We start from the raw sequence: 56,785 nt of genomic DNA on the forward strand, positions 1-56,785 counted from the left end.
TAATTATCACGTCTATGACTATGCGCTGTTCTGGGCCGATGTGCGCGAGGATGCGAAACAGCGGCTGGCCGCCTTTCTGAAGAAGTAAACATGTCCATTGTCACTGCCGACCGCGCGGTTTTCCGCGAAGCCCTGCCCCATGGCGGCCGCCTGATCGGGCTGGATGTCGGCACCAAGACCATCGGCCTTGCGCTCTGCGATGCGGAATGGTCCATCGCCAGCCCGGCCCATACGGTCAGCCGCGGCAAGTTCACCAAGGACAAGATCGCGCTGGCGGCTTTCATGGAGCAGCAGTTGGTGAGGGGCGTGGTCATCGGCCTGCCGCTCAACCTGGACGGCAGCGAATCCCCGCGCAGCCAGGCCAGCCGCGCCTTTGCCCGAAACATCGCGGACATGGGCCTGCCGATCCTGCTGTGGGACGAGCGCTGGTCGACGCAGGCGGTGACGCGGACGCTGCTGGAGGCGGATGCCAGCCGTGCGCGGCGTGAGGAATTGGTGGACAAGCTCGCCGCGAGCTATATTTTGCAGGGCGCGATCGACGGGCTGATGTCCGGGTTCTGACGCCCTGCCCTACTCCTCGAAGCCCTACTCTTCGAAGGCGGAGATGATCGGGCAAGGCCCCTCCCGGGAGGCATGGCAGGCGCCGGCCAGCCGCCGCAGACTGTCCCTTGCCGCTTCCAGTTCCGCGATCTTCCTGTCCAGCGCCGCCAGCCGCTCCGCCGCCAGTTCACGCGCCCGTGCGCGATCCTGACCGGCGTCCAGCCGCAGCAACTCACCGATCTGATCCAGGGTGAAGCCGGCCGCCTGTGCCGCGCGGATGAACTTCAAACGCCGCACATCGTCCTCGCCATAGCGTCGCACGCCACCGGCAAGGCCGCCGCCCTCCGGCCGGTCGGGCGTGTCCAGCAGGCCGCGACGCTGATAAAAGCGTATGGTCTCGACGCCCACGCCGCCCGCGCGCGCCAGACCGGAAATCGTCATCACCATGCTTGACTCCGGACCATGGTACGGACCCCATATGGGATGCGAAGCGAAACTCTCAAGAGAAAGCGATGCGATGACCACAGCCGCCGCCGAAGCTCCGCGCAAAGCAGAGCTTTATCGCATGGTGATGCCCGGCCACATCTGCCCCTTCGGCCTCAAGGCCCGCTGGCTGCTGAAGCGAAAAGGCTATGCGGTCGATGATCACTGGCTGACCAGCCGTGCCGAAACCGACGCCTGCAAGGCCGCGCACAATGTCGCGACGACGCCGCAGATCTTCATCGACGGGCAAAGGATCGGCGGCCATGACGACCTTCGCCGCTTTTTCGGCCTGAAGGTCGCCGACCCGCAGGCGAAAAGCTATACGCCCGTCCTCGTCGTCTTCGCGGTGGCGGGCTTGCTCGCGCTCGTGACCAACTGGCTGACCGCCCTGCCCCTGCTCGGCATCATGACGGCGGAACGCTTCGTCGCGATCGCCATGATGCTGCTCGCCATGCTGAAATTGCAGGATGTGGATCGCTTTGCGACGATGTTCCTGAACTACGACCTGCTTGCCCGCCGCCTTGTCCCCTATGGATATGTCTATCCGTTCCTTGAACTGGGCGCAGGCACGCTGATGCTGGCGCGAGCGCTCGACTGGCTGTCGATCCCCGTGGCGCTGTTCATCGGCGGGATCGGCGCGGTTTCGGTGTTCAAGGCGGTCTATCTCGAAAAGCGCGAACTCAAATGCGCCTGCGTCGGCGGCAGCAGCAATGTGCCGCTGGGCTTCGTGTCCCTGACGGAAAATGTCATGATGGTAGCCATGGCGCTGTGGATGCTGGCCGCGCATTGAGCAAAAACGAAAAATAGAGCGATTTCCAAGCGATCGGAACCGATCGCTGGTCAGGAAATCGCGGAAAACAAGGAATCTGGAGCGGCGCTCAACCGTGCGGTGGCGGATCAGAGGACTTCTGATGAGGCCCTGCTTCTGCCTTCGCTCCAGGATATCGAGGCGATCAGGCCTCTACCCACTCGGCCGAAGCGATGCCCTGCGCATAGAGCAGCACGGAGAGGTCGCCATGCACGATTTCGGCCGCCGCCGCTTCCCGCGTCCTGGGCTTGGCATGATAGGCGACGCCCAGCCCGGCCCCCTGGATCATCGGTATATCATTGGCGCCGTCGCCCACGGCGAGTGTCAGCGGCCGATCGATCCCGTCGTTGATCGCCGCCTCCAGTTCCATCCGTTTGCGCGCAGCGTCCACGATCGGAAGCGTCACCGTGCCCAGCAGGGCGCCGTCAGCGATCTCCAGCACATTGGCGACGGCGTCGTCGAAGCCGATCTCCTCCGCCACCGGGCCGGTGAAGCGCGTGAACCCGCCCGACACGAGCAGCGTCCTTGCCCCCCTCTGCTTCATCGTGCGCACCAGCGCTTTTGCGCCCGGCATGATCTTCACCCGCTCGGTCCGGCATTGGTCGATGGCCGCGTCCGCCAGTCCCTTGAGCAGGGCGACCCGCTCATGCAGCGCCCCGGCAAAGTCGAGTTCGCCGCGCATTGCCCGCTCCGTAATCTCCGCGATCTGCGCCTTGATCCCGGCATAGTCGGCCAGTTCGTCAATGCATTCGACGGTGATCATGGTGGAGTCCATGTCCGCGATCAGCAGCTTCTTCTCACGCCCCTCGGCGGGCTGGACGATCACGTCCGCCCGCTCGCCAACCCCGGTGAGCGCAGCGCGCGCGGCAATCGGATCAAGGCCGAAGAAGATGTCGGCCGCCTTGCCCTCGTCCAGCCACTTGCTATCGACAGGCGCGCAACCCACCGTGGCGAGCCGGCCGGCCGCCTCGGCAATATCCTCCTGACTCAAGGCACCACTTGCCACTAAGGTCGCAACGAACATGGAAACTCCTGACTCAAGGATGGGCGAATCCCGCCCGCGCGTCGCGCTTATTGCCGGGCCAACCGCCAGCGGCAAGAGTGCGCTCGCGGTTCGGCTGGCCCGGATGGCGAACGGCATCGTCATCAATGCGGACGCGAGCCAGGTCTATGCCGACCTTCGGATCCTTTCGGCCCGGCCGGACGAAGAGGAAATGGCGGGCGTTCCACATCGGCTGTTCGGCCATATCGACGGCGCGGAAGCCTGCACCGCCGCGCGCTGGGCGGCTGAGGCGCGCGACGAGATCGGCAAGGCGCATGCGGCGGGGCGCATGCCCATATTGGTGGGCGGCACCGGCCTTTATCTGCGCACCCTGCTGGACGGCATCGCCCCGGTGCCGGACATCGATCCTGCCATACGCGCTGCCGTGCGCGCCATGCCGGTGGCCGAGGCGCATGCCGCGCTGGCAAGGGAGGATCCCGAGGCGGCCGCGCGCCTCGCCGCCGCGGACACCACTCGCGTCGGCCGCGCGCTGGAGGTGGTGCGATCGACCGGCAAGCCCCTGTCCCAATGGCAACGGCACAAGAGCGGCGGCATAGGCAGGGACATCGCCCTGGCGCCCTTGGTCCTGCTGCCCCCGCGCGACTGGCTGATCGACCGCTGCGACCTGCGGTTCGGGCAGATGGCGGACCATGGCGCCGTCGGGGAGGTGGAGGCGCTGCTGGCGCGCAGGCTCTCGGCCGAGCTTCCCGTCATGCGGGCCATCGGCGTCCCGGAGATCGCGGCTTGGCTGGCGGGGGAAATCGACCGCGAAACCATGGTCGAGCGCGGCCGGATCGCGACGCGACAATATGCGAAGCGGCAATATACCTGGTTTTCCCGCCAGCCTCCCGCCGATTGGCCCCGCATCGCCGCGATCATTGATAATCATTTAATGGATGAATTAGTAATAAAATTACAACAATAACTATTGACTAGCCATTTTATGTCCAATAGACGCAGCCGCCTTGCCATCGCTCCGCTTCTGGAGCAGAGGGCGCAACATTTATCCGACGGAAGGATCTATCGTGGCCGAAAAGAGCGGCGCGGACATATTGGTTGAGTGCCTGATCGACCTGGGGGTCGAAGTCGTGTTCGGTTATCCGGGCGGCGCGGTGCTGCCCATCTATGACGCACTCTACAATCATCCGAAGATCCGCCACGTTCTCGTTCGCCACGAACAGGGCGCAACCCACATGGCGGAGGGTTATGCCCGCTCCACCGGCAAGCCCGGCGTTGTCCTCGTCACCTCCGGCCCCGGCGCGACCAATGCGGTCACCGGCATCACCGATGCGCTGATGGATTCGATCCCGATGGTCGTCATCACTGGCCAGGTTCCGACGCAGCTCATCGGCACGGACGCTTTCCAGGAAGCGGATACGGTCGGCATCACCCGCCACTGCACCAAGCACAATTATCTGGTGAAATCGCCCGGCAAGCTGGCGAGCGTCGTCCATGAGGCGTTCCATATCGCCACCACCGGCCGGCCCGGCCCGGTCGTCATCGACATTCCGAAGAATGTCCAGATCGCGACCGCGCCATACCGGAAGCCGGAGAGTTTCGAACATGCCAGCTATCGCCCGCAGACCAAGGCGGACCCGGTCGCGATCGCGAGCGCGGTGGAGATGCTGGCGGCTGCCGAGCGTCCGATCTTCTACACCGGGGGCGGCGTCGTCAATTCCGGTCCCGAAGCATCGACCCTGCTGCGCGAGATCGCGGCGCTGACCGGCGCGCCCGTCACCTCGACGTTGATGGGCCTGGGCGCCTTCCCCGCTTCGTCCCCGCAATGGCTGGGAATGCTGGGCATGCACGGCACCTATGAAGCCAATTGGGCGATGAACAAGGCGGACCTGATCCTTTGCGTCGGCGCCCGTTTCGACGACCGCGTGACCGGGCGGCTGGACGCGTTCGCGCCGCATTCCAAGAAGATCCATATCGATATCGACCGCAGTTCCATCAACAAGACCGTCGAGGTCGACCTTCCCGTCATCGCGGACGTCGGCAGTGCCCTGGCGGACATGATCGCCCTCTGGAAGGAACGCGGGCACAAGGCGGCCGATCTGGGCGAATGGTGGGCACGGATCGACGGCTGGCGCGCCCGCAACAGCCTCGCCTATCCGGAAAGCCGGGAAGAGATCATGCCGCAGGAGGCGATCGCCCAGCTCTACAAGGCTTCGCGGTCGGCGAAGGATGTCATCATCACCACCGAAGTCGGCCAGCACCAGATGTGGGCGGCCCAGCATTTCGGTTTCGACGCGCCGAACAAGTGGCTGACATCCGGCGGCCTGGGCACCATGGGCTACGGCTTCCCGGCCGCGATCGGCGCGCAGGTGGGCAACCCGGACAGTCTGGTCGTGTGTGTTGCCGGCGATGCTTCCATCCAGATGAACATCCAGGAGATGGGGACGGCCAGCCAGTATCGCCTGCCGGTCAAGATATTCATCCTCAACAATGAATATATGGGCATGGTCCGCCAGTGGCAGGAACTGACCTATGAAAGCCGCTATTCCAACAGCTATTCCGACAGCCTGCCCGACTTCGTGAAGCTGGCCGAGGCCTATGGCTGGACCGGCATCCGCATTGAGGGGCCGCAGGAACTGGCGGCGGGCATTGCCCAGATGATCGACACGCCCGGCCCGGTGATCGTGGACTGCCGCGTGGCGAAGCTCAGCAACTGCTTCCCGATGATCCCGTCGGGCGCGGCACATACCGACATGCTGCTCGACCCCAGCCAGGTCGAGGGCATCATGTCGGACGAGGCGAAGGCGCTGGTGTGAGTATGGCGGCGTGACGCAGCATCTGAAGCTCCGCATCCATGTCAGCGAACCCTTCGATTTCGAAAGGATCGCGGGCACGCCGGACCTCACGGGCTGGACGGTGGACCATGCCGATCCGGAAAATGAGGATTGGGAAGTCCATCTGGACGCGGGTTTCGATTTTCATGAGCGCCATATCGGCCGCCTGCTGGTCAGCCCCCGCTATGTGGGCGAGCATCTGGCGCGGATGTTCGACGCGATCGCGGGCTTCCCGGTACGGATGGCCCATCGCGACGATGGCGCATGGCACTACGCCTTGACGGGCATGATTTCAGAGCGCCATGAGCGCGAAGAACCGGATAACGGAAACATCTGATGCACATTCAGGAAGAGATTAGCGAGCGGCATGTCCTGTCGCTGACGGTTTCGAACGAGGCGGGCATATTGGCGCGCATCGCGGGCCTGTTCACCGCGCGTGGCTATAATATCGACAGCCTGACCGTGGCGGACATCACCCCCGATCATGCGATCAGCCGCATCACCATCGTCACCAGCGGCCCGCCCAAGGTGATTGACCAGATCATTGCCCAACTCGAACGGCTGGTGCCGGTGCACAAGGTGACCGACCTCACCGACAACGGCCCCTTCGTCGAGCGCGAACTGGCGCTGGTCAAGGTTGCCGGCGTGGGAGAGGACCGGATCGAGGCGCTTCGCCTGGCCGATGTCTTCCGTGCCAAGGTGGTCGACACCACCATAGAGAGCTTCATCTTCGAGATCACCGGCACGACCGACAAGATCGACAATTTCATCGGCCTGATGCGGCAGATCGGGCTGGTCGAGGTTGGCCGAACGGGCGTCGTCGGCCTGATCCGTGGCAAGGAGCCAAACTAAAGCATCGTGCGCGGTTTTTTGCGCCCAGGGATGCGACAACAGACAACTGGAGCGCGGCGCGCTCCAAATAGATTAGCCCCTCTCCCGCCGGGAGAGGGAGGGGCCCATGCGAAGCATGGGAGGGTGAGGGTGAGATCAGCACATCCCCGCCCGGTGGTTCCCCCTCACCAACTCCGACTGGGGCCATGGGGTCCAAGTCTTCGTATCCTCTCCCTCCAGGGAGAGGGTTAGGATATGAAAAGGAACGTCAAATGAAGGTTTATTACGATCGCGATGCCGATATCGGCCTGGTCAAGGGCAAGAAGGTCGCCATCCTGGGTTATGGCAGCCAGGGCCACGCCCATGCGCAGAACCTGCGCGATTCCGGCGTTGCCGAAATCGCCATCGCGCTGCGCCCCGGTTCGCCCAGCGCGACGAAGGCGGAAGGCGCGGGCTTCAAGGTGCTGCCCAACGCCGAAGCGGCTGCCTGGGCCGACATACTCATGATCCTGGCGCCCGACGAGCATCAGGCCGCCGTCTATGCCGCGGACATCCACGCCAATCTGCGTCCTGGCGCGGCCCTGGCCTTCGCGCACGGCCTCAATGTCCATTTCGGCCTGATCGAGCCGCGCAAGGACGTGGACGTCATCATGATCGCGCCCAAGGGCCCGGGCCACACCGTCCGCGGCGAATATCTGCGCGGTGGCGGCGTGCCCTGCCTGATCGCCGTTCATCAGGACGCGACCGGCAATGCCCATGACATCGCCCTTTCCTATGCCTCGGGCGTTGGCGGCGGCCGTTCCGGCATCATCGAAACCAACTTCCGCGAGGAATGCGAAACCGACCTGTTCGGCGAGCAGGCCGTGCTTTGCGGCGGCACCACCGCGCTGGTCCAGGCCGGTTTCGAAACGCTGGTCGAAGCGGGCTATTCTCCCGAAATGGCCTATTTCGAATGCCTCCACGAACTGAAGCTGATCGTCGACCTGATGTATGAGGGCGGGATCGCCACCATGCGCTACTCGATCTCGAACACCGCCGAATATGGCGACATCAAGACCGGCCCGCGCATCATCACCGAGGAAACGAAGAAGGAAATGAAGCGCGTCCTGGCCGACATCCAGTCGGGCCGCTTCGTCAAGGACTTCGTGCTCGACAACCGCGCCGGCCAGCCCGAACTCAAGATGAGCCGCGTCATCGCGCAGCGCCATCCGATCGAGGAAACCGGCGCCAAGCTGCGCGCCATGATGCCCTGGATCAGCGCCAACAAGCTGGTGGACAAGGACAAGAACTAAGGCATCGTGCGCAAAAGTGGGAACCGATTTTGCGCTTGAAACGATGCTGCAACAGAAAGCTGGAGCGCGCGGCCTGCGTCAGATTTGACGCAGCGCGCTCCAAGCCCCGTCCGCCATTCCGACAGCAGGATGGCAGGTAGACGATCCGGTAACCCTTTGTTTCCGGTTACGGCTCTGGAACAATCGAGGGACGTCGCTTATCGTAGCGGCGTCCCTTGATCGCTTCTGGAGATTGTCCTTCATGCGTAAATATCTGATCCCCGCCGCCGCCCTTCTCGCCGTGGCCGGCGGCAGCGCCGTCATCGCCCAGCAGATGCCGCCCGCCCCCGGCGCGAAGGATGCCACCCGCGTGACCGGCGGCACCTATACGATCGACCCGGGCCACACCCAGATCCTCTTCGCCTATGACCATATGGGCTTCACCAACAATCTGGGCGTCATTGCCGGACCGAGCGGCACGCTGACGCTCGATCCCAAAAATCCCGCAGCGGCCAAGGTTTCGGTCGAAGTTCCGGTGGCGAACCTCAAGACCGGCATCGCTGAACTCGACGCGCATCTGATGAAGCCCGACTTCTTCGATTCCGAAAAATTCGCCAAGGCGACCTTCGTGTCGACCGGGGTAAAGGTGCAGGGCACCTCGGCGGAGATCAGCGGCAACCTCACCATCAAGGGCATCACCAAGCCGGTGACACTGGACACCGAATTCTACGGTGCGGGCAAGGGGCCGGCGCAGATGGGCGGCAAGGAGAATGTCGGCTTCATCGCCACCACCGCGATCAAGCGCAGTGATTTCGGCATGGGCTATGGCGTGCCGATGGTCGGCGATGCGGTGGAACTGAAGATCGTCGCCGCTTTTCAAAAATGAGCGTTGGCCAGAAATAAGCACTGGCCGGCAATACACATAGTACGCTTGCCCCCTCCCGCCGACGGACGGGGCAAGCGCCTGCCCCTTGCGCTCGCCGGCCGATTCAGGCTATGGCGTGTCCATCATGCAGCGCGCGCTTCTTCCCCTGCTACGACTTACACGCCCTTAGGCGTGGTATTTGTGCTGCTCTTCGCTTGAATGACGCGGCAATCCGCCTAAGGGCATAATCAAGCAGATAGTCGTACCACCGGGCAGGCTGCGGTCGCCCGTATGCAGAGAAGCCATTTTCGTCATGATGCTGACTGATCCCTCGCTGAAATACCGCCCCTTCCCCCAGGTGGACCTGCCCAACCGTCAGTGGCCGGGCGCTGTCATCACCTCGCCCCCGCGCTGGCTGTCGACCGACATGCGCGACGGCAACCAGTCACTGATCGATCCCATGAACGCCGAAAAGAAGCGCCGCTTCTTCGACCTGCTGGTCAAAGTGGGCGTCAAGGAGATCGAGGTCGGCTTCCCCAGCGCAGGCGCGACAGAGTTCGACTTCATATCGGGCCTGGTCCGCGAGGGCGCGATCCCCGATGACGTCTTCCCCCAGGTGCTCACGCAGGCGCGCGAAGACCTGATCGCTACCACCTTCGAATCCCTGCGCGGCGCGAAGAAGGCCATCGTCCACGTCTACAACGCCGTATCCCCGGCCTGGCGCAACATCGTGTTCCAGATGGACCGTCCGCAGATCCGGGAAATCGCGATCAATGCGGCCAAGCTGCTGCGCGACAATGCGGCCAGGCAGCCCGATACCGACTGGCATTTTGAATATTCGCCCGAAACCTTCTCCACGGCCGAACTGGATTTCAGCCTGGAATGTTGCGAGGCCGTGATGGAAATCCTGCGGCCGACGCCCGATCGCCCGCTGATCCTGAACCTGCCCGCCACGGTCGAGGCGGCGACGCCCAATATCTATGCCGACCAGATCGAGTGGATCTGCCGCCATATCAGCAAGCGCGACAGCGTCGTCATTTCGCTGCACACCCATAATGACCGGGGCACCGGCGTGGCGGCGGCGGAACTGGGGCTGATGGCGGGGGCCGACCGCGTCGAGGGTTGCCTGTTCGGCAATGGCGAACGTACCGGAAATTGCGACCTGGTGACCGTGGCGCTCAACATGTACACGCAGGGCATCAATCCGGGGCTGGACTTTTCCGATATCGACGAGGTGATCCAGACCGTCGAATATTGCAACCAGCTGCCCGTCCACCCGCGCCATCCCTATGCCGGCGAACTGGTGTTCACCGCCTTTTCCGGCAGTCATCAGGACGCGATCAAAAAGGGTTTCGCCGCGCAGGAAGCGCGCAACGACCAGATCTGGGACGTGCCCTATCTGCCGATCGACCCCAAGGATCTGGGCCGCGATTACGAGGCGGTGATCCGCGTCAATTCGCAGTCGGGCAAGGGCGGCGTCGCATGGGTGCTGCAACAGGACAAGGGGCTGAAGCTGCCCAAGCGGATGCAGGCCGATTTTTCCAAGGTGGTTCAGTCGCTGGCAGACGAAAGCAGCCGCGAATTGAATGCCGGCGACATCTGGGCCGCGTTCGAGGATCATTACCGCCTGTCGGGCGAGCAGCCCTACAGGTTGATCGACTATAATGAGACCGGCCATGCGGGCGATCGCATCTTCACCGGCAAGATTGCGCACAAGGGAGGCGAGCGATCGATTTCCGGGCGCGGCAATGGCCTGATCTCCTCCGTGCTGGCGGCGCTGCGGGACGAATTGGGCGTCGATCTGGAGGTCGCCGACTATAGCGAGCATGCCATCGGCGCCGGTACGGATGTCGCAGCGGCCGCCTATGTCGAATGCCGCACCCCGGACGGCCGGACGATCTTCGGCATCGGCACGGATACCGACGTGGCTACGGCTTCGGTCCAGGCCGTGCTTTCAGCCGCCAACAGCGTTGCGGTGGGGCGCTAAGGGACCTCACCATCCGCATGGCCAGCGGAAGGGATGGATTAGAGTGATTTCCAAGCGATCGGCACCGATCGCTGGTTAAGAAATCGCGGAAAACAAGGAAGCCAGAGCAGCGATCTGATTCAATCAGATCGAAACCCGCTCTGGTGGAAGGCTGCTATTGGGCGAGGGCCTTCACCATCCGCTCCCACTGATCGAGCGCCTGCGGAATTCCCGCCACCGGCACGCGCTCGTTCAGCCCATGGGCAAAGCCGTCCTCGCCCCGCTGGAACAGGCTGGATACACCATAGCTCGGCACGCCGAGCGCCCGGAAATAGAGGCTGTCCGTCGCTCCCGCCGACATGGAGGGGATGACCGGAATGTGAGGGTAGCGGGCCGACACCGCTGCCTTCACCGCCTTCAGCACATCCTCCCGCAGGGGTGAGGCGTCGCTCGCCTGCGGGTGGTCCAGCGTGGTGATGGTCGCGCCGGGATCATCTGTGGCCTGCGTCAGTTCCGCCTTCACGACTTCGACGGCGATGCCCGGAAAGATGCGGCAGTTCACATCGACCTTCGCACTTTGCGGCAGGGCGTTTCGCGCATGGCCCGCCTGCGCCATGGTGGCGACGCAGGTCGTCCGCACCTGCCCCACAAATTCGGGATAATCGGACAGCAGGTCCGCCGCTTTCGGGTCGCCTGTCTCGGCATAACGCCGCATCGCCGCGCCAACCGCGCCGCCGATCCTGTCCGCCGAAAGAGCCAATGATGCCCTGGTGAGTTCATTGCGCATCGGCGCGAAGCGATAGGCGGCGATCCGGTCGATCGCCCGCGCCAGGCGATAGATCGGATTGCCGGGCGTTGGCGCGCTGCTGTGACCGCCGGCATCGGTGAAGGCGATCTCGAAATCCGCATAGCTCTTTTCGCCGGCCTGCAACTGGTAGAGCACAGCCTGTCCATCCTCGTCCAGCAACCCGCCGCCGCCGTCCCCGTTCAGCAGCATTTCGGCATGCTTATATTTCTCCGCCAGTGCGCGGCTGGTGCGCATATGGCTTTCCTCGTCGCCAGACAGAAGGAGGGTGACCGTCCGGCGCGGCCGCCACCCGGACTTGCGCAAATCAGCCAGCGTCGCCACCATCATGGCGACGTCATATTTATTGTCCTCCGCGCCCCGTCCGAAAATATAGCCATCCTCCTCGACCGGCACGAAGGGGTCGCGCGCCCAGTCCGCCGGATCGGCGGCCACCACATCCATATGGCCGATCAGCAGCAGGGGGCGGAGCTGAGGATCGCTGCCCCGGATGGTCGCGGCAAGGCTGGCCGTCTCGCCCAGCGGGGTGATCTCCACGTCGCCTGCCACAAAACCCGCCCGCTGCAGCACCGATGCATAATAAGCGGCGAGGCGGGGAACCTGCCCCTCCCCCTCCACCGTGCGGAAAGCGATGGACCTGACCAGCACCTCCTTGGCCAATGCCGGATCTCCGGCGGCCTGCGCGGCCGGCGGCAGGAACAGGACCGGCGCGGTGAGAGCCGTCAGAACCGCCCACCATTTCCTCAAATCGCATCTCCTGCTGGATCGGGGCTCATTCTGTGGCATAGTGGATCGCGGCGGCCAATCCGTTTGCTGTCCAGTCGCGGAAAGAGGACATCCTTATCCGCGTTCACCCCCATAAAGAATTGTTTGCGCGCATTTGGCAGCGTCGATCACCATATCGCGCGCCGATCGCCCGAAGGAATAAGGCCATGGCCATCAACTATCGCAGTTTCGGATTCCAGGTCATGGCTGGCATGGCCGTCGGCCTGTTGCTGGGCCTCATGGCGCGCGCCATGGGCGCTGGACCGGATGGCGACCTCAACTGGCTGGCCGCAGCACTCAAGACCACGGGGTCGATCTTTATTTCCTTGCTGAAGGCCGTGGTGCCGCCGCTGGTGTTCGCCGCCATTGTCGCCTCCGTGGCCAATCTGCGCGCGCTCGACAATGCAGCGCGGCTGGCGGGGCAGACCCTGCTCTGGTTCGCGATCACGGCACTGATCGCGGTCGTCATCGGCCTCGCCATCGGCTTGATCGTCCAGCCGGGATCGGGACTCCACGGACAGGCGCTCGCCATCGGCAAGCCCGACTCCATCGGCGGCTGGCTCGATTTCCTCAAGGGGCTGGTGCCCGGCAACAGTTTCGCTCTCTCGGCCAGCACCAAACTGAACGACGAGGGCGCATCCACCGCCCTTTCCTTCAATATCCTCCAATTGCTGGTCCTCTCCATCGCCATCGGCCTCGCCACATTGAAGGTCGGGGAGAAGGCGGAGCCCTTCCTGGCCTTTGTCCGTTCCCTGCTGGCCGTGGTCCGCGCGATCCTGGGCTGGATCATCCGTCTGACGCCGATCGGTTCCGCCGCACTGATCGGCAGCGCCATCGCCACCTATGGCTGGAGCGCCCTTGCCCAGCTCGGTGGTTTTGCCGGGGCCGTCTATCTGGGCCTCGCGCTGGTGCTGCTGGTCGTATATCCGCTGCTGCTGGTGGCAAACGGGCTCAGGCCCCTGCCCTTCTTCGCCAAGGCATGGCCCGCGATCCAGCTCGGCTTCGTCTCGCGATCCTCGGTCGGGACCCTGCCGGTCACCGAAACCGTGACCGAACGCATGGGCGTGGAGAAAGTCTATGCCGCCTTCGCCATTCCGCTGGCATCGACGACCAAGATGGACGGATGCGCCTCCATCTATCCGGCGCTGGCGGCGATCTTCGTGGCGGGCTTCTACGGCATTCCCCTTCATGCGGCGGATTATGCGTTGATCGTCTTCGTCTCCGTCGTCGGATCGGCCGCGACGGCTGGCCTGACCGGCGCGATCGTGATGCTGACGCTGACGCTTTCCACGCTCGGCCTGCCGCTGGAGGGCGCGGGGTTGCTGCTTGCCATCGACCCGATCCTCGACATGGGCCGCACCGCCGTCAATGTCGCGGGACAGGTGCTGGTCGCCACGATCGTCGCCAAGCGGGAGGGGATATTGGACGAAGCCGCTTATTATAGCGACGCTTCATCCGCTCAGGCGCTCGGCTCTTCCATGGCATGAGTACCGACGAGGCCGGTCATTTTGCGCTCCGCTTTTGGCACCGTTTCGCCTAAACGCCCCTCGACTACAGATCGATCGGAACAGAAGCAAAGTGGCAGGACATCAGGTTCACATCATCGGCGGCGGGCTTGCGGGGACGGAGGCGGCGTGGCAACTGGCCCAGGCCGGCGTGAAGGTCCGCCTGTCCGAAATGCGGGGATCGGGCGACATGACGCCCGCGCATCAGACCGATGGCCTTGCCGAACTGGTCTGCTCCAACAGTTTCCGGTCCGACGACGCGGACAGGAACGCCGTGGGCCTGCTGCATCAGGAGATGCGGCGGCTGGGCTCGATCATCATGGCGCAGGCTGAACCGGCCAAGGTTCCCGCCGGGTCGGCTCTGGCGGTGGATCGCCATATCTTTTCCGAAGGCGTCACCCGCACATTGGCCGGGCATCCGAATGTGGAGATCGCGCGCGAGCGCGTCGACGCGCTGCCGAGCGAAGGCATGACCATCGTCGCCACCGGACCGCTCACCGCCCCCGCGCTCGCCGCCAGCATCGGGCAGGCGGCGGGCATCGACCATCTCGCCTTTTTCGACGCGATCGCGCCGGTCGTGCATTTCGACAGCATCGACATGGACAAATGCTGGATGGCCAATCGCTGGGACAAGATCGGCCCCGGCGGCGGCGAAGGAAAGGACTATATCAACTGCCCCATGAACAAGGAGCAGTATCAGGCCTTCGTCCAGGGCCTGCTCGACGGCGAGAAGACCGACTTCAAGGAGTGGGAAAAGGACACGCCCTATTTCGAGGGCTGCATGCCGATCGAGGTCATGGCGTCGCGTGGCCCGGAAACATTGCGCCACGGACCGATGAAGCCGATGGGCCTTGACGATCCGCGCACCGGCCGCTGGCCCTATGCGGTGGTGCAACTGCGGCAGGACAATGCATCGGGCACGTTGTGGAACATGGTCGGATTCCAGACCAAGCTGAAGCATGGCGCACAGATCGATCTGTTCCGCACCATCCCCGGCCTGGAAAAGGCGGAATTTGCCCGTCTTGGCGGGCTTCACCGCAACACCTTCATCCAGAGTCCCAAGCTGCTCGACGCCACATTGCGCCTGAAAAGCGCGCCGCATATCCGCTTTGCGGGGCAGGTCACGGGTTGCGAGGGCTATGTAGAAAGCGCGGCGATCGGGCTGCTCGCCGGACGATTTGCCGCGGCCGAGATATTGGGCCAGCCGCTCCCGCCATTGCCGCCGCAAACCGCGCTGGGCGCGCTGCTCGGTCATGTGACCGGCAACGTCGAGACGGCGGATTATCAGCCGATGAACGTCAATTTCGGCCTCTTCCCGCCGCTGGAAGACGTGAAGAAGAAGCAGCGCAAGGAAGCCATGACCGCCCGCGCCCGCGCCGCGCTGGGCGGCTGGCTGGGCGAACTTCAGCAGGCCTGAGCGTTGCGCGGCGCCTGACGCGTCAGCATTTGCATTTCGGGGTGGCGGTTCGTTTGGGCGCGGTAGTCGCGAATTCCGCCGGCGTCAGCTTGCCGTCGCCATTGCCGTCCGCCCCGGCAAAGCGATCCGAGGTCGCCACGGCCCACTCCTCGAAGGAGAGGAGATTGTCATTGTCCCGGTCGAGCGCCTTGAACGCCTTGACGCGGCTGCCCATCATCTCGACGCGGGTGATGACGCCATCGCGATTGCGGTCATAGCGGCCAAATCGCTGCTGCTCGCGGCTTTGCGGCGACGCTTCGCCGGGCATGGGCGGCGCATCGCCCGAAGCGTCCGGATCACCCTCCGGCAGGACATCGACGGTGGGCGGCGGCGGCGATCCGACCAGGAGCTGGGGCACGGGTTCATTGTTCGCCCGCCCCTGCCACCAGAACAGCCCGCCTGCCGTCATCAGCAATGCGGCCATCACGCTCACCAAAACCCGTCCCAACAGATCCCCCCTATCGCCCGAACAACCCGATGCGCACCAATCGCCAATAGTGCGCAGGGGTCAATCCCGCAGGTGCGCGGCGGCCTTTCTCAATGTCATGGCGGGCAAGGTGATAGGCGATCTGCAGCGGACGCCATTGTTTCGTCCAGGGAAAGCTGCCGCCACTTATATAGGTCCGTGCCAGATCGATCGCCTTGCCGGCGATGTCCGGGTCCGCATGATGTCCGGACAGGTCCCAGAGCGCCCATGCCGCCCCGGCGCGATCGAGCCATGGCGGAATATCCTTCTGCCCCGCCAGTGCGCGAAACAGGCCGCTCCCCCGGCCCTCCGCATAGCCGGAAAGATCAAGCTCTCCGATCAACGCTTCCCAGCCGTCCAGCCATTGCGCCAGTCCGTGGAGCGGCAAGGCGCCCAGTTGCCGCATCGCGTCGATCAGCGGTTCACCCTGTCCCTTGACCCCGTTTTCATCCGTCAAGGCGTCGTTCCACCAGGCCAGGCGCATCTGGCCGATGATCGGCTCGCTCGTCGTCGCCACCAGCCGCGCGAAACGAGCGTCCAGTGCCCAGACCAGCCGATGCCGGGCAGCGCCAGGCCCTGCATAGGCGCTCAGCAGCGACGGCAAGGGCGCGAGATCGTCGCTCACGGCATGCATCCGACCAGATCGATGAAAAGGGAATGGGCCGACATCATCAGCCTTTCAGGACCGACGGACGGCGTCGGCATTCATGGCCCCGACAAGCGACGACAGAATGCAAGGCGTCGATGGGGAGCGACACACGCCGCTCCCCATCTCCACTTTACCGATAACACACCTTCTTCGCCGCCGCGACGACGCGGGCCGCGTCGATCAGCGCCGCCTTTTCAAGGTTCGCCGCATAGGGCAGCGGCACGTCCTCGTTCGTGACGCGCAGCACCGGGGCGTCCAGATCGTCGAAGCCCTGCTCCATGACCACGGCCGCGATTTCCGAAGAGATCGAACAGACAGGCCAGCCCTCTTCGACCACGACGAGTCGGTTGGTCTTCTTGAGGCTTTCCAGCACGGTCGCCGTGTCGAGCGGACGCAGCGTACGCAGGTCGATGACCTCCGTGTCGATGCCTTCACCTGCCAGCGCTTCGGCAGCTTCCAGAGCGATGCCCACGCCAATCGAATAGCTTACCAGCGTCACGTCGCTGCCCTCGCGGACAATGCGCGCCTTGCCGATCGGCAGGACATAATCGTCCACCTGGGGCACATCGAAGCTGCGGCCGTAGACCAGCTCATTCTCCAGGAACACGACCGGGTCTTCCGAACGGATCGCCGCCTTGAGAAGGCCCTTGGCATCGGCCGAGTCATAGGGCGCGATCACGATCAGGCCGGGCACCGCCGCATACCAGGGAGCATAATTCTGGCTATGCTGCGCGGCGACGCGGCTGGCCGCGCCATTGGGACCACGGAACACGATCGGACAGCGCATCTGGCCACCCGACATGTAATTGGTCTTCGCCGCAGAGTTGATGATGTGATCGATCGCCTGCATCGCGAAGTTGAAGGTCATGAACTCGATAACCGGCTTCAGACCGCCCATGGCCGCGCCCGCGCCAATGCCGGCAAAGCCATATTCGGTGATGGGCGTGTCGATCACCCGCCTGTCGCCAAATTCTTCCAGCAGGCCCTGGGTGACCTTGTAGGCGCCCTGATATTCGGCGACTTCCTCACCCATGACGAAGACGCGCTCGTCACGGCGCATTTCCTCGGCCATGGCGTCGCGCAACGCTTCGCGAACAGTAGTTTTAAGATATTCGGTGCCGTCGGGAAGCGCCGGATCCTTGACGGTGGCCTTCGGTTCGGCAGCAGGCCTGGCCGCGACAGGCGCCGGAGCGGCTTCCGCCTTGGGCGCTTCCGCCCTGGGTGCCGGAGCCGCCTCGCCGCCTTCACCCGCCATCGTCGCGATAACGGTGCCGACCTTCACCCCCTCGGTGCCTTCGGCGATCATGATCTGGCCGATCTTGCCTTCATCGACAGCTTCGAATTCCATCGTGGCCTTGTCGGTCTCGATCTCGGCGAGAATGTCGCCGGAACGGACTTCGTCACCTTCCTTCACCAGCCATTTCGCCAGCGTGCCTTCCTCCATGGTCGGCGAAAGCGCCGGCATCTTGATTTCGATACCCATTAATATTGCTCCACCAGCACGTCGGTATAAAGTTCGTGCATTTCCGGTTCGGGAGAGGTTTCAGCGAAGTCCGCAGCGTCGCTGACGATCTTGCGGATGTCCTGATCGATCTTCTTGAGCTCGTCTTCGCCCACGCCGGCTTCGGTGAGATATTTCTTGACGCCCTCGATCGGGTCCGACTTGTCGCGCATCGACTGCACTTCCTCGCGCGACCGGTATTTGGCCGGGTCGGACATGGAATGGCCGCGATAGCGATAGGTCTTCATTTCGAGCAGGATCGGCCCGTTGCCGCCCTGGACCCATTTCAGCGCTTCTTCCGTTGCGCCCCGTACCGCGAGCACGTCCATGCCGTTCACCTGGATGCCCGGGATACGGAAGCTTTCGCCCCGACGGTAGAGCTGGTCTTCCGCCGAGGAGCGGTTGACGCTGGTACCCATGGCATATTGGTTATTCTCGATCACGAAGATGATCGGCAACTTCCACAGTTCGGCCATGTTGAACGATTCATAGACCTGGCCCTGATTGGCAGCGCCGTCGCCGAAATAGGCGACGCAGACGCCACCGTCATTATTGTACTTATGCGCAAAACCCAGGCCCGCGCCCAGCGATACCTGCGCGCCGACGATGCCGTGGCCGCCGTAGAATTTATGCTCGACGCTGAACATGTGCATCGAACCGCCCTTGCCGCGCGAAATGCCGGCTTCCCGTCCGGTCAGTTCCGCCATGATGACATTGGGATCGATGCCATAGGCCAGCATGTGGCCATGGTCGCGATAGCCGGTGATAACGCTGTCTTTGCCCGGCTGGAGCGCTGACTGGATGCCTACGGCAACCGCTTCCTGCCCGATATAGAGGTGGCAGAAGCCGCCGATCAGCCCAAGACCGTAAAGCTGGCCCGCCTTTTCCTCGAAACGGCGGATCAGCACCATTTGCCGGTAAAATTCGAGCAACTCCTCCTTGGTGGCTTCATAATCCTGGGGAGCGTCAGGGCGAGGCCGGTTGTGGTCCGCGCCGGCGGCGGGTGCAGCCGCCTTTGCCTTTGCGCGTGAAGGACGCGGCGTCGTTGGTTTCGCCAAGGTTCTTATCCTTTTGCGTGGGTGGGGATGGAAGGAAGGGCGATATAGCGGGAGTCCGCCCCGAATTGCAACGCGGCTTGGCACTCAAAAGCGCGGCAAAGCGATCAATCAGCCGTCCGGACCGTCAGTTGAGTGGAACGATCACTTCATCATGATGAACGACACCCAGCTCCCGCCGGATCAGTTCGTCGGAAAGATCGGGATCGACGCGCCGGGGATCGAGCAGGTCGACCCGGTTCTTCAATTCCTGCCGGTGGGCCTGAACCTGCTTCAGTTCACCCTGCGCATGGTTCAATTGTCGCTTGTAATCGCCCCAGGCCAGAACGCCGTTGGAGCCAAGCACCACATAGCCCGCGAAGAAAAGAAGAAGAAGAACCGCAATCGCCGGGCCAAAAGCCGAGAAAAGCAACATGCGGAGTTTCGCGATATGCGCCATGGACCAGTTGAATCACAGGGACGAACCGGCCGCAAGCAAAATCTGCGTTGCTTGCGGCCGGTCGCCGAATTTATATTCAGCGGAAGATCGAACGCCCGGCATAACGCGCAATATCGCCCAGCTCTTCTTCGATCCGGATGAGCTGGTTATATTTGGCAAGCCGGTCGGAACGGGCGAGCGATCCGGTCTTTATCTGGCCGCAATTGGTGGCCACGGCGAGATCGGCGATGGTCGCGTCCTCGGTCTCGCCCGAGCGATGCGACATCACGGCGGTGTAGCGCGCCCGGTGCGCCATGTCGACGGCGGCCAGCGTTTCGGTCAGCGAACCGATCTGGTTCACCTTCACCAGCAGCGAGTTCGCCAGGCCCTTGCCGATGCCCATTTCCAGCCGCTTCGGGTTGGTCACGAACAAATCGTCGCCCACCAGCTGCACCTTGTTGCCGATCTTGTCGGTCAGCGCCTTCCAGCCTTCGAAATCATCTTCGCTCATGCCGTCCTCGATCGACTTGATCGGATAGTCGGCGCACAGGGCGGCAAGATAATCGGCCATTTCGACCGGGCTGAGCGACAGGCCCTCGCCCGAAATCTCATATTTGCCGTTCCTGAAGAACTCGGTCGCTGCGCAGTCCAGCGCCAGCACGACATCGTCGCCCGGCTTGTAGCCCGCCTTTTCGACCGACAGCATGATGAAGTCGAGCGCGTCGCGGGTCGAGGCGATGTTGGGCGCGAAACCGCCCTCGTCGCCGACGGAAGTGGCCAGCCCCTTGTCGTGCAGGCCCTTCTTGAGCGTATGGAAGATTTCCGAACCGATCCGCACGGCGTCCGCGATGCTTTCCGCACCGACCGGCATGATCATGAATTCCTGGAAATCGATCGGATTGTCGGCATGTTCGCCGCCGTTGATGATGTTCATCATCGGCACCGGCAGCACATGCGCATTGACGCCGCCGACATAGCGATAGAGCGGCAGGCCGCGCGCGTCGGCGGCGGCCTTCGCCACGGCCAGGCTGACGCCCAATATCGCATTGGCGCCCAGGTTCGATTTGTTCTCCGTCCCGTCGAGCGCGATCATCGCGGCATCGACTTCGGCCTGATCCTCTGCATCCAGGCCGATGATCTGCTCGGCAATCTGGTCATTGACGGCAGCGACAGCGGCGAGCACGCCCTTGCCGAGATATCTGGCGGGGTCGCCATCACGTTTTTCCACCGCTTCATAGGCGCCGGTCGACGCGCCCGACGGCACGGCGGCACGGCCGAAGCTGCCATCCTCCAGCATCACGTCGACCTCGACGGTCGGATTGCCGCGGCTGTCCAGAATCTGGCGGGCATGAATATCGAGAATGGCGGTCATGGTCGCTCCTTGGAGTGGCTCTGGGGACTGGCTCTGGTCGCTTTTCGCGCCCCGCTTAGCCACCACCTCCCCGCTTGGCAATGCGGGGGCTTGCAAGGACTCGAAAAATGCCGATGCTCAAAATAGTAACGGCAACGGAACTGTGGGCGGTGGCGAAGCATTAGAAGCAGAGCCGCCCGCCCGCCTCGCAATCGCGCCGTATTTCAAAGGGAGACACAGGACGATGGCCGACACCCCCGAAACCCCGCCCGCCAAGCGCGTCAAGAAGGCCAGTCCCGCCAAGGCGCCAAAGGCCAAGCCCGCCAAGCCCGCCCTGTCCGGAACGCTGGTGAAGGCCGCGCCCGCAAAGGCAGCCGCCCCGCGCAAGGCCGTAGCAGCCAAGCCGGGCAATGGCACGGCCGCGCATGGCTGGACCGCGCAGATCGCGCCCATAAAGGCCCAGGCCGAAAAGGCCGCAAGGGCCGCCGCTGACAAACTCAACACCGTCGACTGGAAATCGCATATCGACCCGCTCAAGGACCAGGCGTCGAAGACCGCCAAATCGGCTGCCGGCGTCGCCAAGGACAAGACCGGATCGGCCATGCAGAGCCTGGCCAAGCTGATTTCCGACACGGCGGGCACCGTCGATGCCAAGCTTGGCCCGCAATATGGCGACTATGCCCGCCAGGCGGCCGAATCAGTGGCCGGCGCGGCCAAGACGCTGGACAGCAAGGATGTCGACCAGTTGATGACCGAAGCGCGGGACTTCGTGCGCAAGAGCCCGGCCGTCGCGATCGGCGCGGCGGCGGTGGTCGGATTCGTGCTGATGCGCCTTGCCAAGGGATCGGACGAAGACGCCTGATCGCGTCCTGCCCGATTGACCGACGATAAGGCCCCGGTGCCGGGGCGGAGGATATGTTGACCCAAGAGCCCCTGCAGACCGAGGCACAGGACGAGTCCGTGCGCGACGTCTTCGCGCGCCTGTACAGCGACGGCCGGGCCTATGCGGAGGCGGAGGTCGAACGGCAGAAGCTGCGTGCCGGCATTGCCGGAGCGGGGATTCGCGATGCGCTGATCTTCGCTCTGGTGGGTATCATGCTTGTCTTCGCGGCCATCGTCGCCGGTCTGGTGGGCGTCATATTGGCACTGGCGCCGCTTGTCGGCCCCGGCTGGGCGACAGGCGCCGTATTCAGCGGCGCGCTGGTCATCGCCCTGATATTGCTATTGTTCGCAAAGGGGCGCATCGACCGGATGAGGAAGGCCATCAAGCCATGACGCGCGAAGACGCCTATCGTGATGCAGTCGCGCGTGCCGACGCGCGCCGCGCCGCGCTGGTTTCCAGCGCCCTTGCCGCCAGGGCGCGGATCGCGCCCGCCCGGCTCAAGCAGGATGCAAAGGCCAGGGCGACGGCAACGATGATGGACGGGGCCGCCTATGCCGCCGCCAAGGTTCAGCAACGACCAGCGGCGACGGCTGCCGCGGCCGGCGCCCTTGCCCTCTATTTGCTGCGCCGTCCGCTCGCGGCACTTTTCCGGCGCATATACGTTCGGACAGGCAATCGCACAGAAGAGACTTCGGAGACTGACAATGGCTGACATCCGCGCTCAACTCACCCGCGCCCGCGAAGCGGCGAACGACATCGCCGGGACCGCGTCCGGCCGGTTCCGCGATACGGCGGATCGGGCCAGGGAAAGCGCCGGCGACCTTATCCAGACCAGCCGCGAAAAGGCCGGCGACGCCTATGCGGACGCACGGGACAGATCGCAGCGGATCGCGGCGCGCGCCAATGAGATCGTGCAGGAACATCCCGTTGCCGCCGTCGCGGGCGCCGTCGCGGCAGGTGCCGTCATCGCATGGATGTTTCCCAAGAGCCGGACAGCGATGAAGGCACTGCCCGGCCTGGCCACCAGTGCCGGGGCAAAGGTGCTGGACGCGGCGCTCGCCGCCAGGGCCATGGCCGCTGAAAATGCGGAGACCCTGCGCGCGAGTGCTGGAGATGCGCTGCACAATGCGGCCGAAGGGACAAAGGACGCCGCCTCCTCGGCACGCGACACCATTGCCTCAGCCGAACTGGGCGCAAAGGCATCCCGTCTTGCCGACGATGTGATGGCGCTGGTCGCCGCCAAGGTCGACGCGTTCAGCGAGGCCGTGAAGGCGCGGTTGCCGAAAAGCTGAACGCGCCGCCGCCACCAAAAGCATGCTGATCCGGCCGCCTGCCCCCTTTGACGGGTGCGGGCGGCCTGCTACGGTACAGGTTCCCCGAACAGGAGAACAGAAGATACCATGAGCAAGCTGCACCTTGTGATGGGCGGTCGCGTCAAAGATCCTCAGACGCTGGAATTCGAAGATCTTGGCTCCATCGAGCTGGTCGGCGTGTACCCCGATTATGCCGCCGCCGAAAATGCCTGGCGCGGCGCCGCCCAGCGAACGGTCGATGACGCCGAAATGCGCTATGTGATCGTCCATCTGCACCGGCTGCTGGAGCCGGATCTGCCCAGCGGATAAAATTCAGGACAGGGGCTGGGGACGTTTGCGGAAACGCCAGCGAAGCAGCGGCCGCGTCAGCACCAGCCCCACCAGAAAGCCGCCAATATGCGCGGCAACCGCAATCTGCCCAAGGTCACCGAGCCCCTGCGCCGTGGCGAGACCGATCATGAGCTGGATCGCGATCCAGCTTGCCGCCAGCCACAGCAGGCGAACCAGATTCGCCGACATCGGCCCCACGCGGCGAACCTTCTGCTGGCTGTAGAGCAATGCATAGGTCGCGATGACCGCTGATATCGCGCCGCTGGCGCCGACCATCGGATTGGTGGAATGCGGATCGATCGCCCATTGCAGCGCCGTCGCGCCATAGGCGCCCGCGACATAGAGCAGCAGCGTCGCGCCCTTGTCCAGAACATGCTCCACCTGTCGTCCGCAAAAGACGAACATGAACAGGTTGAACCCGATATGCAGCCAGTTGGCGTGGACAAGCGTGCAACTGATCGGAGTCAGCCAGACCGGGACGGCCGACATGCCGGCCAGCAGGGCGCCATCCTCCACCCGGGCCGGGATGAACCCGGCCACGATCGCGGCATTATCGACCTGCCCCGTCAGGTAGATCAGCAGAAACGCGACGAAAGTTATCGCCGCGATCCCGTTCGTCATGCGACCAGCAGGCAGTTTCACGGATGGATCAAATGAAATCGATCTTGTTGACCAGGTAGAATTTGTCGCCGGAGGGCACCGACACTTCGACCTCCTCGCCGATCTGGCGCCCGATCAGCGCACGCCCCAGCGGGCTGTTATAGCTGATCATGCCGAGCTTGGCATCCGCCTCGGCCTGGCCCACGATCTGGTATTTGACCGGCTTGTCATCCTCATCGAGCAGCGTGACGGTCGCGCCGAACACGACCTTGTCTCCCGAAAGCGTCCGGGGATCGATGATCTGGGCGCGCGACAGCTTGTCTTCCAGATCGGCAATGGTGGCTTCGACCTGCCCCTGACGCTCCTTGGCGGCATGATATTCGGCATTTTCCGACAAATCGCCGTGCGCGCGCGCTTCTTCGATGGCGTCCACGATCAATGGCCGCTCGGCCTTCAATTCGCGGAGCTGCTCGTTGAGCTTGTCATAGCCCATCTGCAGCATCGGCATCTTCTCGACGGTCGCCATTCTTGCAAATCCTTCGTCAAAACTTCCCTTTGGCGGCCCCCAACTTGGGGCCACCCGCAGCATGCTTCCTTGTGCAGGGGATCAGGCTTGCGACAGTGGATAATAGGACTGGAGCGAACGCACTTCAAGGGCATGGCCCTGAAGAGCCTCGATCGCATTGGCCGCCGCGACGCTGGCCGCCGCCGTGGTGAAGCTGGCGACCTTGGCGCGCAGGGCGCTCGTGCGGATCGCCTTGCTGTCCTTGAGCGACTGCCAGCCCTCCGTCGTGTTGAAGATCAGGTCGACATCGCCGTCGGTGATCTTGTCTACGATATGGGGACGGCCTTCGGCCACCTTGTTCACTGGCTGCACGGCGATGCCCTGCTCTTCCAGATAACGGGCGGTGCCGCCGGTCGCGATGATGGTGAAGCCCAGCGCCGCCATTTTCTGCACGGCGGGCAGGATCACCGGCTTGTCGCTGTCCTTGACCGACACGAACACCGTCCCGCTCTTGGGCAGGATGGTCCCCGCACCGAGCTGCGCCTTGGCGAAGGCGGTCGCGAAATCGCTGTCGATGCCCATGACTTCGCCGGTGCTCTTCATTTCCGGGGAAAGGACGGGATCGACGCCGGGGAAGCGGGCGAAGGGGAAGACGGCTTCCTTGACCGCAATGTGCGAAATCGCGTTGCGGTCGATCTTCGGCAGATCCTTCAGCTTCTCGCCCGCCATCACCCGGCTCGCGATCTTGGCGATGGGCGTGCCGATGGCCTTGGCGACGAAGGGCACGGTCCGGCTGGCGCGGGGGTTGACCTCGATCAGATAGACCGTCTGTCCCTCCGGCCCATCCTTGACCGCGAACTGGATGTTCATCAGGCCACGCACCGACAGCGCGCGGGCGAGGACATCGGCTTGGCGCTCGATCTCCGCGATGATGTCGTCCGACAGGCTGTAGGGCGGCAAGGAGCAGGCGGAGTCACCGGAATGGACGCCTGCTTCCTCGATATGCTGCAGCACGCCGGCAACCACCACGTCATCGCCGTCGCAGAGCGCGTCCACGTCCACCTCTACCGCGTCGCGCAGATATTGGTCGATCAGCACCGGGGAGTCGCCCGACACCTGAACGGCGGTGGCGATATATTCTTCCAGTTGCGCCTGGCCGTCGACGATCTCCATGGCGCGGCCGCCCAGGACATAGGACGGGCGCATCAGGACCGGATATCCGATGCGGTTGGCGACGGCGATGGCTTCTTCCCGGCTGCGGGCGATGCCATTGGCGGGCTGCTTGAGCTTCAGCCTGTCGATCAGCGCGGCGAAGCGCTCGCGGTCTTCGGCCAGGTCGATGGCGTCGGGCGAGGTGCCCAGGATCGGCACGCCCGCATCCTCCAGCGCCTGCGCCAGCTTCAGCGGCGTCTGCCCGCCGAACTGGACGATGACGCCGGCCAGCGTGCCGTTCGACATCTCGACGCTCAGTATTTCCAGCACGTCCTCGGCCGTCAGCGGCTCGAAATAGAGGCGGTCGGAGGTGTCATAGTCGGTCGACACCGTTTCCGGGTTGCAGTTGACCATGATCGTTTCATAGCCCGCCTCCGCCAGCGCAAAGCAGGCGTGGACGCAGCAATAGTCGAACTCGATGCCCTGGCCGATCCGGTTGGGACCACCGCCCAGGATGACGACCTTCCTGCGATCGGACGGCTGCGCCTCATTCTCCGCCTCGCCAAAGATCGGCGCTTCATAGGTGGAGTACATATAAGGCGTCTTCGCCTCGAACTCGGCGGCGCAGGTGTCGATCCGCTTGAAAACCGGGCGCACGCCCAGCTTGTGACGCAGGGCGCGGACTTCATCCTCGGTGACGCCACCGGTCATTGCCTTGACCGCGTCATGGATCAGGCCCGAACCGCGAGCGATGCCCCGCTCCATCCCGCGCAGATTGGCGGACTTGAGCGCCAGATAGGCCAAGCGCTTGTCGGAAAAGCCCATGGCCTTGAGGCGGCGCATCCCGTCGGCATCCTGCGGCAGGCCGTTGGACAGGATTTCCGCTTCGGCGTCGATGATTTCCTTGATCCGCTCCAGGAACCAGGGGTCGAACTTCGCGATATTGTGGATTTCGGCGACGGTCAGGCCCTCGCGCAGCGCCTGCGCGGCGACCAGCAGGCGATCGGGCGTCGGCTGGGCCAGCGCGGCGATGATGTCGTCCTTGGGCGCGCCGACCAGATGGTCGACCTCATTGAAGCCGCAAAGCCCGGTTTCCAGGCCGCGCAGCGCCTTCTGCATCGATTCATGGATGTTGCGGCCGATCGCCATCACCTCACCCACCGACTTCATCGCGGTGCCGAGCAGCGGTTCGCTCCCCTTGAACTTTTCAAAGGCGAAGCGCGGGATCTTGGTCACGACATAGTCGATCGTCGGTTCGAAACTGGCCGGGGTCGCGCCGGTGATGTCATTCTCGATCTCGTCCAGCGTATAGCCGACGGCGAGCTTGGCCGCGACCTTGGCGATCGGGAAGCCGGTCGCCTTCGACGCCAGCGCCGAAGAGCGCGAGACGCGCGGGTTCATCTCGATGACGATCAGGCGGCCATCCTTCGGATTGACTGCGAACTGTACGTTCGAACCACCTGTTTCGACACCGATTTCACGCAGCACCGCGATGCTCGCGTTGCGCATGATCTGATATTCCTTGTCGGTCAGGGTCAGCGCCGGCGCGACGGTGATGGAATCGCCCGTGTGGACGCCCATCGGATCGACATTTTCGATGGAGCAGATGATGATGGCATTGTCGTTCCTGTCACGGACGACCTCCATCTCATATTCCTTCCAGCCGAGCAGCGACTCTTCGATCAGCACTTCGGTGGTCGGGGACGCATCGAGGCCAGCGGCCGCGATCTGCTTGAACTCGTCCTTGTTGTAGGCGACGCCGCCGCCCGTGCCGCCAAGCGTGAAGCTGGGCCGGATGATGGATGGAAGCCCCGTGAATTCAAGGGCTTCCAGCGCTTCTTCCATAGTATGTGCGATACGCGACCGGGCGGATTCCAGGCCGATCTTGTCCATCGCATCGCGGAATTTCAGGCGATCCTCGGCCTTGTCGATGGCTTGCGCGTCGGCGCCGATCATCTTGACGCCGAACTTCTCCAGCGTGCCGTCATTGAACAGCGCGAGCGCGGTGTTGAGCGCGGTCTGGCCGCCCATGGTCGGCAGCACCGCGTCGGGGCGTTCCTTTTCGATGATCTTCGCCACGATTTCGGGCGTGATCGGTTCGACATAGGTGGCGTCGGCAAATTCCGGGTCGGTCATGATAGTGGCCGGGTTGGAATTGACCAGGATGATGCGATAGCCCTCTTCCTTGAGCGCCTTCACCGCCTGCGTGCCCGAATAGTCGAACTCGCAAGCCTGGCCGATGATGATCGGGCCAGCGCCGATGATGAGGATGGAGGAGATGTCGGTTCTTTTAGGCATTATTTGGCCTCTGTTTCAAATCGTTCGATGCGTTTGACGCTTCAATAGCCCGGCAACTTGGCGAAGGCGGCGTCGGTCATATCCTTGCCTATGAACAGCATTGCTCCATTGAACCTGCTGTCTGCCACGGAACCCAAGGCACACATGCTCTTCACCATGGTGCCTAGAGCCGGGCTATCTAGAACGCCGCGCCGCAGCTGAAGAAAAAGGACGAACTTTTCCTTATCGACAGGAAACAAAGTAGCATCAACATTCGACTTCGAAGCGGCGCTGTCTAATAGACTTAAAGCGTTTTGAGTTCCGGTGAACGTAATGGCTACACGAGCGGCTTCTGATTTACTCGTTCCGGCAAGCCGGTTGATGGCCTGCTCACATTCGACAGTTCCCTCTGCGGCTATGGCAGCGAACGGATGGCTCGACACTGCCAGCAGGACAGCAGGAATCGCGATGCGAATGGCTTCTCTCAATGCATACCCCCCAACTGCGCTTCACAACCCCAGCCGTCATATTCGACGCCGCACAGGATTTCGATCTGGAGGCATTTCTTCGTCAGGGCGCGGATCGATTGTTCATCGACCGGCTGTTCGCATTCGAGGAACAGGAAAAGGTCGCCATCCTCATCCTCTTCGCGGTCCAGTTCGACGAAGCCGAACTGGCTGGCGATGGTGAGGACACGCTCGAAATCCTTTTCGCTGCCCTTGAAGCTGACGTCGACCGGGCGGGCTATGCGCGCCACATCGCCATTCGCCGCGAGATTGGCGAGGACGGCCTTATCCGCCTCCCACTCTGCGGCGAGGCGGGCTTCGTCGACCGGGGGCAGATTGAGGCTCACTTAAGCTCCTCAACGAAGCGCTGGAACAGGTAGAAGCTGTCCTGCGGGCCGGGCGAGGCTTCGGGGTGGTATTGGACCGAGAAGGCCTTCCTGTCGGTCAGTTCAATGCCGCAATTGCTGCCGTCGAACAGCGACACATGGGTCGGCTTCACATTGGCGGGCAGCGTGTCGCTGTCGACCGCGAAACCGTGGTTCATCGAAGTGATCTCGACCAGACCGTCGGACAGGCGCTTGACCGGGTGGTTGGCGCCGCGATGGCCCTGATGCATCTTGATCGTCTTCGCCCCGGCGGCGAGCGCGAGCATCTGGTGGCCGAGGCAAATGCCGAAGACGGGCTTGTCGGCGTCCAGCACTTGCCTGATCACGGGCACGGCATATTCGCCGGTCGCGGCCGGGTCGCCGGGACCGTTGGAGAGGAACACGCCGTCGGGTTGCTGCTCCATCACCTGCTCATAGGTGGCGGTCGCAGGCAGCACGGTGACGCGAGCACCCGCCTTCACAAGGTTGCGGAAGATGTTGTTCTTCGCGCCATAATCAATGGCGACGACATGGGGGCGGTCATCCGCCGCTTCATTCACGCCGTAGCCGTGGCCGAGCTTCCACACGCCGTCTTTCCAGAGGCGGCTTTCCTTGGCGCTGACCTCGATGGCGAGGTCCATGCCTTCAAGGCCCGGCCATGCCGCAGCCTTGGCGGTGAGCGCCTCAAGGTCGAAATTGCCTTCGGGATCATGGGCGATGACGACGTTGGGCGCGCCCTTCACGCGGATCATGCGGGTGAGCGCGCGGGTGTCGACGCCAGCAAGCCCGATGCGGCCCTTTTCCTTCATCCACTGGTCGAAGGGCTCGACATTGCGGAAGTTGCTGGGTTCCGTGACGTCCTGCCGCACGACGCAGCCCAGCGCGTGGGGCAGGTCCGCCTCCACATCGTCCAGATTGGTGCCGACATTGCCGATATGCGGGAAAGTGAAGGTGACGATCTGCCCCGCATAGCTGGGGTCGGTCATCACTTCCTGATATCCGGTCATCGCCGTGTTGAAGCAAAGCTCACCCACGGCATCGCCAGTCGCACCGAAGCCGCGGCCGAAGACGGCGGAGCCATCGGCGAAAACCAATACCCCTGTCGCTCCTTTGGGCACAATGAGGGTCTTGGCGTCAGCCATGGTCGTATCGTCCTTTATGCTTTTGCTAGGAACCCGTCTTAAGCGGGTTAAACGGCCGGTCACCTATGCGCTGAACCATGGCTGGTCAACCACTGTAAAAAATCTCTTTTGCCGTTATATCTGATCCTTTCCGAAAGAGGCAGGATTCATTCGCATGATTCGCGACACCATCAAGAGCGCTCAGGTCACCGCCATGAAGGCAGGCGAGAAGGATCGGCTGGCCGCCGTGCGCCTGATCCTGGCGAAGCTGAAGGATCGCGACATCGAACTGCGCACCGCGTCCAGCGTGCCGGATGACGACACCATCGTGGTCGAGGTCCTGCAGAAGATGGCGAAGCAGCGCCGCGAATCCATCGACATGTTCCGGAGCGGCGGCCGCGACGAGCTGGCCGCGAAGGAGCAGGCGGAACTGGACGTGATCGAGAGCTTCCTGCCGCAGCAACTCGGCGAGGACGAGACAAAGGCCGCGATCGAGGCGATCAAGGCGGAAGTGGGTGCGGCCAGCGTCAAGGACATGGGCAAGGTCATGGCCGTGCTCAAGGAACGGCACGGGTCGGTGATCGACATGAGCAAGGCGAGCGGGCTGGTGAAGGCGGCGCTGGGCTGAGGTCGCATCCCCAGGGTCTTCAAGCCTCCCTTCTGGAGGGCTCCATTCCGGAAGATGGTCTCAAGCGGGAGGATGTAAGTTAAGCATGAGCCTGTCGCCCGCCTTCCTCGACGAATTGCGCGTGCGCACCTCGCTTTCCACCCTGATCGGGCGGACGGTGAAGGTGCAGAAGGCGGGCCGCGAATACAAGGCCTGCTGCCCCTTCCATAATGAGAAGACGCCCAGCTTCACCATCAACGACGAAAAGGGCTTTTATCACTGCTTCGGCTGCGGCGCGCACGGTGATGCGATCCGGTGGATGACCGATCATCGCGGCCTGCCGTTCATGGAGGCGGTGAAGGAACTGGCGCAGACGGCCGGGATGGACGTTCCCGCCCCTGATCCCCGCGCGGCGAAACGGGCAGAGCAGGCGCGGGGACTGCATGACGTCATGGCCGCCGCGCAGGGCTTTTTCGAGGAGCAGCTTGGCGGAATAGAGGGCGCGGAAGCACGATCCTACCTCCAGAAGCGCGGCATCGGCGCAGCGACCGCCAGAACTTTCGGCTTCGGCTTTTCTCCCGACGGACGGGGACGGCTCAAGACAGCGCTCAAGGAATTTGGCGAGCCGCTGCTGATAGAGGCCGGCTTGCTCATCGATCCGGATGGTGCCGAACCGGATGGCGGAAATGCCCGAAAACGCGAAAGCTACGATCGCTTCCGGGGCCGGCTGATGCTGCCGATCCGGGACATTCGCGGCCGGGTGATCGCTTTTGGCGGGCGCATATTGGGCGCGGGCGAGCCCAAATATCTGAACTCCCCCGACACGCCGCTCTTCGACAAGGGGCGCACGCTCTACAATATCGACCGGGCCTCTCCCGCCAGCCGGCATAGCGGCCGGATCATCGTCGTGGAGGGCTATATGGACGTGATCGCCCTCGCCCAGGCCGGCTTTGAGGAATCGGTGGCCCCCCTGGGCACGGCACTGACCGAGCATCAGATCGAGCGCCTGTGGAAGATGGCCGATGTGCCGATCCTCTGTTTCGACGGCGATGCGGCAGGCCAGAAGGCGGCGATCCGGGCAGCGATGCGCGCCCTGCCCCTGCTGCGGCCAGGCATGAGCCTGGCCTTCGCGACGCTTCCCGCCGGTCAGGATCCGGACGACCTCATCCGCGCGGAGGGGCCAGCGGCGATGGAAGCGGTGCTGGCTGCGGCCGAACCGCTGATCGAGCGGTTGTGGACCCATGAACAGGGCGCCGCGCCGCTGGATACACCGGAACAGCGCGCCGCGCTCAAGCAGCGCCTTTCGGCTATCACCGACGCCATCGCCCACCCCGACGTGCGGGCGCATTATATCCATGCCTTTCGCGAACGGCATGACGCGCTGTTCTTCGCGCGGGCGGCGTTCCAGCCCCGCCACCAGCGCGGTGGCGGCGCCCGATCCGGCTGGCAGCGGGACCGTCGGGGTAATTGGAAGCCCCCCCTTCCCCCCGCGGGAAGCGAGGCAAGGGCGATCGGCGCAAGCGGCATGGAACAACGGCTTTTGCGTGCCGTACTGGCCAGCCTGCTGCGGCATCCCGATCAGATTGCGCTACATCGAGAGACGCTTATCGGGCTTCGCGTGGCCGACTCCGCATTGGCGGAATTGCTGAATGCGATGATCACGGCCTCGTTCAGCAAAGAAACAGTTGAAACCGATGGCCTCCTTACCATATTGGGGCAAGGTGAAGTGTATAATATGGCAAAAGGGATGCTCCGGGCCGACACGTTCACATTCACCCCCCATAAAAGCAAGGCCGACTCGGATCGCGCGCGGCGCGACCTGGATGAGGCCATTCGGGTGATGGCGCAGGGACCGGAATTGGAGGCGGCGTTGGCACATGCCACCCGGCGGGCGAGAGAAGACCTCAACGAGGACAGCTTTGCCGAACAGCAAAGGGTCCACAAGTTGAAGCTGGATCATGATCGCCGCCTGGCGGAACTGGCGCAGTCCGAAGATATTATATGATATGGATCGCTCCCTTCACGGGCGCGGCGGAGTTAAGGCGAATAAATGGCGAGCAAGGCGAACGGCAAGGGTGCGGGTGAGGATACGGATACCGGCGATGCGCCGCTGCTGGATCTGAACGAGGCGTCGGTCAAGAAGCTGATCGCCCGCGCGAAGAAGCGCGGCTACATCACCTATGACGAGCTGAACGACGCGCTGCCGCAGGACCAGATGTCCTCCGAGCAGATCGAGGACATCATGTCCGCGCTCAACGAAATGGGCGTGAACATCGTCGAAAATGAGGAAGCCAGCGAGGACGGCGAGGATCAGCGCGACGACAGCGATGATGACAGCGCCGACGACAGCGCAGAAGACGACGGCTCGCCGCGCCCCGTAACGGAAAAGAAGAAGGAAACGGTCGACCGCACCGACGACCCCGTGCGCATGTACCTGCGCGAAATGGGGGCGGTGGAACTGCTCAGCCGCGAGGGCGAGATCGCCATCGCCAAGCGGATCGAGGCGGGTCGCGACACGATGATCCTGGGCCTGTGCGAAAGCCCGACCACCTTCAACGCGATCATCGAATGGTCGACCGCGCTCAACAATGGCGAGATGCAGTTGCGCGAGATCCTCGATCTCGACGCGATGCTGTCCAAGGATCCCGCTCCGGAAAATCTGGAGGAAGGCGCCGAGGACGACGACGGGGAGATCAGCGAGAAGACCGCTGGCCCCAGCTTCAAGGAAGAGGAAGAGCCGGAGGAGGAATCCGCCGATTCCGACGAGGATGAGGACGGCCTGACCGAACGCCGCGCCCGCCGGATGGAGGAGGAGGAAGAGGAGGACAACACCCTCTCCCTCGCCCAGATGGAAGAGACGCTCAAGCCGATGGCGCTGGAGAAATTCGCGACCATCACGGAGATTTTCCGCGCCTTTTCCAAGGCGCAGGAATCGCGCATGGCCGCCATGGCCAGCGGGGAAACGCTCAGCCAGAAGGCGGAGGACGACTATCAGGATCTGCGCGAACAGCTCACCGCCGAGGTCGAGAGCGTCCAGTTCCACCAGCAGAAGATCGAATATCTGGTCGACCAGCTCTATGCCTATAACCGGCGCCTGACCGCGCTGGGCGGGCAGATGCTGCGCCTTGCCGAGCGGCACAAGGTAAGCCGCAAGGATTTCCTCGACCGCTATGTGAACCATGAACTGGACGATGGCTGGCTCGACAAGGTGTCGGGGCTGGACAAGAAATGGGCCGCCTTCGCCGCCGCCGAGGGTCGCGCCGTGGAGCGCATCCGCGTCGAGGTGAGCGAGATCGCCCAGGCGACGGGCATGTCGCTTTCGGAATTCCGCCGCATCGTCAACATGGTGCAGAAGGGCGAACGCGAAGCGCGCATCGCCAAGAAGGAAATGGTCGAGGCGAACCTGCGCCTCGTCATCTCCATCGCCAAGAAATATACGAACCGCGGCCTGCAATTCCTTGATCTTATTCAGGAAGGCAATATCGGCCTGATGAAAGCGGTCGACAAGTTCGAATATCGGCGCGGCTACAAGTTCAGCACCTATGCGACCTGGTGGATCCGTCAGGCGATCACCCGATCGATTGCGGACCAGGCGCGAACCATCCGCATCCCCGTCCACATGATCGAAACGATCAACAAGCTGGTGCGGACCAGCCGCCAGTTCCTGCATGAACAGGGCCGCGAACCCACTCCGGAGGAGATGGCCGAGCGGCTGTCCATGCCGCTGGAGAAGGTGCGCAAGGTGATGAAGATCGCCAAGGAGCCGATCTCGCTGGAAACGCCGATCGGTGATGAGGAAGACAGCCATCTGGGCGACTTCATCGAGGACAAGAATGCGATCATCCCCGTGGATGCCGCCATTCAGGCGAATCTCAAGGAAACCGTCACGCGCGTTCTGGCATCGCTGACCCCGCGCGAGGAACGCGTGCTGCGCATGCGCTTTGGCATCGGCATGAACACCGACCATACGCTGGAAGAGGTCGGACAGCAGTTCAGCGTCACCCGCGAACGCATCCGCCAGATCGAGGCGAAGGCGCTGCGCAAGCTCAAGCACCCGAGCCGCAGCCGCAAGATGCGCAGCTTCCTGGACCAATAGAGGCGCTTCGGCAGGCCGAGGCCGCAGCGCGGCAGGATGATCGAAAAAGGGCGGCTTCGGGCCGCCCTTTTTTACTGGCGTAAACTCCTCTTTTACCTCGACTCTCTACCGTCGCGGAATGTGGCTCCGCTGGTTGGCCGGCGTGTGCAGGGGAAGATGATGAGCGAAGCAGCACCGCGCTATCAATTTGGCGATGTATCGCAGATCCTGGATGCCGTGGTCGCCGCCGACGGCACGGCCGGACATGGCTATGCCAGCGGCGCGCGGGCGAGTTTCGGCGCGAATGCCACGATGTCGCTGCCCGACCTGGCCGACGCAGCCTATTATCTCTGCCTGCTCCATGGCCGTCATCCCGGCGTGATCGACCACGCCGCCACCCGATCCGCAGACAATGCGGCGCGCAACTGGCTGATCCAGGCGGCCGACGCCTTTGCACGGGAACGGGCCTATCTGACCCAGGTGACTGTCGCCGTCGGTCCCGCGCCCAGCACGGCGGGACAGAGCGATTGCGAAACCGTCGTCAGTCAGCAGCGCCATGCCCTCGACATGCTGGCCCAGTCGGACCGGCGGGGCTGCGCCATGGGCGCGGCGATCGCGCTGGTGCTCGACTGGCGGGCGGTGCGGCACGTTCTGGACATCGCGGCGATTCGCGTCGGGCTCGAACCCCATGTCTGCGATCTTCCCGATCGGCCGGCGACGCTGGAGGTCGCCAGGGAAATCGGCGGCGACGACGCCGTCGACCGTGCCATCCTGTTCGGAACACGCCAGTTGCTCAACCAGCATCGCGGGCTGTGGGATGTGCTTCAGGCCCGCGCAGGAATACGCGCCGGCAAGGATCAGGCCGTGACTGGCCGATAAAGGCTTTGCGCTCCACCCCTGCTTTGCCATAGTTGGCCCGGCACAAGCAGGGTGAGAAGCAGCAATATGCGGTTTGAAGGCACGCAGGATTATGTCGCCACCGACGATCTGAAGGTCGCCGTCAACGCCGCGGTGCTGCTTCGCCGTCCGCTGTTGGTGAAGGGCGAGCCGGGCACCGGCAAGACCGTGCTGGCGCAGGAAATCGCCAGGGCCCTGGGCGCTCCGCTGATCGAATGGAACGTCAAGTCGACGACCAAGGCGCATCAGGGGCTGTACGAATATGATGCCGTCGCCCGGTTGCGCGATGGCCAGCTCGGCGATCCGCGCGTTCACGACATCGGCAATTATATCCGCAAGGGAAAGCTGTGGGAGGCATTCACCTCCCCTACCCTGCCGGTCCTGCTGATCGACGAGATCGACAAGGCCGACATCGAATTCCCCAACGACCTGCTGCAGGAACTCGATCGCATGGCCTTCCACGTCTACGAGACGGGGGAAACGGTCGCTGCCAGGGAGCGGCCGGTGGTGGTCATCACCTCCAATAATGAGAAGGAACTGCCCGACGCCTTCCTGCGCCGCTGCTTCTTCCACTATATCAAATTCCCCGACCGGGAGACGATGCAGGCGATCATCGACGTCCATTTCCCCGGCATCCAGAAGGTCCTGGTCAAGCGCGCGATGGAAATCTTCTACGAATTGAGGGAAGTCCCCGGTCTCAAGAAGAAGCCATCGACCAGCGAACTGCTCGACTGGCTGAAGCTGATCCTGGCGGAGGACATGCCGCTCGACATATTGCAGGACCGCGATCCCACCAAGGCGATCCCGCCACTCCACGGCGCCCTGCTCAAGAATGAGCAGGACATCATGATGTTCGAACGGCTTGCCTTCATGGCCCGGCGACAGGGCCGGTAAGGATGCCCCCCTTCAACTGAAAGGCCCGACCCATGGCTCATCAAGCTGGATGCCTGTGCGGACAGGTACGGATCGACATCGATGCGGAACCCATGGCGGCGCGCATGTGCTGGTGCCGGCTTTGCCAGTATCTGGGCGCCGGATCGGGAACGGTGAATGTCTGCTTCCCTTCCAACAAGCTGACGGTGACCGGCGAGGTGCGCTGGCATCACAGCGTGGCGGACAGCGGCAATGCCATGCGGCGCGGCTTCTGCCCCGAATGCGGCACGCCGCTGTTCAGCCTGGCCGAATCGCGTCCCCACCTCACCTTCATTCGGGCTGGCGCGCTTGACGATCCTGAGCTTCTGGGACCGCAGGCGGTGATCTGGACCGATGCGGCGCCCGATTGGGCGCATCTGGACCCGGAATTGCCCCATTATCCGGCACAAATGCCGCCCGTGACCTGAAAGGCCGCTTGCGCCGCCGATGCATTTCGGCTCAACTTCCCCCGACGTTCAAAGCCGCGCCAAGACGGCCATGAATCGGAGGAAGGATGCCAATGCCCAAGCGTGCGTGGTCCCTTTTATCGGCGGTGCTGGCCCTGTCAGCGCCCGCATTCGCGCGCGCGGCCGAGGAAAGGGAAGCCTGGACACCCACTGCCACCGCGCTGCGCGCCGATGCAGCGGGGATCAGCATGCCGCAGACAGTCGCCGGGCTGTCCCTCTCCAAGAGCGGGGAGGTTTCCAACGGCGGCAAGGGGATCGACAATTACGCCCAATATCTGTCCGAAGACGGCGCGGTCCAGGCGACGCTCTATGTCTATCTGCCCAGCTATGCCGACGCGTCGCTGGCCGCCTATATGACGGACAAGGCGGTGATGGAGCGCTTTGGCGCAAGGACGCACCGCACCGATTATTCCAGCGTCGCCGTTGCGGGGCGCGCCAATGCCGCCATTCGCGCCATCTATGACGATGCCGCCGACGGTGCGCTCACCACGGCGGCGGCATTCCTGCACGCCGGACGCTGGATCGTGAAGCTGCGCGTCACGGGACCGACCGAACGGCGGAGGGAAGTCCTCGCAGGCCTGGACGGCATGCTGGCGCGTCTCCGCTTCGATGCGCCCGCATCCATCCATGCCACAAAACCGGCGAGGCTGACGGCGTGCCCGGCCGTCGACGCGGCCGAAGCGCGGCTGACCCATCAGACATCTGCCCAACCCGTCGATAATTCCCTGCCCCGCGAAGGGCAGGCAGATCTTTGCGTCCGCGGGAAGGCCGAAACCGCCAATGGCAGCTACGACATCCTGCAACAGGCCGGCATTGCCGACGGCGCGATCATCGTGCCGGTGGACGATTCGGGCACGGTAATGACATTTGATCCCGCCACGACCGGCAGCGGCTATCAGCTTTCGATCCACTCGGTGGGCCAGACCGATCTCTACGGCATTTACGACAAGGTGCCGAGTGCGCGGCAGATTGCCCAGATACTGGATGGAAAGGATCCGCAAACCGCGCAGGCCGGGGCAACCGCAGCCTACACCGCCAGCGGCCAGATGACGGTGCGGACGGCGGACGCAAAGCTGCATTAGGGCGGGCTTCCGGGCGGCCGGGCAGAAATGCGGAGCGGCAGGATAGCCGATCAGATCAGATAGCCGACCTCATAAAGGCCCCAACGCCGGCCGCCGAACATCAGCGGCACAAAGACGCTGCGCAGCGCCCGGTAACGCCCCTCGCCCAGATCCTGGCGATAGGTGAACAGGAAAAAATCCCCTTCTCCATCCAGGGCGCGGCGCGTCTGGCTGTCCATGAAAATCTGCCGGTTGCGCGCATGCTCCATGTTCCATCGCGCCTCGCCGGGCCGCTGCGGCTGGCTGCGCGCGCTGATATGGGTTGGCAGATAACCATTCATGTCGATCAGGCAACAACCGACGATGGCGCTGTCCTGCGCCGTGCGACGATCCAGGACGGGTTGCACGAAGCGGTCGGCAAAGGCGGTGAAGCCATTTTCATATTGCGCCGGTTCTGAACCGGGAGCCGGCCGATAGGCGGTATCGAACAGGCCGGCCATATCCAGCGCGCCTTCCGTCAGCGCCCGTTCGATCAGCGCCTGCACCTCCTCCGCCCCTTCTTCGGCGAACCCGATATAGCGGCTGTTGCGCGTGACGTGCCCGCCATGCGCCGCCGTGTTGAGCATCGCGTTCGCCATGCCCTCCAGGCTCTCCAGATGGCTGCGCGCCGTCGCCACGCGCGTCGCGCTCTCCGTCGCGGACTGGCTGAAACGGGCCAGCCCCTGCCGCAAGGCCGCCACATCGCCATCCGCCTCATCCGTGCAGGTGGCGATCGTGTCGGAACGTTGCCCGAATTGCGTCACCAGCGAAGCGATTTCCGCCATGCTGACGCGCAGAGTATCGATATGCGAACCGACGTCGCGGCCACGCAGGATATTGGCCTCGACCCCGCCGATCAGTCGCCGGGCGTCATGGTCGAGCTGCCCCAGCTTGTCCCCCACGGAAGCGGCGGACTCGCCCGCCTGCCCCGCCAGCCGACGGATTTCGTCCGCCACCACGGCAAAGCCCTGCGTCGCCTCGCCTCCGCGGGCCGCCTCGATCGCTGCGTTCACGCCGAGCAGGCGGGTCTGCCGCGCGATCGCGCCCAGTTGCCCGGAAATATCGCCCACGGTCTCGATAACGCTCAGAAATTGCCGCAAATGCCCTTCAAGGCCAGTCACATTCTCGATCAGCTCCGTGACCTGGCCCAGGGAACGGCCAATCGCCTCATGCCCCTGGGCGATGATCTGCCCTGCGCGACGGGCCGTCAGGCTCAGCTCCTGCGCAGCCAGCACGCTTTCATTCTGGCTGACGGCCAGCGCCTGCATCGTTGATTGCAGTTCGCCCAGATGCGCCGAGTCCTCATGAATGCGGCGGGTTAGCTCCCCCAGAAAGCCTGCCGTTTCGCTGCATTGCAACGCAATGTCGCCCGATCGCTCCCCCAGGTCGGTCAACAAATCTCCGTTTTCCAATGGTCACCGCCCCATTCCACCCAATATGGATACTGCCCTGTTAACGATGCAATGCAACACTTAACATTCCGACAACGTCCGCTGCTTGCATGATCCGCCAAGCTGGCGGACAAGGGCGCCATCATGATGCTCAACTTTCTCGATGCGCTGCGCGCTGCCGGCATTCCCGCCAGCATCAAGGAACATCTGCTGCTGCTGGAGGCGCTGGACCGGGACGTGATCGGACAGCGCCCGGAGGATTTCTATTATCTCGCGCGCGCCACCTATGTGAAGGACGAGGGGCTGATAGACCGCTTCGACCAGGTATTCGCCCGAGTATTCAAAGGCGTGCTGGACAGCGAAGCGGTGGAGGCGGACATCCCGGAGGACTGGCTGCGGCTGGTGGCGGAAAAATTCCTAAGTCCGCAGGAAATGGAGAAGATCAGGTCCCTGGGAAGCTGGGACGAGATCATGGAAACGCTGAAGAAGCGGCTGGAGGAGCAGAAGGGGCGTCACCAGGGCGGCAACAAATGGATCGGCACCGGCGGCACATCCCCCTTCGGCCATGGCGGCTATAATCCCGAGGGCGTGCGGATCGGTGGCGAGGGCCGGCACAAGCGCGCCATCAAGGTCTGGGAAAAACGCGAATTCGCCAATCTGGACAATCAAAGGGAACTGGGCACCCGCAACATCAAGGTTGCGCTGCGGCGGCTGCGCCGCTTCGCGCGGGAGGGCGCGGCCGACGAACTGGACCTGGACGAGACGATCCGGGGAACGGCGCGGCAAGGCTGGCTCGACATCCGCATGCGGCCAGAGCGGCACAATGCAGTGAAACTGCTGCTGTTCCTGGACGTGGGCGGATCGATGGACCCGTTCATCATGCTTTGCGAGGAGCTGTTCTCGGCGGCGACGAGCGAATTCAGGAACATGGAGTTCTTCTACTTCCACAACTGCCTTTATGAGGGCGTGTGGAAGGACAACCGCCGCCGCTTTTCCGAACGCACGCCGACCTGGGATATCCTCCACAAATATGGGCATGACTATAAGGTGATCTTCGTCGGCGACGCGGCGATGAGCCCCTATGAGATCAGCCATCCCGGCGGCTCGGTCGAACATATGAACGACGAACCGGGCGCAACCTGGCTGAGCCGCGTGCTGCATACCTATCCGGCGGCCGTTTGGCTGAACCCCGCGCAGGAGGCGCACTGGGGTTATAATCAGTCGACCCGGATGATCCGCGAAATCATGAACGGGCGCATGTATCCGCTGACGATCGAGGGGATAGACGACGCCATGCGGGAACTGACGCGCAAGCGGTGATCCGCCGGCTCGCCCGGTATTGCCGAGGCGACGGAAAACAGCCCTGGGCGGAAGAATTCACGCCGGTTCGAAGAGCACGCCGCCCGTCATCGGCTGCGGCGCGCCGGTCGTGCCGGGGAAGCTGATGGGCAGGCCCTTCATATGGCGTACGGCCATATAGGCGAAACCCTGCGCCTCCAGCGCGTCGCCGTCCCATCCCAGCTCGTCCACCGGCCGCACATCCGCGCCGGTATAGGCCCCCAGCATTCGCATCAGCGTCGCATTGCGGCGTCCTCCGCCAGCGGCATAGATGCGCGTCGGCCGTTCGACGAGATGCTCCATCCCCCGCGCAACGGCTGCGGCGGAAAAGGCCGTCAGGGTCGCCGCGCCATCCGCAAGCGACAGCCCGCGCACCGCGTCGATGGTGAACGCCTCGCGGTCTATGCTCTTGGGCGGAGCGACGGCGAACCACGGGTCGGACAGCATGCGGGCCAGCCGCGCCTCGTCGACCTGGCCGCTGGCCGCGGTCGCGCCATCCTCGTCGAAGCTGCGGTCGCCATGGGTCTGCATCCAATTGTCGATGAGGCCGCTTGCCATGCCGGTGTCGAAGGCAAAAATCTCCCCGTCGGAGGCAATGGCGGTAAGGTTGGCGACCCCGCCCAGGTTCAGCACGGCGAGCGGCTTCGCCAGATCATGGGCCAGCGCACGATGATATACGGGGAGCAGCGGCGCGCCCTGCCCGCCTGCCGCGACATCGGCGCTGCGCAGGTCCGCGACGACAGGGATGCCGAATGCCCCCGCCAGGGCGGCGCCGTCGCCGATCTGCCAGGTCCAGCGCCATTCGGGACGATGGGCCACGGTATGGCCATGGAAGCCGATGACGGCAACGTCCTGCGTCACATGGCCGCTGCGGGCCAGCAGGTCCGATATCGCCTCGACATGAAGCTCCGTCAGTTCCTCCTCGACCGCGTGGATGAGCGGTTCGAAACCCGGCCTCTCCATCGTCATGGCGCGCTGACAGGCTTCGGCAAGGCGAAGGCGGAAGCCCTCGCCATAGGGCATGGCGTGGAAAGCGACGCCCTTGCCGGCGCCCTCGCCATCGGTTTCTATCAACGCGGCGTCTATGCCGTCGCGCGATGTTCCCGACATCAGGCCTATTGCGAGCATCGATGATCCTGCCTCTTTTACACTATTCCTCTCAATGCTACAGGGCCGCGCCATGAGCAACTACCAGTCCGATCTGCTCCGCCTGCTCGAAGCGCGCGGCTATATCCACCAGCTGACCGATGCGGAGGGCCTGGACGCCCTGGCCGCCAGACAGATCGTGCCGGGCTATATCGGGTTCGATCCCACGGCGCCCTCGCTGCATGTCGGTCACCTGGTGTCGATCATGATGCTCCGCCAATTGCAGAAGGCCGGGCACAAGCCCATCGTCCTGATGGGCGGGGGCACCGGCAAGATCGGCGATCCCAGCTTCAAGGACGAGGCCCGCAAACTGCTGACCACAGACACGATCGCGCAGAATGTCGGGAGCATCAAAAGCGTGTTCGAACGCTTCCTGACATTCGGCGACGGGCCGACCGACGCGATCATGGCGGACAATGCCGATTGGCTGGACCGCCTGGAATATATCCCGTTCCTGCGCGACATCGGCCAGCATTTCTCGGTCAACCGGATGCTGAGCTTCGATTCGGTGAAGCTGCGACTGGACCGGGAACAGTCGCTGAGTTTCCTGGAGTTCAACTATATGATCCTCCAGGCCTATGATTTTCTGGAACTGTCGCGCCGTTCGGCCTGCCGGTTGCAGATGGGCGGGTCGGATCAGTGGGGCAACATCGTCAACGGCGTCGAACTGGCACGCCGGGTGGACGGTACGCATGTGTTCGGGTTGACCACCCCGCTGCTGACCAATGCCGACGGCACGAAGATGGGCAAGACCGTGGGCGGCGCCGTCTGGCTCAATGAGGACCAGCTTTCGCATTATGATTACTGGCAGTTCTGGCGCAACACGGCCGATGCCGACGTTGCCAGCCGGCTCCGCCTGTTCACCGATCTGCCGATGGACGAAGTGGAGCGGCTGGCCGCCCTGCAGGGAGCCGAAATCAACGAGGCGAAGAAGATCCTGGCGAATGAGGCGACGACCCTTTGCCGCGGTGCCGAAGCCGCCGCCGCGGCCGCGGAGACGGCCCGGCGAACCTTTGAAGAGGGCGCATCGGACGCCAATCTGCCCAGCGTCAGCCTGGGCGCGGACGGGCTGAACATCCTGCAGGGGACGACAGCGCTGGGCTTTGCCGCTTCCAACAAGGAAGTGCGGCGAAAGCTGGCCGAGGGCGCGATCCGCGTCAATGGCGAGGTGGTGAGCGATCCCGCCCTGTCGCTGAAGGCCGGTGACAAGGTCAGCTTCGGCGCGAAACGGCACGGGCTGGTAACCCCCTGAAATCAAAAAAGGCTTTAGGCGGCCTTAACCACAATAGGTAAGGAAGAGGCCATCTTCCTTACCTATCCTGTTTCCATGCCTTCAGTGTTCGCCAGCCTTTCCCATCTGAACGAGCGGGGTCCCGCGGTCAGCCAGCGGCGCGTGCAGCGAGATCTGGTCGATATGGTCAGCCATATCACGGCAAAGGGCCGCAGCCATGGTGTGCGGATCATCAACATCTCTGCCCTGGGCCTGATGTGCCGGACAGAGGCGCCCCTGACCATTGGCGAGCGGGTAACGATATGGCTGCCCGTGGTGAAGAACCAGGCCGCGGAAGTGCGCTGGTCGGAAGAAGGACGGATCGGCGTGGAGTTCCTGCAGCGGATCGAGCCGGAGGTCTATGACGCCATGCTCGCCCTCATACCGCCGCGCCAGACGGCCTGGTAAACGCCTTACCCAGATCATCCCCCGCCTCCAGCCGCTGACGCGATCGCACCAGCGCCTGCGGCATTTGCGTACGCAGGAAATGCATCATCGCCTCTCGCACCTCGCAGCGCAGGTCAAAGGCTATGCCGGCGTTGCGGGCGCTCAGAAGGCCGCGCAGTTCCAGCGCATCGGCGCGCTGGTCGGTCACCTGCATGATGGCGACGCGGCCGTCCCAGCGGCTGTTGGCCTGGACCGCCTCGATGAATCTCGCCCGTATCGCCTCTATGTCCGCGGCGGGATCGACATAAAGGAAGACGGTGCCGAGCAGGTCGGAGGTTTTCGTCGTCCAGTTCTGGAAGGGCTTTTCGAGGAAATAGGATACCGGCACGATCATCCGCCGGTCGTCCCAGATGCGGACGACGACATAGGTCAGCTTGATATCCTCGATCCGGCCCCATTCACCCTCGACGATGACGACATCATCCAGCCGGATCGGTTCGGAAAAGGCCATCTGTATGCCCGCGATCAGATTCTTGAGCGCGGGCTGCGCGGCGGCGCCGACGGCCAGCCCCGCCAGCCCCGCCGATGCCATCAGCGTAACGCCGATGCTCCGTACGCCGGGAATGGCGATCAGCATCAGCGAGAGGATCAGGAAGCCGACGATGAACTGCGTCACGCGGTAGAGGATACGGATTCGGGTATGCTGCCGCCGCGCCTTGAGATTGTCCGCCACGCTGATGTCGCTGCGGCGCTCCAGGATGATGCGCCCCGCCCGCATCAGGGAAAAGATCAGCCATCCCATGAGCAGGATGAACAGCATCCTGGAACCGATGGACCAGATCGCCTCCACATTCGGGGTGAAGGTCAGCGGCTGGACGCCCGCCGACAATGTCATGAGGACGATCAGCCAGCGCGTAGGGTGGTAGAGGGCGGGCAGGATCACCGGCTCCATCCGCATCCGGTGGACGATCCGGGTCGCCAGCCAATAGGCCAGCCAATGGAGCAGGAAGGCGACGACGACCGACAGGCCGATCGAGATCGCCGCCATCGACGTGACATGGTGCAGGCTGATGTCGGATTGCATGGCGATGCAACGACAGGGCGGCGGGATGGTTTCGCAACTGCGGCAAGACGTTGTTTTCACAATATGTGCCGCGCCGTCCTGTCCTGTTCCTGGCCCTGTTCCTGAAGGCAGGAGCAGGGACTCTACCCGCTGCGAAGCAGGCCCACCGCCGCGTCGCGTTCGAAAAGATAGAGGCAGGTTCGGGCTGCCTGCCCGCGTGCTTCGCTCAGGCCGCCATCCCTGTCGATCAGCAGATGGGCGTCGTCCCGAGCCGGGTCCAGCAGGGCGGAGAGATGCTCCGGCGTGGCGAGCTTCAACTGCTGCTCGCCCGACTGGCGCGTGCCCAATATTTCGCCCGCGCCCCGCAGGCGCAGGTCTTCCTCGGCTATGCGGAAGCCGTCATTGGTTTCCCGCATCAGGGCAAGACGCGCCCTTGCGGTTTCACTCAGCGCATTGCCGCGCAGGAGAATGCACACCGATTGATTCTGCCCCCGCCCGACGCGCCCGCGGAGCTGGTGAAGCTGGGCAAGGCCGAAGCGGTCGGCCCCTTCGATGATGATGAGGTTGCTGTTGGGAACATCGACGCCGACCTCGATCACGGTGGTCGCCACCAGGATTTTCGTGCGGGCCGAAGCGAAGGACTCCATCGCGGCGTCCTTTTCCGGCCCCTTCATCCGGCCATGCACGATGGCGACGCGTTCGCCAAAGCGCATCCGCAGCGTTTCCGCCCGCGCCTCTGCGGCGGCAAGGTCGCTATTCTCGCTTTCCTCGACCAGCGGGCAGACCCAATAGGCCTGCCCCCCGCCCTCCACATGGCGGGCCAGCGCCTCGACCACTTCGTCGAGACGTCCGGAGGACATGACGACGGTCTGGATCGGTTGCCGGCCCGGCGGCATCTCGTCCAGGCGCGACACGTCCATCTCGCCATAATAAGTGAGCGTCAGGGTGCGCGGGATCGGCGTGGCGGTCATCACCAGCAGATGCGGCGTGCGCTCCGCCTTGGCCGCCAGCATCATGCGCTGCGCAACGCCGAAGCGATGCTGCTCGTCGATCACTGCCAGGGCGAGGTTCCTGTAACGCACCGCATCCTGGAAAATGGCATGCGTGCCGACCAGAATGTCGATGCTGCCGTCGGCCAGCCCCATGAGGGTGGATTCGCGCGCCTTGCCCTTTTCCCGCCCGGTGAGGATGGCGATGTTCACCGGCAGGCCCGACGCCATCCTGCGCAGCGTCTCATAATGCTGGCGGGCCAGGATTTCGGTGGGAGCGAGGAGCGCGCCCTGGGCTCCCGCCTCCACCGTGTTGAGCAGGGCCATCAGCGCCACCAGCGTCTTGCCGGATCCTACGTCGCCTTGCAGCAGGCGGAGCATGGGGACAGGCTGGGCCATGTCCCCCTCGATTTCTCCGAAGGCGCGGCGCTGCGCGCCCGTCGGCGCGAAGGGCAGTTGCAGCATGGCGCGCAGTCGGCCGTCGCCGACGATCGGCACGCCCCTGCGCTTGCGGGAGGACTGGCGGACCAGCATCAGCGCAAGCTGGCCGGCGAAGATCTCGTCATAGGCAAGGCGCTCGCGGGCCATGGCGTCGCTGGGGTCGGCGTGGATGCGGGTGAGCGCTTCGCGCCATGTGGGCCAGCCCCTTTGCGCAAGGAGGCTGGGTTCGATCCATTCGGGGAGGTCAGGCGCGCGGGTCAGCGCCTGCGCCACCAGGTCGCGCAGGCGGTTGTTGCTGAGGCCTTCGGAGAGGCCGTAGACCGGCTCGCGCGCCGGGATGGTATCGGCTTCCTCCGGCGGGAGGACATGGTCGGGATGGACGATCTGAAGATTGTCGCCATAGGCCTCCAGCTTGCCGGAGACGAATTTGGGTTCGTTGAGCGGCAGCAGCTTGCGCGGCCATGCGCTGTTGCGGCCGAAATAGACCAGCGCGACGCTGTTGCCGTGCCTGTCCTGCGCGATCACGCGGAATGGGGCGCGGGCGCTGCCGGAGGCTCGGTAATCGGTCGGCGTCAGTTCAATGCCGATGACCCGGCCGGAGTCGGAGAGGATCAGTTCATCCACCATGCGGCGGTCGATGAAGCTGACCGGCAGGTGGAATGCCACGTCCACGGCGCGAGCCAGCCCCAGCCGCTCCAGAGGTCGGGCGAGCGCGGGGCCGACGCCCTTCAGGGCTTCGATTTCGGTGAAGAGTGGGTTGAGGATATCGGGTCGCATGGCTATCTGAGGCGGTCTAGAGCATTTTCGAGCCGGACGGTACGTCTGGCGGCCCGGAAAATGCGCAAACAGAAAAACTCCAGCCGGGATGGTGGTTCAAACATCCGATCGGCAAATTTGTCATGTCCGCGCAAGGAACAAATTGTGAACGAAGACCCCCGCATCCGCCGCCTGCAATTCCGGGCCTGGCATCGTGGCATCAAGGAAGCGGACCTGGCGGTGGGCGGGTTCTTCGACCGCTACCATGGCGAATGGGGCGAAGCGGAACTCGACTGGTTCGAGCGGTTTATCGAGGAACAGGATGCCGACATCATGGCCTGGGCCCTGGGGACGCTGCCGCTGCCGGAAGAGTGGCGCGGGCCGATGTGGGACAGGTTCGTGAAGATGGATTTCGTGGAGATCGGCAGGAAGTAATCCCCTCCGTCCCGACCTGACCTGCCCTGCCCTCCCCTCCCCTGACCCCTCCCGTCTCCGGGCGGGCTACTGAGTAGCGAATGACCGACCTTCTCAAAATCCTCAAAGCATCCTCACCCATCACCCTTTCGGGCGTGCCTGCCGGTTTCCAGCCCTGGTTGCTGGCCGACATTGCGCGGGCGGCGCCTTCCCGCGCCCTGTTCGTCGCGCCTGACGAGCAACTCATGCGGGCGGTGGCGGACACGGCGCATTATTTCGCGCCGGAGATCGAGATTGTCGAGATTCCGGCCTGGGACTGCCTGCCCTATGACCGGGCCAGTCCTTCGCTGCGGACAGCGTCGGCGCGGCTGGCGGGGCTTCATGCCTTGCAGGCCAGGCCCAGGGGGCCACAACTCGTCCTGACCACGCTCAACGCCCTCACCCAGCGCACCCTCACCCCGTTCCGTGTGCGGCAACTGGTGGCGAAGCTCGCGCCCAAGGAGCGGATCGCGATCTCGCGGCTGGCCGAAATGTTGCAGGCGAACGGCTATGTGCGCACCGACACCGTGCACGATCGCGGCGAATTCGCCATTCGCGGCGGCATTGTCGACCTGTTTCCGGGCGGCGAGGAACAACCGCTCCGGCTCGATTTCTTCGGGGACGAGATAGAGACGGTCCGCCGCTTCGATCCCGCCGATCAGCGGACGAGCGGGAGTGTCGAGGGCTTCACCCTGCTGCCCGCGTCGGAGGCGTTGCTGGACGAGGAAACGATCAAGCGCTTCCGCGGCCGCTATCGCGAGATTTTCGGCGCCACGGCCACCGGCGACCCGCTCTACCAGGCGGTGAGCGACGGACGGCGACTGCAGGGCATGGAGCATTGGCTGCCGCTGTTCGAGGAACGGCTGGTGCCTCTGACCGATCATCTGGGCGACGACAGCCTGATCCTGCTGGACCATGGCGTCGCCGGCGCGGCAGAGGCGCGGTTCGAGGCGATCAGGGACTATCATGCCAATCGTGCGGCGGCGAAATCCTCCGATCCGGGGGCCTATCGGCCGCTGGAGCCCAAGGCACTCTATCTGGAGGCGGAGGAATGGGCCGCCCTCGCGCACGACTGGCCGATGCACGCCACCACGCCCTTCCATGAACCGGAAAGCGCTTCCGTCATCGACTTCGCCGTGGACGGCCCGCGCGACTTCGCGCCGGAGCGGGCGCAGAACGCCAACGTCTATGAGGCGGTGGGCAAGCATATCGCCTCGCTTCAGCGGGCGAAGAAGAAGGTGGTGATCGCCAGCTATTCGGGCGGCGCGCGGGAACGGCTTTCCGGGCTGCTGGCCGACCATGGGCTGAAACGGATCGCCGCGGCGGACAGTTGGCAGGAGGCGCTGGGCCTCGCCGCCGGGGGCAGCACGGTGCTCACCGTCCTGCCGCTCGACCATGGCTTCACCGCCCCCGATGTCGCGGTGCTGACCGAGCAGGACATGCTGGGCGACCGGCTGGTGCGGCGGGCCCGGCGGAAGAAGAGCGCGGACGCCTTCCTGGCCGAACTGGCGACGCTCTCGCCGGGCGATCTGGTCGTGCATATGGACCATGGCATCGGCCGCTATGAGGGGCTGACCCAGATTCCCGTCGCCAAGGCGGCGCATGATTGCGTCGCGCTGGAATATGCCGGCGGCGACAAGCTCTATGTGCCGGTCGAGAATCTGGAGGTTCTCTCCCGCTACGGCTCCGAAAGCGAAGGCGTCAGCCTCGACAGGCTGGGCGGAGAGGCCTGGCAGCGGCGCAAGGCGCGGATGAAGGAACGCATCCGCGAGATCGCAGGGGAATTACTCAAGACCGCGGCGGAGCGCGCCCTGCGGCCCGCGACCGTGGCGGAACCCGACAGCGCCGGCTATCCCGCCTTTGTCGATCGCTTCCCCTATCAGGAAACCGACGATCAGGATCGGGCGATCAGCGATGTGATCGAGGATCTGGGCGCCGGCAGGCCGATGGACCGGCTGGTCTGCGGCGATGTCGGATTCGGCAAGACGGAGGTCGCGCTGCGGGCCGCCTTCGTCGCGGCGATGGCGGGGATGCAGGTTGTGGTGATCTGCCCGACCACCCTGCTCGCCCGCCAGCATCACATGAATTTCGAGGAGCGTTTCCGGGGCTTTCCGGTGAAGATCGGCCGCCTCTCCCGGCTGGTCCCGGACAAGGAGGCGAAGGCGGTGAAGGCCGGCCTGGCGGACGGCACCGTCGACATCGTCGTGGGCACCCACGCGCTGCTGGCCAAGGGGCTGGAATTCAAGCGGCTGGGCCTTGTCATCGTGGACGAGGAACAGCGGTTCGGCGTGACCCACAAGGAACGGCTCAAGTCGCTCAAGACCGACGTCCACGTGCTGACGCTGACCGCGACGCCCATACCGCGCACCCTGCAGATGGCGATGTCTGGCCTCCGGGAACTGTCGGTCATCCAGACGCCGCCGGTGGATCGCCTGGCGGTGCGGACCTACATCATGCCCTGGGACGGCGTGGTGGTACGCGAGGCGCTGCTGCGCGAACATTATCGCGGCGGCCAGAGCTTCTTCGTCGTGCCGCGCATTTCCGACCTGACGGAGATCGAGGAATTTCTCCGCACCGAAGTGCCGGAGGTGCGGCCGGTCGTCGCCCATGGACAGATGAGCGCGACGGAGGTGGAGGAACGCATGTCGGCCTTCTACGACAAGCGCTATGACGTGCTGCTCTCGACCACCATCGTCGAGAGCGGGCTCGACATCCCCTCCGCCAACACGCTCATCATCCATCGCGCCGACCGCTTCGGCCTGGCACAGCTCTACCAGCTTCGCGGACGCGTCGGACGCGCAAAGACCCGCGCCTATGCCTATTTCACCACGCCTGCCAACCGGGTGATCACCGAAACGGCGGAAAAGCGGCTGAAGGTCCTGTCAGACCTCGACACGCTGGGCGCCGGCTTCCAGCTCGCGTCCCACGATCTCGACATACGCGGCGCGGGCAATCTGGTCGGCGACGAGCAGTCCGGCCACATCAAGGAGGTGGGGTTCGAACTGTACCAGTCGATGCTGGAGGACGCGATCCTGGAGGCCAAGGCGGGCGGCGCGGGGCTGGACAAGGCGCGCGAGAGCTTCTCGCCGCAGATCACCGTCGACGCGCCCATCCTCATTCCGGAGGATTATGTGCCCGACCTCGACCTGCGCATGGGGCTCTACCGCCGCCTCAACGAAGTCGAGGACCGGCAGGGGCTGGAGGCCTTCGCCGCCGAACTGATCGACCGTTTCGGCAAGCTGCCCGCGCCGACGCAGAATCTGTTCAAGATCATCGAGATCAAGCAGAATTGCGTCACCGCCAACGTCGCGAAAATCGATGTCGGGCCAAAGGGCGCGCTGGTCAGTTTCTTCGAGGACCGCTTCCCCAGGCCGGAGGGGCTGGTCGCCTATATCCAACGGCTGAACGGCGTGGCCCGGCTGCGGCCCGACAGCAAGGTTGTCGTGAACCGTGCCTGGGCCGATCCGGCCGCCCGCCTCAACGGTGCGTTGCAGCTTTCGAAGGGGCTGGCGAAGGCGGCGAACTAGAGCGATTTCCAAGCGATCGGAACCGATCGCTGGTTGAGAAATCGCGGCAAACAAGGAAACCAGAGCGGCAATCTGATTCAATCAGATCGAAACCCGCTCAGGCTGTATCGACATTCAGCCAGCACCCCTTTGTCATCCGCCAGACAACAGCCAGCAACAGTCGCAACCTAGATCCCGCTCTGACGACCGGACAGCAAAGTCCGGCGTCGAGCAGGAGATAGACATGAGTTTGACCCTTATTGCCCTGGCCGCGGCAGCGGCCACGCACAGCGTGCAGATCGACCATGGCGGAAAGCCGGTCGATGCGACCTACAGCGCCCGCGCCGAATTCCGCACCAGGACCATAGGCGCCCGAACCCCGAACCGCACGGACGCGCAGCGGTGCCAATGGACCGCCACCATCCTGGTCGACCGGGCGCTCAGCCATGGACCTGCGCTCAGCCGCACGGTTTCCAGCGACAAGCAGTTTACGGGCAGCGAGCATGGCGCCTGCACGCCCGGCCGCCAATCGGGCGAGCGCAATCTGGCGCGCCATGAAGGCGAGATCCGCGCGCACCTGGTCGCGGTTGCGCAGGCGGATCACGCACCGCTACTGGCCGAGCTTGATGCCGTTCGCAATCTTGCCTCCAATTAAAAGGAAGGCTGCGCTGGCCTGCGCCTTTCTGGCCTCTGCCGGCGCCAGCCCCGCCTTCGCGCAATATGCCGATGGCGTATCTGGCACGATGGAGGCCGCCAGCGAGGAACGGCGCCGGGGGCTGAGCTGGAGCGACGGCGACCCGGTGCTGCGCGGCACCCTTTCGGTACCCGTGGCGGAAGGGCTGAGCCTCGACGGCGCGGCCGTCTCGCTATGGGGCAGCGATCGGCATGGCGGAGCCGACGCTGTCGTCGACCTGGGCGCCACCTATGCGCGGCAGATCGGCGGATGGCGGCTTTCTGCCGAAGGGCGCTATCATCTTTTCCCCGGAAGTGCCGACCAGGCTTATGGCGAAATCGGCGCAGGCGCGGCTTTCCTGATTGGTCCGGCCAGCATCGATTTCAACGGCAGCTATGCCCCGCGGCAGTCGTCCATCGGCGGCGACAATCTCTATCTGTCCGCGTCGGCGACCATGGGGTTGCCCGGCACGCCCTTGACCATCTCGGCGCGGATCGGCCGGTCTTCGGGCGATGTGCAAGACCCGGCCCGTGCCATGCGGCTGCGCCCCGATGGCACCTATTGGGATTATGGCGTGGGCGTCGATTATATGAAGGATCGCTGGTTCGCCGGGCTACACTATGCCGACAGCAGCATCGCAGGCCCAGCCAGCCGGCATGCGGGCGCAGGCCTGATCGCACGGATAGGACTGAGCCTTTAGCCTGCAACCGTGGCACGCCCCTTACGGTTTGAGCGCCAGCGCCACCAGATCGGCGGAGGACACCCCCGCCGAACGCAGGAAACCCTGATAATAATCGCAGCCTTCGCGCGTAAGGAGATCAAGCTGCTGCTCGGTTTCCACCCCCTCGGCGATCACCCGCAGACCCAGCGACTTCGCCATATGGATGACGCCGCGAACGACGATCCGGTCGCGGGACGTCCCGGCGATGTCCTGCGCCAGGCCGCTGTCGATCTTCAGATAATCAAGCGGCAGGCTCTTGAGATAGGCGAGGCTGGAATAGCCGGTGCCGAAATCGTCCACCGCCACCGCCAGCCCTTCTGCGCGCAACGCCGTCAGCAACGCCGTGGCATTTTCGACATCCTCGATCAGGCCGCTTTCGGTGATCTCCACCGTCAGGCGCGACCGGGGAAAACCGCTCATGTCGACCAGGTTCAGGAATTGCGGCATGAAGCCGGGCTGGGCGATGTCCTCCGCCGTGACGTTGATCGACAGGCGCAGGTGGGACAGGGCGCGCGGCCAGGCGGCGGCCTGGCGCAGCGCTTCGGCCTGGATATGCGCCGAAAGCGGCAGCATATAGTCGGAACGCTCCGCCGTGGCGAACAGCATCCCCGCGCCCAGCGCGCCATATTGCGGGTGGTTCCAGCGCGCCAGCGCCTCTACCCCGATCATATGCTCGCCATCGACGGGATATTGCGGCTGGAACAATATGCCGATCTCCCCGCGATGAAGGGCAAGGCGCAAGTCGGTTTCCAACTGGTCGGCATCCACCTGGCGGCTGCGCTTTTCCGAAGAGAAGATGCGGATGCCCTCCCCGCCCCCGACCCGGGCATCGGCCAGGGCAGTTCCGGCGCGACGGATCAGCCGGGTGGCGTCATCGTCGGGGCGCGACTGGGCAATACCGCAGCGCGCCGTCAGACGGATCAGATGGTCCCCCGCGCTGAACGGCCGGCCGATGGCGCCAATCAGTTGGCGGGCCAGGAAGGTCGCCTTGTCCGCGGTGGCCGCCTCTCCGGTCAGGCCGATCAGGAATTCCGTCCCGGCGATGCGCGCGACCATGGTGCCGGCCGCCATATCGATGGTCATCCGCTCTATGCGGCGGGCGATTCGGCCCAGCAAGGCATCGCCCACGACCTGGCCATAGGCGGCGTTCATCCGGTCGAACTGGCTGATCGACAACAGCAGCACCGTCGTCGCCAATCCCTGCCGCCGCTCCAGCCAGTCGAGCGCCGCCTGGCGCGAACGCAGGCCGGTCAGGTCGTCACGGCCGGTCGCCTCATGGCCATGCGCATCGGAAAGCCATTCCACGTCCGCCGCAACGACGCCGTCGATCAACCGAAGATGATGAACCAGCCTGTCACCGGGCCGGCCCGGCGCCGCGTGGGCGAACGCCTCCGGACGACCCGACCGCATCATGCCGCGCAGCGCCGCGATCACGGACCGGCGTTCCGACCGGGGCAGGCACCGGATAAAGCCCGCCGGATCGACGCTCTGCCCCTCGACGCCAAGATGGCGGGCGAGATTGTCGCTGAGGCGGATCCGGTTCCCATCCCGCTCCCAGAACAGGGCGTCGCCGCGCCGGATGCGTTGCGCCCGCCGGCTATGGGTGGTGCCGCCGACGAGCCGGTCGACCAGGCGCTGCGCCGAAGCCAGCGTCGCGCCCAGTTCGGCAGGCGTGAAGGGGGCCGCGAGATAATGCGTCGCCCCCGCCTCCAGCATGGCCGGCACGGCGGGAAGGTCATGCGCGTCCACCAACACGACCAACGCACCCCCGCCCGCGTCCACCGCCGGCACCAGCGACGCGATCAGGCGAAGGTCGCCGTCCCGCGCGCCACGCATGTCGGTCAGCGCTATGCGGGCATCGCTGTGCAGGAAACGCTGCGCCGCATCGGTGGCGCGCCGCGCTGCGATCACGCGCCAGCCGGCCGACTGCGCGAGCTGCGACAGTCCATCGCGGTCGCCCGGCGAGAGAATGTAGAGGCTGCGCTGTCCGTCCAGTGCGGTCTCGCCGCTCACATCTTGCTCCTTGGGACGATCCACCAGCTCTTCCCTATGCTCTATCGGTTAGCGACCTGTTTACGCTCCCGCAACCAGTGACGCTTGCACGGGGCAGGTCCATCGCCTAACTTGCATATATGAAGACGACTGATCTTACGCGTGCGGCTCTGACCGATGCACTTGGCCGCCGGATCAGCTATTTGCGGATTTCGGTGACGGATCGCTGCGACCTGCGCTGCCGCTACTGCATGTCGGAACGGATGACCTTCCTTCCCAAGGACCAGGTGCTGACGCTGGAGGAGATCGGGCTGCTGGCCGACCTCTTCATCTCGCGGGGCGTTCGCAGGATTCGGCTGACCGGCGGCGAACCGCTGGTGCGCCGGGACATTGTCGACCTTGTCCGCCGCATCGGCCGCCATGTGGGCGAGGGTCTGGACGAACTGACGCTCACCACCAACGGCACGCGGCTCGCGCAGCATGCCGAGGCGCTGGCCCAAGCGGGCGTCAGGCGGATCAACGTCAGCCTGGACAGCCGCGACCCTTCGCGCTTCGCCCATGTCACCCGCAATGGCGACATCCGGCTCGTGTTCGAAGGACTGGAAGCCGCGCGGGCGGCCGGGCTGGCGATCAAGATCAACATGGTCGCGCTCAAGGGCCTCAATGAGGATGAAATCCTCCCGATGCTGCATTGGTGCGACGAACAGGGCTTCGACCTGACGCTGATCGAAACGATGCCGCTCGGCGAAACCGGGGAAGACCGCACCGATCATTATCTGCCCCTGACGGAGGTGGCCGACTCGATCCGCCAGCATCATGCCCTGACGCCGATACCGCATCGCACCGGCGGTCCGGCCCGCTACCATGCTGTGGAGGGGCTGAAGGCAAGGCTGGGGCTGATCACGCCGCTCACTCATAATTTCTGCGCCGATTGCAATCGCATGCGCATGACCTGCGAGGGCAAGATCTTCATGTGCCTGGGCCATGAAGATCATGTCGACCTGAAATCGGCCTTCCGGCAGGGCGGACTGCCGGCGGTCGAGCCGCTGATCGACCGCGCCCTTCGCCTGAAGCCGGCGGCGCATGATTTCCGCATCGGCGCTGGTGCTGCGCCGGCGGTGCGAAGACATATGAGCGTGACCGGCGGATGACCGAAGAGGTCCGGCGCGCCCTGGTCGCCTCCTCCAGTCCAGCAGCCAAGGCGGCGGAGGAAAGGTTGCGCGCCGCTTATGATTTCGTCCCGGTCGAGCAGGCGGACATGATCATCGCGCTCGGCGGCGACGGCTACATGCTCCAGACGCTGCACTCCATGCTGGAGGGGCGGCACATCCTGCCGGTCTTCGGCATGAATCTCGGCACGGTCGGCTTCCTGATGAACGAATGGCGGCTCGAACGGCTGGAACAGCGGATCGAGGCGGCGAAGCCGTTCAAGGTCAATCCCCTCCGCATGATCGTCGACACGGTGGATGGAGAGCGCTTTTCCATACCCGCGATCAACGAAGTGTCCCTGCTGCGCGAAACGCGCCAGACCGCCAAGCTGGAGGTCAAGGTCAACGATCGCACCGTCCTGCCCGAACTGGTGTGCGACGGCGTGCTGGTTGCTACGCCGGCCGGATCGACGGCCTATAATCTTTCCGCCCATGGGCCCATCCTGCCGCTGGGATCGGCGCTGGTGGCGCTGACGCCGATCAGCCCCTTTCGCCCCCGGCGCTGGCGCGGCGCGATCCTGCCTGAAAATACCGCGATCCAGTTCACCGTGCTCGATCCGGTGAAGCGGCCGGTCAGCGCCGTCGCCGATCAGCGCGAGGTTCGCGACGTGGCGCAGGTGGAGGTGAAGATCGATCGCGCGACGCCGCTGACCCTGCTGTTCGACCCGGAACATACGCTGGACGACCGGATCGCGGCCGAACAGTTCATCGCGTAAAAATTCCGTCATTTGCCGCTTGCCATTGCGGGAAAGCCGCTGCTATAGGCGCGGCCTGCCCGGCGAAGGCCGGGTTGCTCCCCGATAGCTCAGCGGTAGAGCATTCGACTGTTAATCGAATGGCCGTAGGTTCGAATCCTACTCGGGGAGCCACTTTTCAACCGGCGATCGAGCCGGAAAATCCACCATGATCCGACAGGCCGACAGGCTGGCCGCCCCTCTTCACGGTACATCAAGCCACCGGTCCATTTTTTCGGGCGGACGGCTTTTGCCACCCTTGCCATTTCACGAAAGCCGCTGCATATGCGCGGCCTGCCCGGCGAAAGTCGGGTTGCTCCCCGATAGCTCAGCGGTAGAGCATTCGACTGTTAATCGAATGGCCGTAGGTTCGAATCCTACTCGGGGAGCCACTTTCCTTCCGGTGCCGAAGCCGTAGCCCGGCGGATCGTCATCCCGCCCCCGACAGCCTCCGTTCAGCCGCGCTGATCCGCCGGCAGGGCGCGCACCACCTTCTGGTCGACCGCCCCGAAATGGTCGCCGACCGCCTGCATCTGCACGCGATCGCCGAACCGCAGGAAAGACGTCGCAGGGGCGCCAGAAGCGATCATTTCAATGGCGCGGCGTTCGGAAATGCAGGCCGAACCAACCCTGTCATAACTGGCATTGGAAACAGTGCCGGAACCAATGATGGTCCCCGCGACGAGATCTCGGGTCCGCGCGGCATGGGCAACAAGTTCATGGAAACCAAAGGCCATCTCGCCCCCGTCGGGATTGCCGAACCACTGGCCGTTGACATGGACCTCCAGCGGCAGGTGCACCCTCCCGTCCTTCCACGCGTCGCCCAGTTCATCCGGCGTGACGGCAAAGGGAGCGGCGGAACAGGCGGGCTTGGCCTGTACCCAGCCAAAGCCGGTCTTCATCTCGACAGGCGCGATGGCCCGCAGCGACCAGTCATTGATGAGGATGACGAGCCTTATATGCTTCATCGCCTCCTGCGCGGTGATGCCCATCGGCACCGCATCGGTGATGACGCCGAACTCGCCCTCGAAATCGATG

At 64.2% G+C, this 56,785-nt stretch carries 54 protein-coding genes and 2 tRNA genes (2 of these 56 only partly in view); 35 read left to right on the top strand and 21 right to left on the bottom strand.

Annotated elements, in window-relative coordinates; translation table 11 throughout:
- A protein-coding gene (locus MRBLMA1_RS03255) for a DUF3089 domain-containing protein (RefSeq protein ID WP_363734982.1) crosses the window boundary here: on the top strand, positions 1-88 show its end. 1,031 nt of this gene lie to the left of the window's left edge; 88 of the gene's 1,119 nt are visible here — the last part of the coding sequence; the start codon falls outside the window, past its left edge; its stop codon occupies positions 86-88.
- A 2-nt stretch (positions 89-90) separates the two neighbouring features.
- Complete coding sequence (gene ruvX, locus MRBLMA1_RS03260) at positions 91-561, top strand: Holliday junction resolvase RuvX (RefSeq protein WP_363734983.1); 471 nt, start codon at positions 91-93, stop codon at positions 559-561.
- A gap of 24 nt (positions 562-585) precedes the next feature.
- Here ruvX and MRBLMA1_RS03265 read toward each other — a convergent pair whose 3' ends face one another.
- Positions 586-987, bottom strand: coding sequence for a MerR family transcriptional regulator (locus tag MRBLMA1_RS03265; RefSeq protein WP_363734984.1), 402 nt, complete (start codon positions 985-987; stop codon positions 586-588).
- Positions 988-1,057: 70 nt separating this feature from the next.
- Between MRBLMA1_RS03265 and MRBLMA1_RS03270 the strand changes: the two genes are divergently transcribed.
- Positions 1,058-1,813 (top strand): glutaredoxin, encoded by a 756-nt coding sequence (locus MRBLMA1_RS03270; RefSeq protein ID WP_363734986.1) that lies wholly within the window; start codon positions 1,058-1,060, stop codon positions 1,811-1,813.
- A gap of 163 nt (positions 1,814-1,976) precedes the next feature.
- Here the strand turns inward: MRBLMA1_RS03270 and serB are convergent, their stop codons facing one another.
- The gene (gene serB, locus MRBLMA1_RS03275) at positions 1,977-2,855 is read right to left on the bottom strand and encodes a phosphoserine phosphatase SerB (RefSeq protein WP_363734987.1); all 879 of its coding nucleotides are present in this window, start codon (positions 2,853-2,855) and stop codon (positions 1,977-1,979) included.
- On the opposite strand from serB, the gene miaA reads away from it, so the two are divergent.
- From miaA to leuA, 7 genes are all read left to right on the top strand, one after another.
- A complete protein-coding gene (miaA, locus tag MRBLMA1_RS03280; RefSeq protein WP_363734988.1) occupies positions 2,854-3,798 on the top strand; it encodes a tRNA (adenosine(37)-N6)-dimethylallyltransferase MiaA in 945 nt (314 codons plus the stop codon). The genes serB and miaA overlap by 2 nt on opposite strands.
- A 100-nt stretch (positions 3,799-3,898) precedes the next feature.
- Positions 3,899-5,647, top strand: coding sequence for an acetolactate synthase 3 large subunit (locus MRBLMA1_RS03285; RefSeq protein WP_363734989.1), 1,749 nt, complete (start codon positions 3,899-3,901; stop codon positions 5,645-5,647).
- A gap of 10 nt (positions 5,648-5,657) precedes the next feature.
- A complete protein-coding gene (locus MRBLMA1_RS03290; protein ID WP_363734990.1) occupies positions 5,658-6,002 on the top strand; it encodes a hypothetical protein in 345 nt (114 codons plus the stop codon).
- Positions 6,002-6,517 (top strand): acetolactate synthase small subunit, encoded by a 516-nt coding sequence (ilvN, locus tag MRBLMA1_RS03295; protein WP_133651932.1) that lies wholly within the window; start codon positions 6,002-6,004, stop codon positions 6,515-6,517. The genes MRBLMA1_RS03290 and ilvN overlap by 1 nt, the downstream gene beginning before the upstream one ends.
- A 251-nt stretch (positions 6,518-6,768) precedes the next feature.
- Positions 6,769-7,788 carry a ketol-acid reductoisomerase gene (ilvC, locus tag MRBLMA1_RS03300; RefSeq protein WP_133651931.1) on the top strand — a complete coding sequence of 340 codons (1,020 nt, stop codon included), beginning with the start codon at positions 6,769-6,771 and terminating at the stop codon, positions 7,786-7,788.
- Positions 7,789-8,029: 241 nt separating this feature from the next.
- A complete protein-coding gene (locus MRBLMA1_RS03305; protein ID WP_363734991.1) occupies positions 8,030-8,653 on the top strand; it encodes a YceI family protein in 624 nt (207 codons plus the stop codon).
- 292 nt (positions 8,654-8,945) lie between these two features.
- Positions 8,946-10,619 (top strand): 2-isopropylmalate synthase, encoded by a 1,674-nt coding sequence (leuA, locus tag MRBLMA1_RS03310; RefSeq protein ID WP_363734992.1) that lies wholly within the window; start codon positions 8,946-8,948, stop codon positions 10,617-10,619.
- A gap of 154 nt (positions 10,620-10,773) precedes the next feature.
- Here the strand turns inward: leuA and MRBLMA1_RS03315 are convergent, their stop codons facing one another.
- Positions 10,774-12,150 carry a M20/M25/M40 family metallo-hydrolase gene (locus MRBLMA1_RS03315; RefSeq protein WP_414714749.1) on the bottom strand — a complete coding sequence of 459 codons (1,377 nt, stop codon included), beginning with the start codon at positions 12,148-12,150 and terminating at the stop codon, positions 10,774-10,776.
- A 185-nt stretch (positions 12,151-12,335) separates the two neighbouring features.
- Here MRBLMA1_RS03315 and MRBLMA1_RS03320 point away from each other — a divergent pair, with 185 nt between their 5' ends.
- Positions 12,336-13,655 (top strand): dicarboxylate/amino acid:cation symporter, encoded by a 1,320-nt coding sequence (locus MRBLMA1_RS03320; RefSeq protein ID WP_363734993.1) that lies wholly within the window; start codon positions 12,336-12,338, stop codon positions 13,653-13,655.
- A gap of 91 nt (positions 13,656-13,746) precedes the next feature.
- A complete protein-coding gene (gene trmFO, locus MRBLMA1_RS03325) occupies positions 13,747-15,090 on the top strand; it encodes a methylenetetrahydrofolate--tRNA-(uracil(54)-C(5))-methyltransferase (FADH(2)-oxidizing) TrmFO (protein WP_363734994.1) in 1,344 nt (447 codons plus the stop codon).
- 22 nt (positions 15,091-15,112) lie between these two features.
- On the opposite strand, the gene MRBLMA1_RS03330 is transcribed toward trmFO, so the two are convergent.
- The 6 genes from MRBLMA1_RS03330 to eno all read right to left on the bottom strand — a co-directional run bounded on the left by MRBLMA1_RS03330 (position 15,113) and on the right by eno (position 20,590).
- The gene (locus MRBLMA1_RS03330) at positions 15,113-15,577 is read right to left on the bottom strand and encodes an EF-hand domain-containing protein (RefSeq protein ID WP_363734996.1); all 465 of its coding nucleotides are present in this window, start codon (positions 15,575-15,577) and stop codon (positions 15,113-15,115) included.
- Between the two features lie 10 nt (positions 15,578-15,587).
- Positions 15,588-16,229 (bottom strand): hypothetical protein, encoded by a 642-nt coding sequence (locus MRBLMA1_RS03335; RefSeq protein ID WP_363734997.1) that lies wholly within the window; start codon positions 16,227-16,229, stop codon positions 15,588-15,590.
- A gap of 145 nt (positions 16,230-16,374) precedes the next feature.
- The gene (locus MRBLMA1_RS03340) at positions 16,375-17,727 is read right to left on the bottom strand and encodes a pyruvate dehydrogenase complex E1 component subunit beta (RefSeq protein ID WP_363734999.1); all 1,353 of its coding nucleotides are present in this window, start codon (positions 17,725-17,727) and stop codon (positions 16,375-16,377) included.
- Complete coding sequence (gene pdhA, locus MRBLMA1_RS03345) at positions 17,727-18,803, bottom strand: pyruvate dehydrogenase (acetyl-transferring) E1 component subunit alpha (protein ID WP_133651922.1); 1,077 nt, start codon at positions 18,801-18,803, stop codon at positions 17,727-17,729. The genes MRBLMA1_RS03340 and pdhA overlap by 1 nt, the downstream gene beginning before the upstream one ends.
- A gap of 124 nt (positions 18,804-18,927) precedes the next feature.
- Positions 18,928-19,239 (bottom strand): FtsB family cell division protein, encoded by a 312-nt coding sequence (locus MRBLMA1_RS03350; RefSeq protein ID WP_133651921.1) that lies wholly within the window; start codon positions 19,237-19,239, stop codon positions 18,928-18,930.
- Between the two features lie 76 nt (positions 19,240-19,315).
- A complete protein-coding gene (gene eno / locus MRBLMA1_RS03355) occupies positions 19,316-20,590 on the bottom strand; it encodes a phosphopyruvate hydratase (RefSeq protein ID WP_363735002.1) in 1,275 nt (424 codons plus the stop codon).
- A 223-nt stretch (positions 20,591-20,813) separates the two neighbouring features.
- On the opposite strand from eno, the gene MRBLMA1_RS03360 reads away from it, so the two are divergent.
- The 5 genes from MRBLMA1_RS03360 to MRBLMA1_RS03380 all read left to right on the top strand — a co-directional run bounded on the left by MRBLMA1_RS03360 (position 20,814) and on the right by MRBLMA1_RS03380 (position 23,074).
- Positions 20,814-21,431: a hypothetical protein gene (locus MRBLMA1_RS03360; protein WP_363735003.1), complete on the top strand. Its 618-nt coding sequence runs from the start codon at positions 20,814-20,816 to the stop codon at positions 21,429-21,431.
- 53 nt (positions 21,432-21,484) lie between these two features.
- A complete protein-coding gene (locus MRBLMA1_RS03365; protein WP_363735004.1) occupies positions 21,485-21,844 on the top strand; it encodes a phage holin family protein in 360 nt (119 codons plus the stop codon).
- A complete protein-coding gene (locus MRBLMA1_RS03370) occupies positions 21,841-22,164 on the top strand; it encodes a hypothetical protein (RefSeq protein ID WP_363735006.1) in 324 nt (107 codons plus the stop codon). The genes MRBLMA1_RS03365 and MRBLMA1_RS03370 overlap by 4 nt, the downstream gene beginning before the upstream one ends.
- The gene (locus tag MRBLMA1_RS03375; RefSeq protein WP_363735007.1) at positions 22,157-22,744 is read left to right on the top strand and encodes a hypothetical protein; all 588 of its coding nucleotides are present in this window, start codon (positions 22,157-22,159) and stop codon (positions 22,742-22,744) included. The genes MRBLMA1_RS03370 and MRBLMA1_RS03375 overlap by 8 nt, the downstream gene beginning before the upstream one ends.
- A gap of 108 nt (positions 22,745-22,852) precedes the next feature.
- Positions 22,853-23,074: a DUF4170 domain-containing protein gene (locus tag MRBLMA1_RS03380; RefSeq protein ID WP_133651916.1), complete on the top strand. Its 222-nt coding sequence runs from the start codon at positions 22,853-22,855 to the stop codon at positions 23,072-23,074.
- Between the two features lie 3 nt (positions 23,075-23,077).
- On the opposite strand, the gene MRBLMA1_RS03385 is transcribed toward MRBLMA1_RS03380, so the two are convergent.
- The 6 genes from MRBLMA1_RS03385 to carA form a co-directional block, all read right to left on the bottom strand.
- Complete coding sequence (locus MRBLMA1_RS03385; protein ID WP_363735391.1) at positions 23,078-23,716, bottom strand: rhomboid family intramembrane serine protease; 639 nt, start codon at positions 23,714-23,716, stop codon at positions 23,078-23,080.
- 28 nt (positions 23,717-23,744) lie between these two features.
- Entirely contained in the window at positions 23,745-24,221 is a 477-nt protein-coding gene (greA, locus tag MRBLMA1_RS03390) for a transcription elongation factor GreA (protein WP_133651914.1), read from the bottom strand.
- Between the two features lie 81 nt (positions 24,222-24,302).
- Complete coding sequence (gene carB / locus MRBLMA1_RS03395) at positions 24,303-27,650, bottom strand: carbamoyl-phosphate synthase large subunit (protein WP_363735008.1); 3,348 nt, start codon at positions 27,648-27,650, stop codon at positions 24,303-24,305.
- Between the two features lie 41 nt (positions 27,651-27,691).
- Positions 27,692-28,117: a hypothetical protein gene (locus MRBLMA1_RS03400; protein ID WP_363735010.1), complete on the bottom strand. Its 426-nt coding sequence runs from the start codon at positions 28,115-28,117 to the stop codon at positions 27,692-27,694.
- Complete coding sequence (locus MRBLMA1_RS03405) at positions 28,114-28,482, bottom strand: ribonuclease E inhibitor RraB (protein ID WP_363735012.1); 369 nt, start codon at positions 28,480-28,482, stop codon at positions 28,114-28,116. Before MRBLMA1_RS03405 ends, MRBLMA1_RS03400 begins: the two co-directional genes overlap by 4 nt.
- Positions 28,479-29,642, bottom strand: a complete 1,164-nt coding sequence (carA, locus tag MRBLMA1_RS03410) for a glutamine-hydrolyzing carbamoyl-phosphate synthase small subunit (protein ID WP_363735013.1) — start codon at positions 29,640-29,642, stop codon at positions 28,479-28,481. The genes MRBLMA1_RS03405 and carA overlap by 4 nt, the downstream gene beginning before the upstream one ends.
- A gap of 154 nt (positions 29,643-29,796) precedes the next feature.
- Between carA and MRBLMA1_RS03415 the strand changes: the two genes are divergently transcribed.
- From MRBLMA1_RS03415 to MRBLMA1_RS03445, 7 genes are all read left to right on the top strand, one after another.
- Positions 29,797-30,249: a GatB/YqeY domain-containing protein gene (locus MRBLMA1_RS03415; RefSeq protein WP_363735015.1), complete on the top strand. Its 453-nt coding sequence runs from the start codon at positions 29,797-29,799 to the stop codon at positions 30,247-30,249.
- A gap of 85 nt (positions 30,250-30,334) precedes the next feature.
- On the top strand, positions 30,335-32,233 hold the full coding sequence (gene dnaG, locus MRBLMA1_RS03420; RefSeq protein WP_363735017.1) for a DNA primase: 1,899 nt from the start codon (positions 30,335-30,337) through the stop codon (positions 32,231-32,233).
- A gap of 45 nt (positions 32,234-32,278) precedes the next feature.
- Positions 32,279-34,324 carry an RNA polymerase sigma factor RpoD gene (gene rpoD, locus MRBLMA1_RS03425; protein ID WP_363735019.1) on the top strand — a complete coding sequence of 682 codons (2,046 nt, stop codon included), beginning with the start codon at positions 32,279-32,281 and terminating at the stop codon, positions 34,322-34,324.
- A 159-nt stretch (positions 34,325-34,483) separates the two neighbouring features.
- Complete coding sequence (locus MRBLMA1_RS03430) at positions 34,484-35,182, top strand: DUF6975 family protein (protein ID WP_363735392.1); 699 nt, start codon at positions 34,484-34,486, stop codon at positions 35,180-35,182.
- 66 nt (positions 35,183-35,248) lie between these two features.
- A complete protein-coding gene (locus MRBLMA1_RS03435; RefSeq protein WP_363735021.1) occupies positions 35,249-36,094 on the top strand; it encodes an AAA family ATPase in 846 nt (281 codons plus the stop codon).
- 32 nt (positions 36,095-36,126) lie between these two features.
- The gene (locus MRBLMA1_RS03440; RefSeq protein WP_363735022.1) at positions 36,127-36,540 is read left to right on the top strand and encodes a GFA family protein; all 414 of its coding nucleotides are present in this window, start codon (positions 36,127-36,129) and stop codon (positions 36,538-36,540) included.
- A gap of 92 nt (positions 36,541-36,632) precedes the next feature.
- On the top strand, positions 36,633-37,661 hold the full coding sequence (locus MRBLMA1_RS03445; RefSeq protein WP_363735023.1) for a hypothetical protein: 1,029 nt from the start codon (positions 36,633-36,635) through the stop codon (positions 37,659-37,661).
- A 50-nt stretch (positions 37,662-37,711) separates the two neighbouring features.
- On the opposite strand, the gene MRBLMA1_RS03450 is transcribed toward MRBLMA1_RS03445, so the two are convergent.
- Complete coding sequence (locus MRBLMA1_RS03450) at positions 37,712-39,076, bottom strand: methyl-accepting chemotaxis protein (protein WP_363735024.1); 1,365 nt, start codon at positions 39,074-39,076, stop codon at positions 37,712-37,714.
- Between the two features lie 138 nt (positions 39,077-39,214).
- Between MRBLMA1_RS03450 and MRBLMA1_RS03455 the strand changes: the two genes are divergently transcribed.
- On the top strand, positions 39,215-40,390 hold the full coding sequence (locus MRBLMA1_RS03455; protein ID WP_363735025.1) for a vWA domain-containing protein: 1,176 nt from the start codon (positions 39,215-39,217) through the stop codon (positions 40,388-40,390).
- Between the two features lie 57 nt (positions 40,391-40,447).
- On the opposite strand, the gene MRBLMA1_RS03460 is transcribed toward MRBLMA1_RS03455, so the two are convergent.
- Positions 40,448-41,536, bottom strand: a complete 1,089-nt coding sequence (locus tag MRBLMA1_RS03460; protein WP_363735026.1) for an anhydro-N-acetylmuramic acid kinase — start codon at positions 41,534-41,536, stop codon at positions 40,448-40,450.
- 52 nt (positions 41,537-41,588) lie between these two features.
- On the opposite strand from MRBLMA1_RS03460, the gene tyrS reads away from it, so the two are divergent.
- Together tyrS and MRBLMA1_RS03470 are read left to right on the top strand one after the other, a co-directional pair.
- Positions 41,589-42,806, top strand: a complete 1,218-nt coding sequence (tyrS, locus tag MRBLMA1_RS03465) for a tyrosine--tRNA ligase (protein WP_363735027.1) — start codon at positions 41,589-41,591, stop codon at positions 42,804-42,806.
- Between the two features lie 75 nt (positions 42,807-42,881).
- Complete coding sequence (locus MRBLMA1_RS03470; protein WP_363735028.1) at positions 42,882-43,232, top strand: PilZ domain-containing protein; 351 nt, start codon at positions 42,882-42,884, stop codon at positions 43,230-43,232.
- Here the strand turns inward: MRBLMA1_RS03470 and MRBLMA1_RS03475 are convergent.
- The gene (locus tag MRBLMA1_RS03475) at positions 43,204-44,295 is read right to left on the bottom strand and encodes a mechanosensitive ion channel family protein (RefSeq protein ID WP_363735029.1); all 1,092 of its coding nucleotides are present in this window, start codon (positions 44,293-44,295) and stop codon (positions 43,204-43,206) included. The genes MRBLMA1_RS03470 and MRBLMA1_RS03475 overlap by 29 nt on opposite strands.
- A 122-nt stretch (positions 44,296-44,417) precedes the next feature.
- Positions 44,418-46,481: an ATP-dependent DNA helicase RecG gene (gene recG / locus MRBLMA1_RS03480; protein ID WP_363735030.1), complete on the bottom strand. Its 2,064-nt coding sequence runs from the start codon at positions 46,479-46,481 to the stop codon at positions 44,418-44,420.
- A 144-nt stretch (positions 46,482-46,625) separates the two neighbouring features.
- Here recG and MRBLMA1_RS03485 point away from each other — a divergent pair, with 144 nt between their 5' ends.
- The 4 genes from MRBLMA1_RS03485 to MRBLMA1_RS03500 all read left to right on the top strand — a co-directional run bounded on the left by MRBLMA1_RS03485 (position 46,626) and on the right by MRBLMA1_RS03500 (position 51,792).
- Positions 46,626-46,895, top strand: coding sequence for a succinate dehydrogenase assembly factor 2 (locus tag MRBLMA1_RS03485; RefSeq protein WP_363735032.1), 270 nt, complete (start codon positions 46,626-46,628; stop codon positions 46,893-46,895).
- Positions 46,896-46,975: 80 nt separating this feature from the next.
- Complete coding sequence (mfd, locus tag MRBLMA1_RS03490; RefSeq protein WP_363735033.1) at positions 46,976-50,440, top strand: transcription-repair coupling factor; 3,465 nt, start codon at positions 46,976-46,978, stop codon at positions 50,438-50,440.
- Positions 50,441-50,663: 223 nt separating this feature from the next.
- On the top strand, positions 50,664-51,074 hold the full coding sequence (locus tag MRBLMA1_RS03495; RefSeq protein ID WP_363735035.1) for a hypothetical protein: 411 nt from the start codon (positions 50,664-50,666) through the stop codon (positions 51,072-51,074).
- A complete protein-coding gene (locus MRBLMA1_RS03500) occupies positions 51,061-51,792 on the top strand; it encodes a TorF family putative porin (RefSeq protein WP_363735036.1) in 732 nt (243 codons plus the stop codon). The genes MRBLMA1_RS03495 and MRBLMA1_RS03500 overlap by 14 nt, the downstream gene beginning before the upstream one ends.
- Positions 51,793-51,813: 21 nt before the next feature.
- Here the strand turns inward: MRBLMA1_RS03500 and MRBLMA1_RS03505 are convergent, their stop codons facing one another.
- Positions 51,814-53,826: a putative bifunctional diguanylate cyclase/phosphodiesterase gene (locus MRBLMA1_RS03505; protein WP_363735037.1), complete on the bottom strand. Its 2,013-nt coding sequence runs from the start codon at positions 53,824-53,826 to the stop codon at positions 51,814-51,816.
- 119 nt (positions 53,827-53,945) lie between these two features.
- Here MRBLMA1_RS03505 and moaA point away from each other — a divergent pair, with 119 nt between their 5' ends.
- From moaA to MRBLMA1_RS03525, 4 genes are all read left to right on the top strand, one after another.
- On the top strand, positions 53,946-54,956 hold the full coding sequence (moaA, locus tag MRBLMA1_RS03510; protein ID WP_133651891.1) for a GTP 3',8-cyclase MoaA: 1,011 nt from the start codon (positions 53,946-53,948) through the stop codon (positions 54,954-54,956).
- Positions 54,953-55,729, top strand: a complete 777-nt coding sequence (locus MRBLMA1_RS03515; RefSeq protein ID WP_363735038.1) for an NAD kinase — start codon at positions 54,953-54,955, stop codon at positions 55,727-55,729. The genes moaA and MRBLMA1_RS03515 overlap by 4 nt, the downstream gene beginning before the upstream one ends.
- 78 nt (positions 55,730-55,807) lie before the next feature.
- Positions 55,808-55,882 (top strand) — tRNA-Asn (locus MRBLMA1_RS03520).
- Positions 55,883-56,064: 182 nt separating this feature from the next.
- Positions 56,065-56,139: transfer RNA gene (locus tag MRBLMA1_RS03525), tRNA-Asn, on the top strand.
- Between the two features lie 63 nt (positions 56,140-56,202).
- Here the strand turns inward: MRBLMA1_RS03525 and MRBLMA1_RS03530 are convergent.
- Positions 56,203-56,785 carry the 3' portion of a fumarylacetoacetate hydrolase family protein gene (locus MRBLMA1_RS03530; protein ID WP_363735039.1) on the bottom strand. The gene runs 392 nt beyond the window's last position, so only the last 583 of its 975 coding nucleotides appear in the window; its start codon lies beyond the right edge, outside the window — the gene reads right to left on this strand; the stop codon is at positions 56,203-56,205.

Origin of the sequence: Sphingobium sp. LMA1-1-1.1, assembly GCF_040676365.1 — a bacterium.
GTDB lineage: Bacteria > Pseudomonadota > Alphaproteobacteria > Sphingomonadales > Sphingomonadaceae > Sphingobium.

Bases quoted from the DNA above. Each gene is read 5' to 3' on its own strand.
- mfd (WP_363735033.1), top strand. From the start codon at position 46,976: ATGACCGACCTTCTCAAAATCCTCAAAGCATCCTCACCCATCACCCTT.
- MRBLMA1_RS03365 (WP_363735004.1), top strand. From the start codon at position 21,485: ATGTTGACCCAAGAGCCCCTGCAGACCGAGGCACAGGACGAGTCCGTG.
- ilvN (WP_133651932.1), top strand. From the start codon at position 6,002: ATGCACATTCAGGAAGAGATTAGCGAGCGGCATGTCCTGTCGCTGACG.
- MRBLMA1_RS03460 (WP_363735026.1), bottom strand. From the start codon at position 41,536: ATGCTCGCAATAGGCCTGATGTCGGGAACATCGCGCGACGGCATAGAC.
- dnaG (WP_363735017.1), top strand. From the start codon at position 30,335: ATGAGCCTGTCGCCCGCCTTCCTCGACGAATTGCGCGTGCGCACCTCG.
- MRBLMA1_RS03440 (WP_363735022.1), top strand. From the start codon at position 36,127: ATGGCTCATCAAGCTGGATGCCTGTGCGGACAGGTACGGATCGACATC.
- carB (WP_363735008.1), bottom strand. From the start codon at position 27,650: ATGCCTAAAAGAACCGACATCTCCTCCATCCTCATCATCGGCGCTGGC.
- MRBLMA1_RS03265 (WP_363734984.1), bottom strand. From the start codon at position 987: ATGGTGATGACGATTTCCGGTCTGGCGCGCGCGGGCGGCGTGGGCGTC.
- greA (WP_133651914.1), bottom strand. From the start codon at position 24,221: ATGGCGACCGTCGAGAAGATGCCGATGCTGCAGATGGGCTATGACAAG.
- MRBLMA1_RS03305 (WP_363734991.1), top strand. From the start codon at position 8,030: ATGCGTAAATATCTGATCCCCGCCGCCGCCCTTCTCGCCGTGGCCGGC.
- leuA (WP_363734992.1), top strand. From the start codon at position 8,946: ATGATGCTGACTGATCCCTCGCTGAAATACCGCCCCTTCCCCCAGGTG.
- recG (WP_363735030.1), bottom strand. From the start codon at position 46,481: ATGCGACCCGATATCCTCAACCCACTCTTCACCGAAATCGAAGCCCTG.
- eno (WP_363735002.1), bottom strand. From the start codon at position 20,590: ATGACCGCCATTCTCGATATTCATGCCCGCCAGATTCTGGACAGCCGC.
- MRBLMA1_RS03335 (WP_363734997.1), bottom strand. From the start codon at position 16,229: ATGCATGCCGTGAGCGACGATCTCGCGCCCTTGCCGTCGCTGCTGAGC.
- MRBLMA1_RS03380 (WP_133651916.1), top strand. From the start codon at position 22,853: ATGAGCAAGCTGCACCTTGTGATGGGCGGTCGCGTCAAAGATCCTCAG.
- MRBLMA1_RS03455 (WP_363735025.1), top strand. From the start codon at position 39,215: ATGATGCTCAACTTTCTCGATGCGCTGCGCGCTGCCGGCATTCCCGCC.
- MRBLMA1_RS03385 (WP_363735391.1), bottom strand. From the start codon at position 23,716: ATGACGAACGGGATCGCGGCGATAACTTTCGTCGCGTTTCTGCTGATC.
- miaA (WP_363734988.1), top strand. From the start codon at position 2,854: ATGGAAACTCCTGACTCAAGGATGGGCGAATCCCGCCCGCGCGTCGCG.
- MRBLMA1_RS03350 (WP_133651921.1), bottom strand. From the start codon at position 19,239: ATGGCGCATATCGCGAAACTCCGCATGTTGCTTTTCTCGGCTTTTGGC.
- rpoD (WP_363735019.1), top strand. From the start codon at position 32,279: ATGGCGAGCAAGGCGAACGGCAAGGGTGCGGGTGAGGATACGGATACC.
- MRBLMA1_RS03340 (WP_363734999.1), bottom strand. From the start codon at position 17,727: ATGGGTATCGAAATCAAGATGCCGGCGCTTTCGCCGACCATGGAGGAA.
- carA (WP_363735013.1), bottom strand. From the start codon at position 29,642: ATGGCTGACGCCAAGACCCTCATTGTGCCCAAAGGAGCGACAGGGGTA.
- MRBLMA1_RS03515 (WP_363735038.1), top strand. From the start codon at position 54,953: ATGACCGAAGAGGTCCGGCGCGCCCTGGTCGCCTCCTCCAGTCCAGCA.
- MRBLMA1_RS03445 (WP_363735023.1), top strand. From the start codon at position 36,633: ATGCCCAAGCGTGCGTGGTCCCTTTTATCGGCGGTGCTGGCCCTGTCA.
- MRBLMA1_RS03495 (WP_363735035.1), top strand. From the start codon at position 50,664: ATGAGTTTGACCCTTATTGCCCTGGCCGCGGCAGCGGCCACGCACAGC.
- MRBLMA1_RS03435 (WP_363735021.1), top strand. From the start codon at position 35,249: ATGCGGTTTGAAGGCACGCAGGATTATGTCGCCACCGACGATCTGAAG.
- ilvC (WP_133651931.1), top strand. From the start codon at position 6,769: ATGAAGGTTTATTACGATCGCGATGCCGATATCGGCCTGGTCAAGGGC.
- MRBLMA1_RS03320 (WP_363734993.1), top strand. From the start codon at position 12,336: ATGGCCATCAACTATCGCAGTTTCGGATTCCAGGTCATGGCTGGCATG.
- MRBLMA1_RS03360 (WP_363735003.1), top strand. From the start codon at position 20,814: ATGGCCGACACCCCCGAAACCCCGCCCGCCAAGCGCGTCAAGAAGGCC.
- serB (WP_363734987.1), bottom strand. From the start codon at position 2,855: ATGTTCGTTGCGACCTTAGTGGCAAGTGGTGCCTTGAGTCAGGAGGAT.
- MRBLMA1_RS03375 (WP_363735007.1), top strand. From the start codon at position 22,157: ATGGCTGACATCCGCGCTCAACTCACCCGCGCCCGCGAAGCGGCGAAC.
- MRBLMA1_RS03370 (WP_363735006.1), top strand. From the start codon at position 21,841: ATGACGCGCGAAGACGCCTATCGTGATGCAGTCGCGCGTGCCGACGCG.
- MRBLMA1_RS03470 (WP_363735028.1), top strand. From the start codon at position 42,882: ATGCCTTCAGTGTTCGCCAGCCTTTCCCATCTGAACGAGCGGGGTCCC.
- MRBLMA1_RS03415 (WP_363735015.1), top strand. From the start codon at position 29,797: ATGATTCGCGACACCATCAAGAGCGCTCAGGTCACCGCCATGAAGGCA.
- MRBLMA1_RS03430 (WP_363735392.1), top strand. From the start codon at position 34,484: ATGAGCGAAGCAGCACCGCGCTATCAATTTGGCGATGTATCGCAGATC.
- MRBLMA1_RS03475 (WP_363735029.1), bottom strand. From the start codon at position 44,295: ATGCAATCCGACATCAGCCTGCACCATGTCACGTCGATGGCGGCGATC.
- tyrS (WP_363735027.1), top strand. From the start codon at position 41,589: ATGAGCAACTACCAGTCCGATCTGCTCCGCCTGCTCGAAGCGCGCGGC.
- ruvX (WP_363734983.1), top strand. From the start codon at position 91: ATGTCCATTGTCACTGCCGACCGCGCGGTTTTCCGCGAAGCCCTGCCC.
- MRBLMA1_RS03270 (WP_363734986.1), top strand. From the start codon at position 1,058: ATGACCACAGCCGCCGCCGAAGCTCCGCGCAAAGCAGAGCTTTATCGC.
- moaA (WP_133651891.1), top strand. From the start codon at position 53,946: ATGAAGACGACTGATCTTACGCGTGCGGCTCTGACCGATGCACTTGGC.